The organism is Pseudomonas carassii (assembly GCF_036324045.1).
In the GTDB taxonomy this organism is placed as follows: Bacteria; Pseudomonadota; Gammaproteobacteria; order Pseudomonadales; family Pseudomonadaceae; genus Aquipseudomonas; species Aquipseudomonas peradeniyensis.
In genome coordinates this window covers 57,672-114,992 of record NZ_JAZDCT010000004.1, presented here as the reverse complement: position 1 = coordinate 114,992, position 57,321 = coordinate 57,672, and the positions used below count along the sequence as shown (strand labels likewise).

The following is a 57,321-nucleotide window of genomic DNA, read 5'->3' as shown; positions in this document are numbered from 1 at the left end:
TGCGCCTGCTCTACAGCATCTACCAGCCCACCGACGCCGTGCTGGGCTGGGTGCCGGGCATCGAGGGCCAGGTGGACGTGCGCCAGCACAAGGACGCCCGCACCGTGCCAGGCCTGGTGGTGTACCGCTTCGACGACGCGATCCTGTTCTTCAATGCCGACTACTTCAAGATGCGCCTGCTCGAAGCCGTGCAGGGCGTGGAGAAACCACAGGTGGTGCTGTTCGACGCGGAGGCCGTGACCAGCATCGACGTCAGTGGCGTGGCGGCCTTGCGCGAAGTGCGTGACACCCTCGCCGCCCAGGGCATCCACTTCGCCATCGCCCGCGCCCGTGGCACCTTCCTGCGCATGCTGGTGCGTTCCGGGATGGCGCGGGAGATGGAGGAGAAGCTGCTGTTCGGCTCGGTACGGGCGGGGATTCGGGCGTATCGGGTGTGGCGTAACAGGGCTCGGCGGGAGGGGGAGGCGGATTGAGGTAGAGGGACTGGCTTTCGATCCCATTTGGGCGGGCGGGTGCCAGACGATGGCCTTGCAGCGCCTATAAGACCGAGCGCCGCGCGGGCGGCGCTCGATCTTATAGGCGCAGAGGATCTATCGCCGAACGCTTACGGCACACAAGCCCGCGCAACAGCCTGTGTCCCCTGCCCAAGCAAGCTGATCAACCCACAGGGCAGGCTCCCCCGCCACTGCAGGTAGTCATGGCCGGCAGGAAACTCCACCTGTTCCACCCGGTACCCCTTGGCCAGCAGCACATCGCGCAGATGGCGGTTGGTATCGAGGATCCTCGGCCCCTCGAACAGCCCCGCCTGCAGGTAGAACCGCAACGGCTGGCGCGGTGCCTTGACGTACTCGCGGGTCAACCAGCCGGGTTCGTCGCCGGCCATCGGCCACCAGTAGGAACCGGACATGCTCAGCACATTGCCGAACAATTCCGGGTGCCTGAGGCCCATGTAGGCCGACGCCAGGCCGCCGTAACTGGACCCCGCGACCACGGTGCGCGCAGCCGACGCCGCCAATCCCTGGCGGCTGGCCCAGGGCATCAGCTCTTCGGCCATGAACCGGGCGAACAGCGGGTTGGGCGGCAACTCCCGCTCGCGGCTTTCGCTGCTGGGGTTGGCGATGATCAGCGCCGCAGTGGGCGGGATCAGGCCGTCGGCAATCAGGTTGTCGAGTATCGTCGGGGTCGGCACCTGGCGGGTGTAGGCATGGGCATCGAACAGCACCAGCAAGGCCTGGTCAGCCTTGCCCGGGCGCCAGCCCGCCGGGCGGTAGAGGTAGATATCGCGCTCGTTGCCCAGCACCTCGCTGGCCAGGCGCTTGCGCTCCAGGCTGCCACGGGCCACCCCGGCACGCTCGGCCACCCACGGCTGGGGCGCCGCATCCGCAAGCTCCAGCCGTGAGCGCGACAACCAGGCATCGCCGCTGGCGTCGGCGAAACTGTTCGGGTTGAGCGGGTCGCGCCGGGTGCTGGCGAGGATCACCCGGCGGTCGTCGGACACCGGCACATCCGGCGCCATCTGATAACTCAGGCGGGTGGCCGCGGGCACCTCGAAGCTGTGGAACCAGACATCGCTCGCGCCCAGCCGGGACAGCGGTTCGTGATTGCCTGTGGGGGCGCCGAACATCCGCACGTTGTCCCGCGCCCCACGCCAGAGGAAGGTGACCAGGCGCATGCCGGGTTGCCCGGGGACGGCCTCGACCAAGGGCGTTCCCTCACTGGCACGGGCCTGCCAGAACACATCGGTAGCGCCTCCAGTTGCCAGGTGCTGCTGCAGGGCGAGCAAGGTCGGGCTGGCAAGGGGCGCGGGCGTACGGCGTTGCTCGCCGACAGGCAGGACCTGCTCCAGGCTCAGGCTGAAGCGCGCCGCCGGGCGTATCGCCAGGGGTTCGGCGCGCACCGCGTAGCGACCGTCCCGCGGCGCGACGAAGAGGAACTCGCGGGGCTGGTCCAGGCCGTCGATCAGCAGGCGCAACGGCGCCCCTTCGGTGTCCAGCAGGCGCAGGCTGACATCACCCTCGCCCCGGCCACGCACCAGATCCCCGGCCTTGAGGGACAACTGCCAGACTGGCGGATGCGCAGCATCAACCTGGCCAGCGACCGGCTTTCCAACCTCAAGCTCGGCGTGCCCGGTCGCCAGGGCCGCATGCGAACAGAGTACGGCCAGCAGCCATGCACCGGGCAAGCACTTGAATCGCAGCATGCTCACCTCAGAAGTCGACGCTGGCGGAGAGTTTGAGCGTGCGCGGTTCGCTGACGGTGGCGTAGCCATCGTTGAACACTCCGGCCCAGTAGGCGCGGTTCTCGACGTTCTCCAGACTGGCGCGCAGGGTCACCTCCTTGCTCAGCACCTTGGTCGCATAGCGCGCGCCGAGGTCGTAGCGGGTCCACTGCGGGATCTTCAGCTGGTTGGCGGAATCGAGGTACTGGGAGCTGCTGTGGATACCCAGGGCGGTCAAGGTCAGGCCCTCGACCCCAGGCAGGTCCCACTCGGCGCCGAGGTTGGCCGACCAGGCCGGCACACCACGGGCGGTGTTGCCGTCCAGGGCGCCATTGTCGGTCTTGGTCAGCACGGCACGGGTATAGGTCACCCCGCCAAGCAAGCGAACGCTGGGCACGACTTCGCCGAACATCGTCCACTCCACCCCTCGGTTACGCTGCTCGCCGCTGTTGTTGTAACGGTTGCTGGCCTTGTCGTAGATCGTGCTGGGCTTTTCGATCTGGAACACGGCCAGCGTGTGGGTGAAGTCACCCAGGTCCCACTTCACCCCAGCTTCCATCTGCTTGGCAACATAGGGCGCGAACTGCTCGCCGTAGTTGGCGGCCTTCTGGTCGGTGACCATGCCGCCCTGGGTCAGACCCTCGATGTAGTTGGCGTACAGCGATACCGGCGCTTCCCAAGGCTTGAGCACGATACCCACGGCCGGGGTCAGCTTGCGCTCGTCATAAGCGGGGTTGCTCATCTTCTGCCTGACACGCTGAGCGCGCGCGCCCAAGGTGAGCAGCACCCGCTCATCCAGGAAGCCCAGGGTATCGGCCACGGCGAAACTCGAGAGGGTGTTGTCACCCGTCTTGGTACTCTTGCCGTGATCACCAGCAATGATTGGCTTGCCCGGATGATAGATGTTGGTGGTGTACGGCTTTCCGGTGACGGTCGGCGAACGGCCGATATCCTGATGCAACAAGGTGGTGCTGAGCACCAGTTGATGGCTAACAGCTCCGGTCATGAAGTTGCCACGCAGGCCCGCCTCGGTGGACAGGCTATGGGTATAGCCGGCCTGATTGAAGGTGTTGGCCGAAGCGGTGCCGTCGTCCTTCTTCACTACAGCGCGGGTGCCGTTGAGGAAACCATCGTAGCGGGTGCGCGCGCCACCGACGCTGGCGTAGGCGGTCCAGCTGTCATCGAGCTGGTATTCGCCACGCACCACCACGGCCTTGCTGATCTGACGGGCGTGAATACCTTCGAGGATGTTGGTGTCCGGCTTGGGTGCGCGGGTCACATGCTTGAGGTCGCTGAAGCCGGCCATCATCGGGCTGCCATTCTCCAGTTTCTCGTGGGTTTCGTAGGCATCCAGTTCGAGTTTGAAATCGTCGCCCCGATAGTCCAGGGCCAACGCCGCCAGGGTGCGGTCCTTGGACTGTTCGTCTACACCCGTGTCGCCGCTGCCGTAGACCCCGTTGAAACGAATGCCGAAGCGGCCATCGGCGAAGCGCCGGCCGACATCGATGTGCTCGGCGACATAACCATCGGACACGTAGCTGGTGGTCAGGCGGGTCAACGGCGCATCGCCGGCACGCTTGGGCACCAGGTTGACCACCCCACCGACGCCACCGTTGGGCGCCATGCCATTGAGCAGCGCGCCCGGTCCCTTGAGCACCTCGACGCGCTCGAGGAATTCGGTCGGCACGTGACCATCGGGCGCCAGGCCGTAGAGACCACCCAGCGCCAGCTCGGTTGAGTCCAGGGCATAGCCACGGATCATGAAGTTCTCGTAGGCATGCCCTTCACCGGTGCTGAAGCGGATCGACGGGTCGTTGCGCAACACCGCGCCGACCGTGCCGCTCTGCTGGTTCTCGATGGTCTTGGCGGTGTAGGCGGTGACGCTGAAGGGGGTGTCCATCAGGTCGCGGTTGCCCAGCATGCCGATGCGCGCACCACGGGCCACCTGGCCACCGCTGTAGCTTTCCGGCAGGTCGCTGTTGAAGCCCGAGGCATTGACCGTGGTCGCCCCCAGGGTCAGGGCACCCTGGTCGGTCGGGCCGCGCAGGATGATCACACCGTTTTCTTCCACCGCCACCAGGTCGCTGCCGGCCAGCAGCTGGCGCAGGGCCTGCAGCACCGTGTAGCGGCCCTGCAGGGCAGGCGCGCTGCGCCCGGCCAGTACACGGCTGTCGGCGGCGATCGCCACCCCCGATTCATGGGCCAGGGCATGCACCGTGGCCTCCAGCGACTGACCCGGCAGGTCGAGGTTCAGCGGCTGGCTGTCGGCCAGGGCCAGGCCGCTGCCGCCGAGGGCGCAGGCCAGGGCCAGGCGCCGCAGGGTGCCGGGGAAGCGGGGGGTGAAAAGCGACATGATCGGTCCTTGCAGGAGGTGGGTTCACAGCTGATGACGCGGCAGCAGCCATCTACCCCTCAAAACAATTTCGCAGGTTTTCAGCGCGGCACGACCAGGCGCACCGCCCCCTGCTCCAGCAGCCTGACCGGCAGGATGCCCGGCAACGCCTCGAGCAACACTTCAGGACGGTCGCTCGGGAAACTGCCCGTCAAGCGCAGGTTGGCCACCCCCGGATCGACCCGAACAGTCCGCCCGACATAGGCATTGAGCTCGCCGATCACCTCGACCAGCGGCTGGTCGGTGAACGACCACCATCCCCGCTGCCAGTGCGCCAGGTCCGGGCCGAACCGGCCACCGGCACGCAAGCTGCCCAACCGCCCCTGGCCATCCAGGCAGATGCGTTCGCCGGCCTGCAGCACCTGCTCGCCCCCCTGCAGGTCGCGCACCTGGACTCGCCCCCGGGCCACCGCCACCTGAACCCGGTCGCCGCGGTCGCTGACCGTGAAGGCGGTGCCCAGCACCTGGACCACGCCCAGGCGCGTGCTGATCAGGAACGGTCGCCACAGCTCATGGGTGACATCGAAGAACACGTTGCCGTGCAGCAACAGGACCTGGCGCTGGCCATGATCGAAACGCACGCGCAGGTTGCTTTCGGCCGCCACCAGCAACTGGCTGCCGTCCGGCAGCGCCAGGGCCTGCGGCGCCTGCGCGTGGGCCGTCTGCAGGTCGTGGTGGAACGGCGCGGTGCGCTTGTACATCCAGCCCAGCCAGCCACCCGCGGCCAGCAGCACGGCCAGCGCGCCGCCCTGGCGCAGCACCCGCCGACGACCGACGTCGCAGGCCTGCGGCTGCAACGCGCCACGCAGTTGCGGCGCGAGGCGGTGAACCAGCTGCCAGCGCTGCTCGGCCTCCAGCCAGGCGCGCTCATGCTCGGCGCTGCGCCCGCGCCAGCGCTGCGCCAGGCCGTGAGTCTTGCGCACGCGTTCCGGATCGTCCCCTTGCAGCGCCGCCAGGTAGACCAGCGCCTGCTGCACCTTGCGCGGCGCGGCCGGCTCAGTCATGACAGCTCGCCAGGCGCAGCTCGGACAGGTCGAAGACCGCCCGGGCGATATGCAGCTCGACCGACTTGGCCGACAGCGCCAGGGCCTCGCACACCTCACGATGACTGTGGCCGTGCAGGCGCACGCGGACGAACACCTCGCGACGCAGCCTGGGCATGCGTTCAATGCGGGCGATCAGGTGCTGCAGCTGTTCGCGCGCAATCATGATCTCTTCCACGCTGGGGCTGAGCCAATCTGCCCGCGCCAGCCAATCTTCCAGCGCCGCCAGTTCGGTGCTGCGCCGGCGGTACTGGTCGATGCACAGGTTGCGCGCCGCCTGGAACAGCAAGGCCCGGGCATTGATCACCGGTGTGTTGAGCGCATGGGCATAGGCCTGGGCGAAGCTGGACTGGGCGATGTCGGCGGCATCGTCAGGATTGCGCAGCCGCCCGCAGAGGTAGCGGCGCAGATCGCTGTAATGGGCGAGCAGATCGTCGACGGCCGCCTTGAGGGCCGGCCGGGCGTGCCAAACGCTGGAAAGGGAGGTCATTGCGGATGTGGCGAGGGCCGCTAATAGGAATTCCTATCATTCTCACACATGTCATTCGGCCATCGCCAGCATCTTGTCGATCAGTAACCCAGCTTGCGCAGCAACTGGCCCTCGTTCTGCGGCAACGGCCGGCCATAGAAGCGCATCAGCTCAGCGGCGCGGTTGGTGAAGATGCCATCGACGCCGGCTTTCATCGCCTTGTCGAAGTCCACCGCCTCGTCGAGGGTGTAGACGTGCACCAGCAGGCCTTTGTCATGACTGGCCTGGTTCATCCAGGGCTGAATCAGGTCGGAATAGCTCTGCTCACCCAGGTGGGTGCGGATCGCCGAAGGGCCGGTGCCGATGGCGCCGCCGGCCTTGGCGTAGTCGAGCCAGCGCTCGAACTCGGCGCGATCCTTCGGTTGCTGGCGGGCGTAGAAGGCCGACTTGTCCTGCTCGCCGGACTCGGCGAAGTCCTGCCCGGAGGCCGGCTCGATGCTGCCCTTGGCCACCCACAGCAAGAGGATCTTCGGCACCTGCGGCATGGCTTCGTGCAGCAGTTTGAGGCTGTTGCGGTCGAAGGTCTGCAACACCACCCGGCCCGGCTTGTCGAGCCAGCCGCGGGCCTCGAGGCGCTTCTTCAGGTCCTGCTCGATGCCAGGGAACTGGGCCGGTTCCTTGGTCTCGATGTACAGACCGGGGTGACGCTCGGGGTTGCCTTCAGCGATGTCGATCACCTCGTCCAGGGTCAGGATGCGCTGGCCCTTGAACGCATCCCGGGCACGCTCGGGATAGGCCTTGTTGAACCAGCTGCCAGCATCCAGCGCCTTGAGTTCGGCCAGGGTGAAGGCGCTGACCGGGCTGGCCTTGCGCTCCGGGTAACGTTCGGCGACGTCGCTGGTGCGGGCCAACACATCGTCGTGAACCACCACCAGCACGCCATCGCGAGTGCGCTGCAGGTCCATTTCCAGGTAGTCGGCGCCCAGTTCACGGGCCAGCAGGTAGGCAGGGGTGGTGGACTCAGGTGCGTCGAACGAGGCGCCGCGGTGGGCGATCACGGTCGGATGAGGAATGTCCTGGGCGCTGGCGAGGGCCTTGCCGTCAGTGGCATGGGCGGCAGTGCTCGCCAGCAGGGTGGCCAGGAGAAGAGTCTTGTACATGGGGAGTCCTTTGCAGATCGGGGCCGGCCTCTGGAAGACGCCGGCAAGGTCAACGGTGCAGTCCTTGAAGGCGCAAGCCTCGCACACTCTGCATGACATGCTAAAGTCCCCGGCGTTTTCCGCCACACCCAACGGACCGCCCATGCCCGCTCTCGACGCCCACCTGCCCTCCTGGGCCGACCTCAACCAGCGCCACCCCAGCACGGCCCTGCTGCTGGGCAACGGCGCCAGCCGCGCGCTGTGGAAACCGTTCGGCTACTTCTCGTTATTCGAACAAGCCCAACAGGTACGGCACAAGGCGCTGGGCGTGAGCGACCAGGCGCTGTTCAAGGCCCTGGGCAGCGAGCTGTTCGAGCCGGTGCTCAGCACCCTGAACACCACGGTACGGGCAAACGCCGCGCTGGCGATCAACTCCACCGCGCCGCTGAACCGCTACTACTCGATCAAGGAAGCGCTGATCCACGCGGTGCGCGCCGTGCACCTGCCCTGGCCGCTGTTCCCCGACGCGGCGCGCACGGCCATCAACCAGGCGCTGCGCCAGTACCGCACCGTCTACACCAGCAACTACGACCTGATCCTGCCCTGGTCCATGGCCCAGGATGCGCAAGGTTTCGCCAGCCTGTTCGACGAGCAGGGTTTCTTCGATGTGCGCCGCAGCCAGGTCGAAGGCATCCGTGTCCTGCACCTGCATGGCGGCATGCACCTGCTTAAGTTACCCGACGGCAGCACCCGCCAGCGTGGCGCGGAACAGGCCGAACTGCTCGAAGGCTTCGCCGTCAACATCCCCGGCGAAGTGCCGCTTTTCGTCAACGAGAGCCGCAGCGAGGACAAGCTGCGCGCCATCCGCAACAGCGACTACCTGTCCTGGAGCCTGGGGCAACTGGCCCGTGAACAGGGTGGCCTGTGCCTGTTCGGGCAGCACCTGGACGCCAGCGACCAGCACCTGCTCGAGGCCATCCGTCAGGCACGGCCCCAGCACCTGGCCATCGCCATCCGACCATTGAACGAGGCTTCGATCATCAACCAGAAGCAGCACTTTATCGACCGTTTCGCTGATCTTGCCCAGGTTCCCCTACATTTCTTCGATTCAGTCAGTCATCCCCTGGGGTTGGCCGAATTGGCGATTGCCGTACCCGCCAGCCACGCTCGTCGGCATTGATTCGGCAACTTTGCAAATGTAAATAATTCTCGATAAGATCCGCACCCTTTCCTCCACGCCAGCCCGGAAAGCGTGCATGCAGCGCCCCAAGCCCGACCCTGTCGCCCACGGTTTCTATGCCGACATCCTGCATTTCCTGCGCAAGCGCATGGACAATGCCAGCGATGCCGCAGACATGACCCAGGATGTGTTCGCCCAGTGGCTGGGCTACCGGGATCGGGCCAAGGTCGAACAGCCCCGCGCGTTCCTGTTCCAGGTGGCGCGCAACCTGCTGAGCGACCATTGGCGACGGCAGAAAGTCCGCCACGCGGTGCTGGCCGACGACACCCTGCCCGAGGCGCAGAATCCACCAGCCAACGACCCGCTGGACCACGCCCAGCAGCAACAACGGCTGAATCAATTGCGCCAGGTGCTCGCCGAACTCTCGCCGCGACGCCGCGAAGCCCTTATGCTGCACCGTTTCGAAGGCCTGACCCAGGCCCAGATCGCCGAACGCATGAACATTTCCGTCAGCATGGTCGAAAAGCACATCGCCGCCGCCCTGCTGCAATGCAAGCAACGCCTGGACAGTGACAACGGCACGGAGCAGTTCCCATGACCCCCACCGACGAGCTCGACCCGCGCCCGATCGACGCCCAGGCGGCGAGCTGGTTCAGCCGCAACCGCAACCAGCCCTCGCGCCAGGAGCGCAAGGCGTTCGCCCTGTGGATGCAGACGCCCGAGCACACCCGCGCCTACCGCCAGTTCGAACAGTTGTGGGATGACCTGGCCGCGCTCAAGCAGGCCAACCGCCCTGTGCCCTTGCCGGTGCGCCGCACGCCACGCTGGCGCCCGGCCCTGGCAACCGCGGCGGCCCTGCTCTGCGCGGTGCTGGCGGGCAACCTGGGGGCGGGCAGCACCGCCTTCAGCCAGCGCATCGCCGCCGGCCAGGCCTTGCAGACCCTGCAACTGCCCGACGGCAGCCAGCTCTTCGTCAACGCCCAGACCCGCCTGCGCCTGGACTTCAGCGCCGAGCGCCGACTGATCCATCTCGACCACGGCCAGTTGTACATCGAGGTGGCGCCGGACAAGGAACGCCCCCTCTTCGTCGACGCCGGCAGCGGCCGGGTGCGCGTGGTCGGCACCGGCTTCGACCTGCGCCGTGGCGAACGCGAATTGGTGGTGGCGGTCGCCCATGGCCAGGTAGCGTTCGATACGCCGGGCGAACGACAACCACCCGTGCTGCTCGGCGCCCGACAGGGCGCCACCTACGACCTGGCGCGCGGCAGCCTGACCCGCCACGAACTCGGTGAGCAACCGATCGCCGACTGGCGCGAGGGCCATGTGAGCTTCCGCAACCGCGAACTGGCCAGCCTGGTCGACGAGCTCGGCCTGTATCGCCAGCACCCGGTGGTGCTGGCCGATCCGGCGCTCGGTCGCTACAAGGTGTCCGGCAACCTCGACGTGCACGATCCGGACGCCCTGCTCAATGCCCTGCCCGCGCTGTTGCCGGTCAAGACCACCTTGCTCGCCGACGGACGCCTGCGCATCGAGCGACGCTAAAAAATAATTTGAGAATTTTTATCATTTGCAGGTGAGGTTTTGTCGCAACGCCGCGTCTTCCTCCCCGCCTGCCGTGTGATGGCGGGCTTTTTCCGGCCTTTTGCCGATTGGGGGAATCCATGTTGTCCGCGTTGCGTCCATTGCACTGCCTGCCTGCCCGACCCACCCTGCTGGCCCTGTGCCTGGCCATGAGCCTGGCCGCCGAAGCCGCGCCTGTGCCTTTCGACCTGCCGGCGCAACCGCTGGCCCGTTCGCTGAGCCAGCTGGCCCAGCAGGCCAAGGTCCAGTTGCTGTTCGACGAGGCCCTGCTCGGCAGCACCCAGGCACCGGCGCTCAAGGGCGACTTCGAGACAGAGGCGGCCATCAGCCATCTGCTGATGGGCAGCCGCTTCAACGTGGTACGCATGGGTAACACCTACGTGGTGCGCTTGCGCGAAGACGACCCGACAGCCGACAACAGCCTGCAACTCGGGGCGGTGAGCATCGTTGGTGACGGCCAGCAGGTCGATGCCAGCAGCGTCGGCCGCTCTACCCTCAACCAGGAACAGATCGACCGCTACCAGCCCAGCAACATCCCCAGCGTGCTGGCAACGCTGCCCGGGGTGAACATGGGCGGCTCGTCCAAGCCTGGCGGCCAGACCATCAACATCTGGGGCATGGGTGATGCCGAAGACGTGCCGATGACCGTGGACGGCGCGCCCAAGAGTGGCTTCGAGCGCTACCAGCAAGGCACCATTTTCATCGAGCCGGAGCTGATCAAGTACATCGAGGTGGAGAAAGGTCCGCACTCGGTCAAGACCGGCAACGGCGGTCTTGGCGGCAGCGTGCACATGGAGACCAAGGACGCCACCGACCTGCTGCAGGATGGCCGCAACAGCGGCGCCATGCTCAAGTACGGCTATGGCAGTAACGACCATCAGCAGGTCTACAGCTCCGCAGTGTTCGGCCGTACCGATGATGGCCGTATCGATGGCCTGGCGTACTTCACCAAGCGCGATGGCGGCGACCTGAAGATGGCCGACCGCCTGCCCGATCCGAACAACCAATGGCCGATCAATCCACGACGCCTGCCCAACAGTGCCCTGGACCTTGAAGGCACGTTGCTCAAGACCAACATCCATTTCACCGACGAGCACAGCCTGGGCTTTTCCTGGTCGCGCTCGGAAAGCGAGCGCTGGGCCACCTTCGCCGCCACCGCCTTCTCGTCTCCACCTTCGGCGGCGGACATCAAGAAGTACGGCTATGCCGACGCCCTCAAGCGCTTCCTGGCCAACCGCACCACCATCGACACCACCTGGTCGACCACCTACAAGTACCAGCCCATCGAAAACCCCTGGGTCGACCTGCAGGTCAAGTATTCCGAGTCCGACACCAAGCAGACCGATGAGCGCAATGCCAATGCGGTGATCCAACCCTCCACCGGCGGGCGGCGGATGGATACCGAGTACAAGGACCGCATGCTCGATGTCAGGAACATCAGCACCTTCCTCACTGGCCCGCTGGAACATGCACTCACCGCCGGTGTGCAGATTCGCCGCCATGACCGCGACACCCAGATGTGGATGCCCGGCAAAACCTACGAGATCCCCCGCTACAACTACGGGCACTACCAGCCGTACTTCATGCCCAGCGGTAAGGTCAATAGCCAGGGATACTACCTGCAGGACGCCATTACCCTGGGCGACCTGACCATCACCCCCTCGTTGCGCTACGACCACGTCGCCAACGAGGGCAAGCCCAACCAGGCGCCCTACTACAACAACCCGGCGGCCGGACACGATTACAGCGAAAAGACCTACAGCGGCTGGTCGCCGCGCCTTTCGCTGTACTGGAAAATGACCGAGCAGACCGCGCTGTACGCCGACTACAGCAAGACCTGGCGCGCGCCGGTGCTGGACGAGCAGTTCGAAGTCCAGGGCATCGGCAGCCGCACCGCCACCAGCCGCAACCTCGACCCCGAGCGTATTACCGGCCTGCGCGCCGGTAGCATCAGCACCTTCGCCGATGTCTTCACTCAGGGCGACAGCGCGCAGGTGCGCACCACGCTGTTCCGCAACAAGGTTACCGACGAAATTTTCAAGGCCACTGGCGTCGGCTGCCAGGAACAACTGGCCACCGGCGGCAACATCGCCGACACCTGCGGCGGCGGCCTGATGGGCAACTACCGCAACATCGGCGACGTGGTGTACAAGGGTTTCGAGATCGAGACGTTCTACGACTCCACCTACCTGTTCGGCGCGGTGTCGTACGCCTGGATGGAAGGTCGCCATGAGGGCGCCTACACCAACCCTTGGGGCCCCGACGTGTGGGCCAAGGATGTACCGGCGCCGAAATGGATCACCACCCTGGGGGTCAAGATTCCGTCCTGGGACGCCCGCGTCGGCTGGACCGCGCAGTTCGTCGGCGCCACCCACCACCTGCCCAGTGACAAGTATTTCGAAGGCCCGGCCAGTGCACTCGGCGACCGCTACTACGATAACTTCGGCAACGAGAAGTACCAGATCCACGGCCTGTTCGCCAACTGGAAACCGCAGCAGCCGTACCTCAAGGGCACCGAGGTCAACCTGACCGTGGACAACCTGTTCAACAAGGCCATCCGGCCGGAGCTGTCGGGCGAGAACGCCTATACCCAGGGGCGCAATGCCAAGATCAGCGTGACCCGGTTCTTCTGATCCTGCGCAACGGCGATGATGCAATGGACTGCATTACCTGCCACTCGCCACCCGTTCCTGGGCCCTGGCGACATTCACCTGCATCGCCACGATGGCCAGTTCATGGAGCGCCTGGGCAACGGCGTGGGTACCCCGTGCCTGCATCCAGGCCAGGATGTCGGCAAGGTGCCAGAGCGAAAGGCTGCCGTCATGCACCGGGGCCGGGAAGGTGCGATGATGCGTGAGCATGAGCTTGCGCATGTTCTGTCGGGACACCCCCACCAGCGCCGCCACATCGGTCAGACCGACCAGGTCCGGACTGGCTTCGATCAGGCGAGCCTCCGGCAAGACCTGCCGGACATTCTCCAGGGCGCTGTGCATCGCTTCCCGCGCAGTCTTACCCTCGCGGGCGAAGGCCAGCGCCAGGCGACCGGGCTGGCCGCTACCGACCACCGCATCATCACAACCGGCCTCTCCCAGAAGCTCGATCAGTGCATCGACGTCCACGCCTTCGTGCAATTGGTACTTGAGGGTGAATTCGTACTCCATCACTTTCGCTCCACTGGCTGATTGACGATCCCGCGCATCGACGTGCAGTTATCCACGACCCGCCGCAACTGGCGAGCGAAGGTGCCCGGATTTCTGGGCGTGCTCCACACGCTGGTGATGCAAAACTCGCCACAGCGGCATTCGCGGTCGTTGTTGGGGCAATAGATCCGCCCCCAGCAATGGCCGCCCCGCACCGTGACTTTCCAGCCATGCGCCTCAGCATGTGCCAGGGACTGCTCGACTTCCTTGTTTGGATGGAGAGGACGGGCCATCGATTGAGCTCCAGTATGGGCATGGCAAAAAGGTTGTCAAGTGACAACCTAACGACGCCGACGGGCGTCACCACAAGCCAGACTAGGTACCAGGAAGGCTGCAACAGGCTCAGAAAGGCTCTTTCGGAAACGGCCTAACCGAAACTGGGAAGATGCTGTAGGCCCAGGCGAGGTCGATCACCCAGCGATCAGGCCATCCGCCTGCAGCAGAGTTTCCAGGCAATGCTCGCGTACCCCATAGAACGCCTTGAGCTCGGCGATCTTCGCCAACAGCGCCGCATTGTCCTGGGGCTGTCGGCGCTTGACCGCAAGAATCATCTTGTTCTTGTTGGTGTGCTCGAGTGAGATGAACTCGAACACCTTGGTCTCGTAGCCACAGGCCTCGAGATAGAGCGCGCGCAGGCTGTCGGTGAGCATCTCGGCCTGCTGGCCCAGATGCAGCCCGTATTGCAGCATCGGCTGCAACAGGCCAGGGCTGCGCAATTGCGGCCGGACCTGCTTGTGACAGCACGGCGAACACATGATGATCGCGGCATTGCAGCGAATACCGGTATGGATCGCGTAGTCAGTGGCAATGTCGCAGGCATGCAGGGCGATCATCACGTCGATGGCTTCAGGCACCACGCTGCGCACATCACCGCATTCGAACACCAGGCCCGGATGCTCCAGGCGCGCGGCGGCGGCGTTGCACAGCTCGACCATGTCCGCACGCAACTCGACACCGGTGACCTGCGCCTCACGCCCGAGGGTGTTGCGCAGGTAGTCGTGCATGGCGAAGGTCAGGTAGCCCTTGCCCGAACCGAAGTCGGCGACTTTCAGTGCCTGCTGCGCACTCACCGGCGCGCCGCTCAAGGCATGGTCGAAGACTTCGATGAACTTGTTGATCTGCTTCCACTTGCGCGACATCGACGGGATCAGCGCGCCCTGCCCATCGGTCACCCCCAGGTCACGCAGGAACGGTCGCGACAGTTCCAGGTAGCGCTTCTTCTCACGGTCGTGCCCGCCAGCCCCCGTTTCGCGTGACGCCGGCTGGGCCAGGTGGCGGCGCAGCATCGGCTTGCCCTTCTTGCTGAACTCCAGTTGCACCTCGCCGGCGGCGGTGAACAGGTGCGCGTTGCGAAAGCTCTCCGGCAACAGCTCGGTCACCAACGCCAGCGCCGGATCCAGTGCCAGGTTGCGGGTGATGTCGCGAGTCTGGTGACGGTAGACCAGCGACAGGCAGGCCTGGCCCTTGATCTGCACCGGCTTGGCGATGATCCGCTGCAGGGTCTGGTCGGCGCCGACATGACGGGCCAGCACCAGCTTGATCAGGCTGCCATCGGCCAGGGCGTCGGCGAGCAGGCTTAGGAACTGGGCACGCGCGTCCGGCGCGATAGGGGCGGAAGAAGGGGACGACATGGGAACGGGTGCCTCGAAATGCGGGGAGCGCAATGCGCAATGCCCGGCATTCTACGTCGATGGTGATTCTCACGAAACCAGCACCCGCCTTATTGCACCGGCTTCGCCGGTGTTCGCGGGGCAAGCCCGCTCCTACACGCCTTCGGTCTGGTCAGACTCAGTCGAGAATCACCAAGCGGTTGGGTAGCTCATTGCGCGCATGGGTGGGTGGCACATGTTCGCTGAGCAGCTCGCCGCAGGCCTCGATGCATTCGACGAAACCCTGCAGGGTATGGCCCTGGCGCACCTGGTCGGTGAAACGGGCGACGATCGCCTCGCGTGCCTGCTCGGGCAGGTGCCGGGCGATGCCTTCGTCGACCAGGATCTCGACATGGCGCTCGGCTTCGCTGACGAAGATCAGCACGCCCGTGGCTCCAGCGGTTCGCTGCAGGTTGAGCTCGAGAAACTGCTGGCGGGCCAGGCCCGACGCACGCCTGCGCCGCAGCACCGACGGTACCACCCAGGCCGCCAGGCGCGGGTGGCGCAGCAGCAGGCACAGGCTGATGAAGGTCAGCATCTGCGCCAGCAGCAGGCCGTTGACGCCAATGCCACCCAGCCACAAGTGCAACGCGCCAGGGATCAGCAAGGCCAGCAGGGCGGCCCAGAGCAACGGCAGGTAGGGGAAGTCTTCGGCGCGGCGGGCCAGCACGGTCACCAGCTCCGCATCGGTACGCCGCTCGGCGCGGGCGATCGCCTCGGCGATCTGGCGCTGTTCGTATTCGGTCATGCCATCGTCTCTCGAGCGTTCTTATCGTTGTTATCCCGGCAATCGGGTGGGCGAGAGTGTATCTCAACAAGCGCTTCATATAAGGCATAATCCGCGACTGCGCCGGATCATGGATGAATGATCCACAGAACCGCCAGCGGACGCGACAACAACAGGCGTACGAAACGTCTCGGCCAGCCGCTTATCACTCGACAACGGAATTGATGATGAAACTGTCTTTGCTGGGCCTGGCCATGGGCCTTGCCAGTCAGGCGGCCCTTGCCGCCCCCACCGCCGCGCCCCTGCAAGACAAGCAGGCGTTCATCGACCATCTGGTCGGCCAGATGACCGAGGCCGAGAAGATCGGCCAGTTGCGCCTGATCAGCATCGGCCCCGAGATGCCCCGCGAGAAGATCCGCGAGGAAATCGCCGCCGGACGCATCGGTGGCACCTTCAACTCGCGTACCGCCCCCGAGAACCGCCCGATGCAGGACGCGGCCATGCGCAGCCGCCTGAAGATCCCGATGTTCTTCGCCTACGACACCATCCACGGCGAGCGCACCATCTTCCCGATCGGCCTGGGCCTGGCCTCGTCCTGGGACATGAACGCCATCGCCAAGGTCGGCCGCACCTCGGCCATCGAGGCCGCCGCCGACTCGCTGGACATGACCTTCGCGCCGATGGTCGACATCGCCCGTGACCCACGCTGGGGCCGCACCAGCGAAGGCTTCGGCGAGGACACCTACCTGACCTCGAAGATCGGCCAGGTGATGGTCAAGTCGTTCCAGGGCTCGAGCCCGGCCAACGCCGACAGCATCATGGCCATCGTCAAGCACTTCGCCCTCTACGGCGCGGTCGAGGGCGGGCGCGACTACAACACGGTCGATATGAGCCTGCCGAAGATGTACAACGACTACCTGCCACCCTACCGCGCCGCGCTCGACGCCGGTGCCGGCGGGGTGATGGTGGCGCTGAACTCGATCAACGGCGTGCCGGCCACCTCCAACACCTGGCTGATGAACGACCTGCTGCGCAAGGAGTGGGGCTTCAAGGGCGTGACCATCAGCGACCACGGCGCCATCCAGGAACTGATCCGCCATGGCGTGGCTCGCGACGGCCGGGAAGCAGCCAAGCTGGCGATCAAGGCCGGCATCGACATGAGCATGAACGACACTCTCTACGGCGAGGAGCTGCCGGGGCTGCTGAAGTCCGGCGAAGTCAGCCAGGCCGAGCTGGACCAGGCGGTGCGTGAAGTACTGGGCGCCAAGTACGACATGGGGCTGTTCAAGGACCCCTATGTACGCATTCCCAAGGCCGAAACCGACCTGAAAGACTACTACGCCGACAACCGCCTGCACCGTGACGCCGCCCGCGACGTGGCACGCCGTGGCCTGGTGCTGCTGGAAAACCGCGAGCAGACCCTGCCGCTGAAAAAGTCCGGCACCATCGCCCTGGTCGGCCCCCTGGCCGATGCGCCGATCGACATGATGGGCAGTTGGGCCGCCGACGGCAAACCGCAGCACTCAGTCACCGTGCGCGAGGGCCTGCGCCGCGCCGTCGAAGGCAAGGCCAAACTGGTCTACGCCAAGGGTTCGAACGTGACCGGCGACAAGGCCATGTTCGACTACCTGAACTTCCTCAACTTCGACGCGCCTGAAATCGTCGACGACCCACGCCCGGCCGCCGTGCTGATCGACGAGGCAGTCAAGGCAGCCAGGCAGTCCGATGTGGTGGTGGCCGTGGTCGGCGAGTCCCGTGGCATGTCCCATGAATCGTCGAGCCGTACGACCCTCGAGATCCCGGCGGTGCAACGTGACCTGATCAAGGCGCTGAAGGCCACCGGCAAGCCCCTGGTACTGGTGCTGATGAACGGCCGCCCGCTGTCGATCGCCTGGGAGCGCGAGCAGGCCGACGCCATCCTCGAGACCTGGTTCAGCGGCACCGAGGGCGGCAACGCCATCGCCGACGTGCTGTTCGGCGACTACAACCCGTCCGGACGCCTGGCCATCACCTTCCCGCGCTCGGTCGGGCAGATCCCGATGTACTACAACCACATGCGCATCGGCCGCCCGTTCACCCCGGGCAAGCCGGGCAACTACACCTCGCAGTACTTCGAGGAGCCCAACGGCCCGCTGTACCCGTTCGGCTACGGCCTGAGCTACACCAGCTTCGAGCTGTCGGGGCTGGCGCTGTCGCAGAAGGAACTCAAGCGTGGCGGCACCCTGCAGGCCAAGGTGACGGTGAAGAACACCGGCAAGCGTGACGGCGAGACCGTGGTGCAGCTGTATATCCAGGACCAGAGCGCGTCGATGAGCCGCCCGGTCAAGGAACTGAAGAACTTCCAGAAAGTCATGCTCAAGGCTGGCGAAGCACGAACCTTGACCTTCGACATCAGTGAGCAGGACCTGAAGTTCTACAATGGCCAACTGCAGCACGTCGCCGAGGCTGGCCAGTTCAATGTGCAGATCGGCCTCGACTCGCAGGCGGTGCAGCAGCAGAGCTTCGAGCTGCATTAAGCAGGTTCGGCCCCTTCGCGGGCAAGCCCGCTCCCACAGGGTTATGCATGTCCTGTGTGGGAGCGGGCTTGCCCATGATGAGGCCGGCACAGACAACCGAGATCCCGGATCCGCCCCATGCCCTCATCCTTCCGCGCCCTGCGCCTGGGTTTGATCATCCTGCTGATCCTGGTCGGCACCACCCTCAGCGCCGGCTGGGCCATGCACCAGGCCAAGCGCCAGGCCATGGAAACCGACGCCCGCCGGGCCAGCGAGCAACTGGGCCTGTACGCCAACGCCCTGCACACCCTGATCGAGCGCTACCGCGCCCTGCCCGCGGTGCTGGCGCTGGATCCGGAGCTGATCGCCGCCCTGCGCGGACCGGTCACCGAACCGGTGCAGGACGCCCTGAACCGCAAGCTCGAACGCATCAACGGCGCCGCCAACTCCTCCACCCTGGAGCTGCTCGACCGCACGGGCCTGGCCATCGCCGCCAGCAACTGGCGCCTGCCGACCACCTACGTCGGCTCCAACTACGGCTTTCGCCCCTATTTCAAGCAGACCCGCAGCCAGGGTAGCGGCCGCTTCTACGCCGTCGGCGTGACCAGCGGCGTGCCGGGCTACTTCCTGTCCAGCGCGGTGAACGACGAACACGGCCGCTTCCTCGGCGCCATGGTGGTCAAGCTGGAGTTCCCGGAGCTCGAGCGCGAGTGGCGCCAGGGCAGCGATATCCTGCTGGTCAGCGATGCCCGCGGCATCACCTTCATCGCCAACCAGGACGGCTGGCGCTACCGCGAGCTGCAACCGCTGTCCGGCGCCGACCGCGCCGAACTGGCCGAAACCCGCCAGTACGACAAGCAGCCGCTGGTGCCCCTGCAGCACCAGGCCCTGACCCGCTTCACCGACACCAGCCACCTGACCCGCGTCCAGGGCCCGGATGGCACCGCCGAGTACCTGTGGGAGCGCCTGCCCCTGGAGGCCGAAGGCTGGACCCTGCACCTGCTGCGCAAGCCGCAGGTCGCCGAGGACGGGCGCAACGCCGCCCTCGCCGCTGCGGCAATCTGGCTGAGCCTGGTGTTCGCCGTGCTGTTCGTCAGCCAGCGCCTGCGCCTGGCCCGCCTGCGCCAACGCAGCCGCGAAGAGCTCAAGCGCCTGGTCGAGGAGCGCACCCGCGAGCTGCATACCGCCCAGGAAGGCCTGGTGCAATCGGCCAAACTAGCGGCACTGGGGCAGATGTCGGCAGCCCTGGCCCACGAAATCAATCAGCCGCTGACCACTCAGCGCATGCAGCTGGAAACCCTGCGCCTGCTCCTCGACCATGGCCGCCATGACGAGGCGCGCCAGGCCCTGGAACCGCTGGAGCAGATGCTGACCCGCATGGCCGCGCTCACCGGCCACCTGAAAACCTTCGCCCGCAACAGCCCCGGCGGCCTGCGCGAGCGCCTGGACCTGGCCACGGTGGTCGACCAGGCGCTGCACCTGCTGGACACCCGCATCCGCGCCGAAGGCGTCGAAGTGGCGCTGTACCTGGCGCGCCCGGCCTGGGTACGCGGTGACGCGATCCGTCTCGAGCAGGTGCTGATCAACCTGCTGCGCAACGCCATCGACGCCATGGCCGACAAGCGTTACAAACGCCTGGAGATCCGCATTGAGGCCGACGATGCGCAGTGGCGCCTGAGCGTGCTCGATTCCGGTGGCGGCATCCTCGACTGCGACCTGGACCGGGTCTTCGATCCGTTCTTCACCACCAAGCCGGTCGGCGAAGGGCTGGGCCTGGGCCTGGCCATCTCCTATGGCATCGTCATCGACGCCGGTGGCCGCCTGCAGGTCGAGAACCTGCCGGGCGGTGCCCGCTTCAGCCTCACCCTGCCCCGCGACCTGGAGCCTGTATGTTGAATTCGGTGATCGTCGTCGACGACGAAGCGAGCATCCGCACCGCGGTGGAACAATGGCTGAGCCTGTCGGGCTTCAGCGTGCAGCTGTTCGCCCGCGCCGAGGACTGCCTGGACAGGCTCGAGCCGCACTTCCCCGGGGTGATCCTCAGCGACGTGCGCATGCCCGGCATGTCCGGCCTGCAGCTGCTCGAACGGTTGCAGGCGAGCGACCCCGACCTGCCGGTGATCCTGCTCACCGGCCATGGCGACGTGCCCATGGCCGTGGAAGCGATGCGCAATGGCGCCTATGACTTCCTGGAAAAACCCTTCACCCCGCAACACCTGATGGGCAGCCTGCGCCGCGCCCTGGAAAAGCGCCAGCTGGTCCTGGAGAACCGCCGCCTGCATGAACAGGCCGACCTCAAGGCGCAACTGGAGAACACCCTGCTGGGCATGTCCCAAGGGCTGCAGCAACTGCGCCGCCAGGTGCTGGAGCTGGCCGGCCTGCCGGTCAACGTGCTGATTCGTGGCGAAACCGGCAGCGGCAAGGAGCGCGTGGCGCGTTGCCTGCATGACTTCGGCCCGCGCGCCGACAAGCCCTTCGTCGCGCTCAACTGCGCGGCCATTCCCGAGACGCTGTTCGAGGCCGAGCTGTTCGGCCATGAGAGCGGCGCGTTCACCGGTGCCCAGGGCAAGCGTATCGGCAAACTGGAGTACGCCAATGGCGGCACCGTGTTCCTCGACGAAATCGAGAGCATGCCCCTGGCCCAGCAGGCCAAGCTGCTGCGGGTGATCCAGGAGCACAAGCTCGAGCGGCTGGGCGCCAACCAGAGCATCAGCGTCGACCTGCGCATCATTGCCGCGACCAAGCCGGACTTGCTTGAGGAAGCCCGCGCCGGGCGCTTTCGCGAAGACCTGGCCTACCGCCTGAACGTCGCCGAGCTGCGCCTGGCGCCGCTGCGCGAACGGCGTGAGGACATCCCGCTGCTGTTCGAGCATTTCGCCCGCGCCGCCGCCGAACGCCTCGGGCGCAGCGCCCCGCCGCTGAGCGGCGTGCAGCTGGCGCGCCTGCTGGCCCACGATTGGCCGGGCAATGTGCGCGAGCTGGCCAATGCCGCCGAACGGCATGCCTTGGGACTGGGCTCGCCGGCCCTGGAGATCGAGTCCGGCGGGCAATCCCTGGTCGAGCAGATGGAAGCGTTCGAAGCCCAGTGCCTGCGCGCAGCACTGCGCCAGCACAAGGGCGAGATCAAGGGTGTGATGGAGGCATTGCAACTGCCGCGGCGCACACTCAATGAAAAGATGCAGCGGCATGGGTTGGTGAGAGAGGACTTTCTTGAGCGCGAATGAGCGGATTATTGCTCAGTAACTCAGGCCAACAAGCGGAAAACCGCCTATCCGGTGCCGTTGTTTCACACCGCATCGCGGGGCAAGCCCACTCCCACGAAGGTCCCTGAAACGCAGGCGACACAGGCTTTGCGTGGGAGCGGGCTTGCCCCGTGATGCCCTCGAATGGATCACCACGCACTCATCTGGCACACCTCCTGCAAAACCCTTCTCAAGCTGCGCCTCGAGCGCGCTCCACAAAAACAACGAGAAGGTATCCCTGATGGATAACGCCAGCACTCTGCCCACCGGGGCGGCCGTTGCGCCCGCCGCGCAAAAGTCCACCGCCAGCCGCCTCAAATCGATCTTCAGTGGTTCCATCGGCAACATGGTCGAATGGTACGACTGGTACGTCTACGCCGCATTCTCGCTGTACTTCGCCAAGGCCTTCTTCCCCGCCGGCGACACCACCGCCCAACTGCTCAACACCGCCGCGATCTTCGCCGTGGGCTTCCTCATGCGCCCGATCGGTGGCTGGCTGATGGGCCTGTACGCCGACCGCAAGGGCCGCAAGGCGGCACTGATGGCCTCGGTGCTGCTGATGTGCGCAGGCTCCCTGGTCATCGCCCTGACGCCGGGCTACGAGACCATCGGCGTCGCCGCGCCGATCCTGCTGGTCGTCGCCCGCCTGATGCAGGGCCTGTCGGTAGGTGGTGAGTACGGTACCTCGGCCACTTATCTCAGCGAGATGGCCAGCAAGGAACGCCGTGGCTTCTTCTCCAGCTTCCAGTACGTCACCCTGATCTCGGGCCAGCTCATCGCCCTGGCGGTGCTGATCGTCCTGCAGAACACCCTGACCACCGAGGAGCTGTATGCCTGGGGCTGGCGCGTACCGTTCGTGATCGGCGCGCTGTGCGCGGTGGTCGCCCTGTACCTGCGCCGCGGCATGGAAGAGACCGCCTCCTTCACCAAGAAGGAGAAGTCCAAGGAAAACCTGATGCGCACCCTGCTGCGCCATCCCAAGGAGCTGATGACCGTGGTCGGCCTGACCATGGGCGGCACCCTGGCCTTCTACACCTACACCACCTACATGCAGAAGTACCTGGTCAACACCGTGGGCATGAGCATCAGCGACTCGACCACCATCTCGGCGGCCACGCTGTTCCTGTTCATGTGCCTGCAGCCGGTGATCGGCGGGTTGTCCGACAAGATCGGCCGACGCCCGATCCTGATCGCCTTCGGCGTGCTTGGCACCCTCTTCACCGTGCCGATCCTCAGCACCCTGCACACTATCCAGACCTGGTGGGGCGCGTTCTTCCTGATCATGGCCGCGCTGATCATCGTCAGCGGTTACACCTCGATCAACGCCGTGGTCAAGGCCGAACTGTTCCCGACCGAAATCCGCGCCCTGGGCGTCGGCCTGCCGTACGCGCTGACCGTGTCGATCTTCGGCGGCACCGCCGAGTACGTGGCCCTGTGGTTCAAGAGCATCGGCATGGAGACCGGCTTCTACTGGTACGTCACCGCCTGCATCGCCTGTTCGCTGCTGGTTTACGCGACCATGAAGGACACCAAGCAGCATTCGCGGATCACCACCGACTGATCCCTGCTCGCCGAACGTGAAAAGGGGCGCTCCGGATGACCGGGCGCCCCTTTTTTAATGGATTGTGAGCCGAATAACAGCGCCATTCGGCTCACATATTGAGCCGAATGGCGCTATTATTTGGCTCATGAACCCAAAAGCGCACACGGCTGCAGATACCATCTGGGTCTGGCAGCAGGCCGACTGGCCCGACTTTCGTTGGGATGCGTCGCAACTGGCAACCTTGCTCAGGGACTGCGTCCAGGCGCAGGGTTGCCTGCTGGGCAGAGCGGGGGCGGTGACCGAGGCCAATGCCAACCTCGATACGCTCGATACCCTGCTGCAGAACATTGTCACGTCCTCGGCCATCGAGGGCGAGCAGCTCAATGTGGAGTCCGTTCGCTCTTCCCTGGCCCGCCGGCTCGGCATCGCTGAGCCGGGGACGACCACGACACGCAGCGAGGGCCTGGCCGAACTGATGGTGGACGCGGCCATGGGCTATGTTCGGCCACTGGATCAACAGCGCCTGTTCCTGTGGCACTGCTGGCTGTTTCCCGAACATGACGATTCACTCGCACCGCCCCTGCCAGTCGGTGAATGGCGCGACGATGCTCCAATGCAAGTGGTATCGGGGCGTATCGACAAACCCAGGGTGCATTTCGAAGCACCGCCGCGTGCCGGCCTGGAGCAGCGGGTGCGGCAGTTCCTCGACTGGTTTGAAAACAGCCGCAGCGATCGGCAACTCGACCCCCTGCTACGTGCGGGGCTCGCCCATTTCTGGTTCGTCACCTTGCACCCCTTCGCCGATGGCAATGGCCGCCTGGCCCGCGCCATCACAGACCTGGCATTGGCCCAAGGTGAGCAGCGGGCGGTCCGTTTCTACGCCATGTCCAGCAGCATCCTGGAAGACCGGGCCGGCTACTACGCAGTCCTTGAAAGAAGCCAGCGCGGCGACCTGGACGTCACACAATGGCTGGCCTGGTTCCTTGCCACCTTGCTTCGCAGCCTCCAGCAAGCGCTGGTGCGCATCGACCGGGTGCTGGCCAAGGCACGCTTCTGGCTGATCCATCGTGGCGACGGCTTGTTGCCCGAACAGGTCAAGGTGCTCAACCGCCTGCTCGATGGCGGGCCTCGCGGTTTCGAGGCCGGTATCAGCGCCAGCCAGTACCAGGCTGTGGCCAAAGTCTCCAAGGCCACGGCCACCCGGCACCTTGCCGACCTGCTGGATAAGCACTGCCTGGTTCGCCTGCCCGGCGGTGGGCGAAGTACCCGCTACAGGATTGATACCCGAGAGACCTGAACAAGACCGGTTACGACAACTCAGCCACCCGCTGTGGCTCGCGACGCTGGTAATAGGTGGCCATCAGCACCAGTACCAGCAGCACGCCGCCAAGCACCAGCGATGAGCCCACTGTGCCGAAGTCCAGCCCGCCTTTCTCGTGTGACTTGGTCAGCACGTCGCCCAGCGTGGCACCGAACGGACGAGTGAGGACGAAGGCGATCCAGAACAGCACGACGCTCGAGATCTTCGTCCAGTAGCGGGCTGCGACCACCAGCGCGATCGCCGAGCCGATCAGCAGCGCGCCACCCGCGAAGCCCAGGCCGGAATCATCGGCCAGGTAATCGCCCAGGGCGGTGCCCAGGGTGTTGGAGAACAGGATCGCTACCCAATAGAACAGCTCGCCACCACGATTGCGGATGCGGCTGACGTCCAGCGGGTTGCCGCTCAGGCGCCACAGGGCAAAGGTCAGCAGGAGAATGCCGATCAGCAGTGCCGAGCCCATGGCGTAGCCCAGGCCCAGGGTCCGGTCCATGAAATCGGACATGGTGGTACCGGCGGTACTGGTGGAAAGGATCACCAGCCAATACAGCATCGGGTGATATCGGCGCGAGTAGAGCTGGGTGACCAGGGTCACCAGGAACACGCTGATAAGCAACAGCGAACTCATGGCGTAGCCGATGTCCAGGGTCATCGACAGCAGGTCGCCGGCCGTCTCGCCGAGGGTGGTGGCGCAGATCTTCATGACCCAGAAGGCCAAGGTGATTTGCGGGAGTTTGTTCATGGGTGTGCCGCTCCAGGGGTTCAAGTGCGGCGATGGTGGCGAGCGAAGCCTGAAAAATCGGTTTGAGCCGTATGAAAAATCCGTTGATTGCTAATCCCCAGGCTCGCGTGCCCTTAACTCCCCATTAATTTCCGCCTTTCATCTTTGTCGAACTGGAAAAATCATTGGCGGTCGTGCTGCACGCCACACGCGATGCCCACTGCAAGCCAGGGATAGCCGCACCCTTATCAATCGAATAAGCAGATTTGTATGCGCTATTTTTTGCGCTTTTTTATCGATTTTATAGGCGTAGCATTGAACCCATAGAAACAACAACCCCTAGCAACTCACCGGAGCAACGACCATGAAAAACCAACTGATCCTCACCCTCGCCCTCTCTGTTCTGACCACTGGTGCCTTTGCCGAAGACGGCTTCGATCGTACCGGCGCCCACACCTTCGCTGCCGTGCAGAGTCAGTCGGCCACCTACGCAGAAGATGGCTTTGATCGTACCGGCGGCCAGCGCTTCGCCGAAGACGGCTTCGATCGCACCGGCGGCCAACGCTTCGCAGAAGACGGCTTCGATCGCACCGGCGGCCAACGCTTCGCAGAAGACGGCTTCGATCGCACCGGCGGCCAACGCTTCGCAGAAGACGGCTTCGACCGCACCAACGGCCACCGCATCAGCTGATCGCTGATGCGCGCAACCAGCCCGGCTTCGGCCGGGCTTGATCATTTGCAGCCGAGCCAAGCCTTGGCACACTAGGCGCCTTGTCCCCCACCAGGAAGGGCCTCGCGGCCTTGCGCAGATGTACTACTACGAACCCGCCAAAGGCCACGGCCTACCCCACGACCCATTCAACGCCATCGTCGGCCCACGGCCCATCGGCTGGATCTCCAGCCACGACCGCGAAGGCCGCCTGAACCTGGCGCCCTACAGCTTCTTCAACGCCTTCAACTACATCCCTCCGATCATCGGTTTCTGCAGCGTCGGGCGCAAAGACAGCCTGAACAACATCGAGCAGACCGGTGAGTTCGTCTGGAACCTGGCCACCCGTCCGCTGGCACAGCAGATGAACCAGAGCTGCGCTGCCGTTGCGGCGGATGTCGACGAGTTCACGCTCAGCGGCCTCACCCCGACCGCCTCGAACGTGGTCAAGGTGCCGCGTGTCGGCGAAAGCCCAGTGAGTTTCGAATGCAAGGTCAGCCAGATCGTCCAGCTCAAGCGTGCGGACCAGGAGGTGGTGCCCAGCTGGCTGATCCTCGGCGAGGTGGTGGCGGTGCACATTGCCGAGCACCTGCTGAAGGACGGCATCTACGACACCGCCGCCGCCGAGCCGATCCTGCGTGGCGGCGGCCCGGCCGACTACTTTGCGCTGGGCGAGCTGTTCAAGATGGCTCGGCCACAGGTCTGATCAGAAGATCAGTTCACCTTCCTCGCTCACGCCCTGCAGGCGTTCGAGTTCGGCACACGCGGCCTCGTCGGCCGCGATCGCCGACTGGAACACCTGCCCGTCCAGCACTTTGTGAAAGCGCGGCGCGCCACCCATGCCCAGGGCCTTCACGGCGATCGCCGCGTGGTAGCCGCCGCCTTGCACCGGAACCATTGCCGAAACCGCTTCGAAGTGGGGGAATTCTCTACGTGCCATGTCGCTCTGCGCCTGTGTGATCGAGGGCGGCATTCTACACGCTAGGCGAACGTATGCAGGTCGAGGCTGCTGACCACCTGCTCCTGCACCAGCTCCCCGAACACGTCGAGGGTGGGCGAGGCGAAATAGCCACTCATCGCCTGCTGGTCGCACCAGCTGCCGCTGAGCAGCCACAGGTCGGCATCGACCTGCGAGCGCTGCACGCTGAAGCTCAGGCAGCCCGGCGCACGCCGCGACGGCTCGAGCAGGTCGCGCAGGCGCACGCCGAGTTCCGCGGATCGACCGTTGCTGGCGCGGATGAAAGCCAGGTGTGTGACCGGTTGCTGCTGGGTCATGAACGATCTCCTTGAAGCGCTACGGACGGGAAAACCAGGCTGCCAAGGTTAGGGGTTCGCCCGCGCGGGCCGTTAGGCCATTACTGCCGGCCGATTGCCTGATCCTGCAGCGCGGCAGGATCAGGCAATCGATCTGCAGCTTTCGACTAGCATCTGCCATTGCCCAAACCTATGCTGCGTCGGTAAGCAGAGGAATCCCGCCATGACTTCATCCACGCCCCTCGATCCGCTACTGGAGCAGCAACGCCAGGAGCTGGCCGGGCTGATCCGGCGTCACGCCCAAGGCCCCCATGGCTCGGTGTCGGCCATCGAAGACCTGTACCTGACGCGCTACGAAGAGGATGTGCGCGGCATGCCAGCCCTGGCGCAACCGGCCTTGTGCATCCTGGCCCAGGGCAGCAAGACATTGTTCCTGGGTGACGAACGCTATACCTACGACCCGCTGCACTACATGGTGGTCTCGGTGACGCTGCCCATCACCGGCGCCCTGCTCGAAGCCAGCCCCGAGAACCCCTGCCTGGGTTTGCGCCTGGACATCGATCCGGCGCAGATCAGCCAGTTGATAGCCGAGAGCGGGCCGATACTGGTCCCTGGCCAGGCTTCCGGCCGTGGACTGTTCGTGGAGAAAAGCGATCCGCAACTGCTCGACACACTGCTGCGCCTGGTGCGCTTGCTCGACAGCCCACGGGATATCGCCGTGCTCGCCCCACTGGTGCGCCGCGAACTGATGTACCGTGTGCTGCGCGGCCCCCAGGGCTGGCGCCTGTGCGAGATTGCCCTGTCCAGCAGCCAGACCCATCGGGTATGCCAAGCCATCGCCTGGCTCAACCGGCATTACCAGGAGCCCTTGCGCATCGAGGACCTGGCGCGCGAGGTCAACCTCAGCACCTCGACCCTGCACCACCGTTTCAAGGCAGTAACCTCGATGAGCCCGTTGCAGTACCAGAAGCAGCTGCGCCTGCAAGAGGCGCGGCGACTGATGCTCAACGACGGGCTGGAGGCCGCGGTGGCTGGCTACCGGGTAGGTTATGAAAGCCCGTCGCAGTTCAGCCGCGAGTACAGCCGCTTGTACGGCGCGCCACCGATTCGCGACGTGGCGCGCCTGCGCGCCAGCGCCAGCTGAGGAGCAACGAGCATCGGACGACTGTAGGAGCGGGCTTGCCCCGCGATCGAGGGCGCAGCCCTCGCTACTACGCTCAGCCCAGTACCACCTGCTGCCACTGACCTTGATCCACCTGGATCAAGGTTGGACCCTGGCGTTCCACCGCCCGACCCAACGCTGCCTGCAGCTGCGCCACATCGCCCACGTTCTCGGCTTCGGCCCCCAGCGCCCGCGCCACGCCAATGAAGTCCGGGGTATGGATGTCCACGCCGACCGGCTCGATCGCCCGGTTGACCATGTACTTCTTGATTTCCTCGTACCCCTGGTTGTTCCACAGCAGCACGATCAGCGGCACCTGCGCCTCGACCGCGCTGGCCAGTTCAGGGAGAGTGAACTGCAGCCCGCCATCACCGATCAGGCACACCGCAGGCGCGCGTGCGGCGAGCGACTCGGCGCTGCCCAGCCAGGCGCCCATGGCGGCTGGCAACGCGTAGCCCAGCGTGCCGTAACCGGTCGAGGCATTGAACCAGCGACGCGGCCTGGCCATGTCCAGGGTCAGGTTGCCGGTGTAGACCGGCTGGGTCGAATCGCCCACCAGGATGGCGTCCGGCAGGGTTTGCAGGATGCTGGTCAGCAGACGGGTCTGGCTCAGGGTCGGCTGGTCCCAGCTGGCCGCGTTGTCCTGGCGCAGGCGGGCGGCCCGCGCCGCCCCCCAATCGCTATCGCGCGGCGGTTGCGCCTGCAGGTTCAGGGCCACCAGCAGCGCTTCGGTAGCCTGGACGGCATCGGCCACCAGGGCCAGTTCGGGCAGGTAGTTGCGGACCGTCTGGTCCGGGTCGATATCGATCCGCAGCAGGCTGCCGGGAATCTCGAAACCGCCCTTGAAGGTCACGTCGTAGTCGGTTTCGGCCAGTTCGGTGCCGATGGCCAGCACCACGTCGGCCTCAGCCACCAGCGCACGGGTGGCCGGCAGGGTCTGGGTCGAGCCGATCTGCAGCGGATGGTTGGCGGGCAACACCCCCTTGGCGTTGATGGTCAGCGCCACCGGCGCCTGCAGGTGCTCGGCCAGCCGCGCCAGCCCGGCGCCCGCCTCCAGAGCACCGCCACCAGCGAGGATCAGCGGACGCCGTGCCTTGGCCAGGCGCACGGCCATGCGCTGCACGGTCTGTGGCGCGGCACCGGCACGGGTGGTGCGCACCACCCGGCCCGGCAACAGGTGATCGGCGGGCTCCACCAGCACATCCAGCGGGATCTCGATGTGCACCGGGCGGGGGCGGGCACCGTCGAACACGGCGAAAGCCCGGGCCAGCACCTCGGGCAGGTCATCGGCGCTCATCAGCGTGTGCGAGAACGCCGCCACCCCCGCGACCAAGCCGGCCTGGTTGGGCAGCTCGTGCAGTTTGCCGCGTCCGCCGCCCAGCTGGCTGCGCGATTGCACACTGGAAATCACCAGCATCGGGATCGAGTCGGCATAGGCCTGGCCCATGGCAGTGGTGATGTTGGTCATGCCCGGGCCGGTGATGATGAAGCACACCCCAGGCTTGCCCCGGGTACGCGAGTAGCCGTCGGCCATGAACCCGGCCCCCTGCTCGTGGCGCGGGGTGATGTGACGGATCGAGGAGGCGGCCAGGCCGCGGTAGAGTTCCACGGTATGCACACCGGGAATGCCGAAGACATGATCGACGCCATAGCCTTCGAGGAGTTTGACCAGCACTTCACCACAGGTTGCCATCATCGAGTACCTGATTCTTGTTGAGACCTGTGCTCATGGAACCAAGCGCCGACTACCGCCACAATGCAAAAAAACACATACTAGCCATGACCCCATATCATGGCTTGTCACGATGAAACGCCTGCCGCCCCTCCCCGCCCTGCACACCTTCCTGGTGACCGCCCAGCACTGCAACTTCACCCGCGCCGCGCAGCAGCTGCATATCACCCAGGGCGCGGTCAGCCGGCAGATCGCCGGGCTCGAGGAGCACCTGGGCTACGCATTGTTCCAGCGCCAGGCCCGGGGCCTGGCGCTGACCCGCGAAGGGCAGGACTGGCTGCCCCGGGTGCAGCAGATCTTTGCCCTGATCGAACAAGGCGTGCGCGAGGTCGGCGGACGCAGCACGACACTCCAGCTCAAGGCGCCGACCTGCGTGATGCGCTGGCTGCTGCCACGCTTGCTGGAATGGCAGGCACTGCGCCCGGATGTGCCGGTGGAATTGACCACCACGGTGCAGCATGGCGTGGATTTTCGCCGCGAGGGCTTCGATGCGGCCGTGGTGTATGGTGCGGCACCGAACCATGGGCTGCAGGTACGCAAGCTGTTCGATGAACAACTGACGCCAGTCTGCGCGCCATCGGTATCGAGCGGCCTCTTGCATTTGCAGGACCTGGCCCGGCAGATGCTGCTGCACCCTTCGAGGGACGAACATGACTGGCGGCTATGGTTGCAGGCGGCCGATGCCGGGTTCGAGCCCCAAGGGCCGAAGCAGCATTTCGAGACGTTGGACATGGCGATGGCCATGGCTTCCCAAGGGACGGGGATCGCCATCGGCGATTTTTCGCTGATCGGCGACGACCTGCGTGCAGGTCGGTTGTGCATGCCGTTCGAGCTGAAGGTGACGACTGGGAAGGGCTATTACTTGGTGACGCCTTCGAAGACCATGCCCGCGGGGTTGGTCGCGTTGATGGAGTGGCTGCAAGCGCGTGCCTCAAGCCTTGCGCAATCCTTGTAGGAGCGGCCTTGTGTCGCGAAAGGGCTGCGCAGCAGCCCCAGGATCTTAGCCATGGCATAAATCGCCGGGGCCGCTTTGCGGCCCTTTCGCGACATGAGGCCGCTCCTACAGGTACTGCGGTGGACTCAGTAGCCCACTGTAAACCGTGCCCGCGAATGCGCCGGTTTTTCCAGCTCGTCGAGCATGGCGATCGCATAGTCGGCAAAGGTGATCCAGCTCTTGCCGTCCGCACCGATCAGCAGATGGTCCTTGCCCAGGGTGTAATGCCCGCTGCGCTCACCTTCGACGAACTCCGCCGACGGCGACAGGAAGGTCCAGTCCAGAGTCTGCTCGCGGCGCAGCGTCTCGAGAAAGCGCACCCCGGCACTGGCCTCGGCCTTGTAGGCCTCGGGGAAGTCAGGGCTGTCGATCACCCGGTGCCCGGACGGCAGCAGCAGGCTGCCGGCCCCGCCCACCACCAGCAGGCGCTTGACTCCGGCCCGCTTGACCGGCTCGATGATCGCGCCCGGTTCGATAGTGGAAAAATGCGCCGCGCTCAGCACCGCGTCGCAGCCCGCCACGGCCGCCTGCAAGGCGGCACTGTCCTTGGCATCCAGCGCCTTGACCGTTACGCCGTCACGGCCTTGCAGGCTGCCCGGATCCCGGGCGATGGCCACCACACTGTGGCCACGGCGCAAGGCCTCTTCCAGCAACTGGCTGCCGGCGCGCCCGGTGGCGCCGATGATTGCGATCTTGCTCATGGGAAACACTCCAACAGGTTGAAAGGGATTACCACTTCATCTCGCCCTTGGCGACCTTTGCCCCCAGTTCCAGGGAACTCTCGTCGCCAAGGTTCGGGTAGCGTTGCTTCATCGCCGCGATCAGCGCGGCGGAGTCGGCGGCCTTGGCGGCTTCGGTATCGAAGTCACGAATGTAGCCGGCGGTAAAGCGCACCGCGTCCAGCGAGCGGCTGCTGTCGCCCAGGTAATGCCCAGGGATCACCGTGCGCGGGGCGAGCTGCTCGATCTTCGCCAGCGTGCTCAGCCAGTCGGCGTGGGATTGCGCGGTCTGGGTGTCGGCCATCCACACGTGGATGTGCTCGGAAACCACCACGCCACCGACCACTGCCTTGATCGAGGGAATCCAGACGAAGCTGCGGTCCGGCTGTGGACCGTCCAGGCCGACAACCTCCAGTGCCTGGCCTTCCAGCTCCAGGCGATTGCCCTTGAGGACCTGCGGCACCACCAGGCGTGCCGGCTTGTCCGCGCCCATCTGCGGGCCCCAGTAGGCCAACTTGGCGTCCATGGTCTTGCGAATGTGTTCGACAGTGGCGGCCGAGGCGACCACCCGGGCCTTGGGAAACGCCTGGGTGATGGTGTCCAGGCCAAAGTAGTAGTCCGGGTCGCCATGGCTGACATAGATGGTAGTCAACTGCTTGCCGCTGGCGCGCAGGCGTTCAACTACCTGCTCGGCCTGGCCTTTGCCGAACTGGGCGTCGACCAGGATGGCGTCGTGGGCGCCGCTGACGATCACCGAGCTGACCGGGAAGATCGCCTCATGGCCAGGGTTGTAGGCTTCGAGCTTAAGCGGTTCGCTGGCCATGGCCTGGCCGCCGAGGGTGAGACAGGCCAGCAGCAGGCCGCGCAGGGGAGTGAGAAGAGACATCGCAAGATCCTGTGAGTGGGACGATGCAGGCAAGCTTAGTTGCCCGAACCAATACAAAAAATGCGATGCTTCGACATAGTTTGTTTCTGAAATCGGACAGATCATGGACCGTCTCAACGCCATGCGCGTATTCGTCACCGTCGTCGACCTGGGCAGCCAGTCCGCTGCGGCGGATCATCTGGAGCTTTCCAGGCCCGTGGTCTCACGCTACCTGGCGGAGCTGGAAGACTGGGTCGGCGCACGCCTGATGCAACGCACCACGCGCAAGCTCAGCCTGACCGCAGCAGGCCTCGAGACCCTGCCCCGCTGCCGCCAGTTGCTGGAGCTGGCCGGCGACCTGCAGAACGCCGTGCGCCAGCCGGACGACGCCCCCTGCGGTGAACTGCGCATCAGCGTCAGCACTTCGTTCGGCCAGGCCCAGTTGGTGGATGCGCTAGCCGCCTATGTCAAACGCTACCCCGGGGTGAAGGTGGAACTGCAGATGCTCGACCGCACCGTCAACCTGGTGGACGAGCGCATCGACCTGGCCATCCGCACCAGCAACGACGTCGACCCCAACCTCATCGCCCGGCGCCTGAGCGTGTGCCGCTCGGTGGTCTGCGCCAGCCCCGCCTACCTGCGCGAGCACGGCACGCCGCGCCAGGTCGAGGAACTCAGCCAGCACAACTGCCTGACCCATGCCTACTTCGGTCACAACCTGTGGCATTTCGAGGTGGATGGGCAGAACGTCGCCGTGCCAGTGCAGGGCAATATCAGCGCCAACGAAGCCATGACCCTGCAGAAAGCCGCCCTGGCCCACGCCGGCATCGCCATGTTGCCCACCTACCAGGCGGCGGCCGCATTGCGCAGTGGCGAGCTGGTGCGGCTGTTGCCGCACGCCAGGCCACGGGAGCTGACCCTGAATGCGGTGTACACCTCGCGCAAGCACATGCCGGCGACGCTGCGCAGCATGCTGGACTTCCTGGCGCAGCGGTTTGGCGACGAGCCGGAGTGGGACAAGGGACTGAGCTGAGTCCAGGCCATGCAGATCCGCGCACAAGGCCTATGCTTGAAGGTATCACCTGTTGCACCAACAGGAGGTCCGTACCATGAGCATCAAATCCAGGCGTTGCGCCCTCGTCTTCGCCCTGGTCGCGGTGGCCGGGCTCTACGGCTCGGCCTGCTGGCGGGTCGAGCTGCTGCGCAGCCAGCCCAATGCGGCCGCCAGCTGCGTCCACGAGCACTGCGTTCCCCACAGCGCCACCCTGAGCGCCGTCAGGTAGAACGCATCACTCCTCGACGCTCATGTACTCCTTGGCCCAGCGGATGTAGTCCTCGGGCTGGGTGTAGGTGTGCGAAAGCTCGGTGGCGCCGAGGTTGTCCGACTTGTGCTGTAGGCCACGCTGCTGGCGCAGGCAGTCATAGGTGGCCTTGATCGCGGCGAAGTACGCGGCATGGCCATCGACCACGATGCGCACGCCCAGACGCGCCAGGCGCTCGTCGTCACGCAGGTTCGGGTTGGCGTAGGTGACCAGCATCAGCGGCACGCTCAGGTGCTCGGCGATCTGCTCCAACTGCTCGAAGTCCTTCACCCCCACCATGCAGATGCCGTCGGCGCCAGCCTTCTGGTAGCTCTGGGTGCGGACGATGATTTCCTCGGTGGTGAGCACGCCGGCATTGGTCCGGGCGATGATCGCCAGCGCCGAGTCGACACGCGCCTCCAGCGCCGCGCGAATCTTGCCCACGCCCTCCTCCACCGAGATCAGGTCGGTGGACTTGCGGCCGAACTGGGCCGGCAGCAAGGTGTCCTCGATGGTCAGCGCGGCCACGCCGGCGCGCTCCAGCTCGATGACCGTGCGCATCACGTTGAGCGCATTGCCGTAGCCATGGTCGGCATCGGCCAGTACCGGCAACTGGGCGACGCGACCGATACGGGTGGCCTGCTCGACGAACTCGCTGAGGGTGATCAGGGCAAAGTCCGGCGCGGCCAGGACCTGCAACGAGGCGACCGAGCCGCCGAGGATGCCGACTTCGAAGCCCAGGTCCGCGGCGATACGGGCGGACATCGGGTCGAAGACCGAAGCGGTGTGATAGCACGAACCTGAAGCAAGCAGTTCGCGGAAGGCAAAACGCAGATCGTGGTGGGAAGCCTTGGGCATGATCACTCCGCTTGAACAATGAGAAATGGTGAACGGCTGACTACCGACCCCTGTATCGGGTCTACCTGACTGTTCCAACCGTCGCCATCTGGGCGGTCATGCTCGACATGCAGGCAGAGGAATAGAAGGTGTGGACATACAGCGACGCGAAATCCTGCGGCAAATGGCTGCACCATGCTGGTGCAGGCCCCGGATTTCAGCCTCTGCGGCCCTGCCACGATATCACGCGGTCATGCAGCGCTGGATGAATGCGCCAATGCCGATCTTGCATAGGGGATGCATGGAGTACATAGGTAGCTATGTAACTCAGGGTACAATTATCTCGCTGGTGGGAACGGGGTTGCCCCGCGATGGCCACACCGCACTGCATGGCACCGGCTTGGCCGGTGTTCGCGGGACAAGCCCGCTCCTACAAGAAAAAGGAACCGAACGTGACCGCCGCCCTGCCCCCCTCCGTCCTGCGCAGCGTCCTGACCGCCCTGATGCTGGCGATCTTCCTCGGCGCCCTCGACCAGACCATCGTCGCCGTGTCCATGCCGGCGATTTCCGCGCAGTTCAATGATGTCGGGCTGCTGGCCTGGGTCATCTCCGGCTACATGGTGGCCATGACCATCGCCGTGCCGATCTACGGCAAGCTCGGCGACCTGTATGGCCGGAGGCGCATGATCCTCACCGGCACCGCCCTGTTCACCCTGGCCTCGGTGGCCTGCGGCCTGGCCCAGGACATGCCGCAGCTGGTGCTGGCGCGGGTGCTCCAGGGCATCGGTGCCGGCGGCATGGTGTCGGTGAGCCAGGCGATCATCGGCGACTTCGTGCCGCCCCGCGAGCGTGGGCGCTACCAGGGCTATTTCAGCAGCATGTATGCCTTGGCCAGTGTCGCCGGGCCGGTGCTCGGCGGTTGGCTCACCGAGTACCTGTCCTGGCGCTGGGTGTTCTGGATCAACCTGCCGCTGGGGCTGGTCGCCCTGTGGGTGATCCACCGGGCGCTGGACGGCTTGTCGGTCAAGCGCCGCGAGGCCCGGGTGGACTACCTCGGCGCAGTGTTGATGATCCTCGGCCTGGGCAGCCTGCTGCTGGGCATCACCCTGGTCGGCCAGGGGCATGCCTGGCTGTCGTCGCAGGTGCTGGCGCTGCTGGGCTGCGCGCTGCTCGGGCTGCTGGCGTTCATCGCCCACGAGCGCCGTTGCCGCGAACCGCTGCTGCCGCTGGACCTGTTCGGCAACCGGGTCGCGGTGCTGTGCTGGTGCGTGATCTTCTTCGCCAGCTTCCAGTCGATCTCGCTGACCATGCTCATGCCCCTGCGCTTCCAGGGCATCACCGGTGCCGGCGCCGACAGCGCGGCGCTGCACCTGCTGCCACTGGCCATGGGGCTGCCCATCGGCGCCTTCACCGGCGGGCGCATGACCAGCCGCACCGGCCGCTTCAAGCCGCAGATCCTGACCGGGGCGCTGCTGATGCCGCTGGCCATCGCCGCCATGGCGCTGACGCCGCCGCAATCGGGGTTGCTCTGCGCGCTGTTCATGCTGCTGACCGGCATCGCCTGCGGACTGCAGTTCCCCACCTCCCTGGTGGGCACGCAAAGCGCGGTGGACAGCAGGGACATCGGCGTGGCGACCAGTACCACCAACCTGTTCCGCTCGCTTGGCGGGGCGATGGGGGTGGCGTGCATGTCCAGCCTGCTTTTGGCGCTGTTGCACCAGAGTGGTTTCGAAACGTTGGGCAACCCGTTGCTGGGTAGCCTCAAGGCGGGCGAGGCGGATCCGCAGACCCAGGCGCGCTTGCTGGAAACCTTCCGCGACCTGTTGCTGGTCAGTGCCGGGGCTTCGCTGATCGGCCTGCTGGCGGCGCTGGCGTTGCCAGACAGGCAATTGCGCGGGCGCTAAGGATTGTGGGAGCGGGCCTACCCCGCGATAGCGTCCGCATTGGCGACATCATGGCCTGAACTCATCGCGGGACAAGTCGCATCGGCGCACCGCCGCTCCCACGTTATTAATTCTGCGTTAATCAGATGGGAGTAACACTTCCTCACAATCCTTAACAAAGTGTCATTTGCGCAAGCCCGGGCTCAAGCGCAGCATATCCAGCCCGGTGTCGACCCATTTTTCGACATCGCCCAACAGGTCGAAGCTGTCCGGCAGCAGCAGCCAGCGGCCGATCAGGCCGTCCACATAGGCAAACATGGCCACCGCCGCCCGGTCGATATCGAGCTCGGCAGGCAACTGGCCACGACGTACCGCATTGCCCAAGGCCAGGGCGATGCTCTGATGGCAGTCCAGCACCGCACCCTGGCGTTGCTGGCGAATCTCACACATGTCGTCGGTGAACTCGCACTTGTGATGCAGGATTTCATTGATACGCCGGGTACGGGCATCGAGCACCAGCTCGTTGAACACTTGCAGCAACAGCTTGCGCATGCAGCCGAGCGGGTCGAGCTCGTCCTCGCTTTCACTGGCCCGGGCCAGGTGGTCGTGGGTTTCGTGCAGGCTGTCGAGCAGCGCCTGCACCAGCTCCGCCTTATTGCTGAAATGCCAGTAGATCGCCCCGCGGGTCACCCCCGCGAGCTCGGCGATGTCGGCCAGGGTGGTACGCGCGACCCCGCGCTTGTAGAAGGCCTTTTCCGCCGCCTCGATGATCTGGGCACGGGTTTCCTGGGCTTCTTCTTTGGTTCGACGGACCATGGCAGTACAACCTCATCAGGCCCCGCCCGCACATCTGGCGGACGGGAATCAGGCCGGGGCGAGCGCTTCATGGGCCACTCCCGGGTGCATGTGGACGATCCGCGGTGACTCACCGACGGTATTTACAAACAACCATGAATGTAAGTATATTCCTTAGCAAGCTATTTATCCACCGGATAGCGTTTTTCTCTTAAGACTCTTCCACTATATTCTTGAGCTCCCTTGCTCCTGCGACCCGAGGATCCTCATGCAATTCAAGCCAGCCGTAACCGCCCTGGTTTCCGCCGTGGCCCTGGCAACCCTGCTCAGTGGCTGTAAGAAAGAGGAAGCAGCGCCTGCGCCGCAGGCTCCTCAGGTCGGCGTCGTGACCGTGCAACCGCAAGCCTTCACCCTGACCTCGGAACTGCCGGGGCGCACCAGCGCCTACCGTGTGGCCGAGGTTCGCCCGCAGGTGAACGGCATCATTCTCAAGCGCCTGTTCAAGGAAGGCACCGACGTCAAGGAAGGGCAGCAGCTCTACCAGATCGACCCGGCCGTCTACGAGGCGACCCTGGCCAACGCCCAGGCCAACCTGCAGGCTACCCGCTCGCTGGCCGAGCGCTACAAGCAACTGATCGACGAGCAGGCCGTCTCCAAGCAAGAGTACGACGACGCCAATGCCAAACGATTGCAGGCCGAGGCCTCGCTCAAGAGCGCCCAGATCGACCTGCGCTACACCAAGGTGCTGGCGCCGATCAGTGGCCGTATCGGTCGCTCCTCGGTCACCGAAGGCGCCCTGGTGAACAACGGCCAGACCAACGCCATGGCCACCATCCAGCAGCTCGATCCGATCTACGTCGACGTCACCCAGTCCACCGCCGAGCTGCTCAAGCTGCGCCGTGACCTGGAAGGCGGCCAACTGCAAAAGGCCGGCGACAACGCCGCCCAGGTGCAGCTGGTGCTGGAAGACGGCAGCCTGTTCAAGCAACAGGGTCGCCTGGAGTTCTCCGAAGTCGCGGTCGACGAGACCACAGGCTCCGTCACCCTTCGCGCGATCTTCCCCAACCCAGACCACACCCTGCTGCCCGGCATGTTCGTCCATGCGCGGCTCAAGGCCGGGGTCAACGCCAACGCCATCCTGGCCCCGCAACAGGGCGTGACCCGCGACCTCAAGGGCGCGCCGACCGCATTGGTGGTCAACCAGGAGAGCAAGGTCGAACTGCGCCAGCTCAAGGCCAGCCGCACCCTGGGCAGCGACTGGCTGATCGAGGAAGGCCTGAACCCGGGCGACCGTCTGATCACCGAAGGGCTGCAGTTCGTGCGCCCGGGTGTCGAGGTCAAGGTCAGCGAAGCCACCAACGTCAAGAAGCCGGCCGGCCCTGCTCAGGCCAACACGGCCAAAGCCGACGCCAAAGCGGAGTAAACCATGTCGAAGTTCTTTATCGATCGCCCGATCTTCGCCTGGGTGATCGCCCTGGTGATCATGCTGGTCGGCGCCCTGTCGATCCTGAAGCTGCCGATCAACCAGTACCCGAGCATCGCCCCGCCGGCCATCGCCATCTCCGTGACCTACCCGGGCGCCTCGGCGCAGACCGTGCAGGACACCGTGGTGCAGGTGATCGAGCAGCAGCTCAACGGTATCGACAACCTGCGTTATGTGTCGTCGGAAAGTAACTCCGACGGCAGCATGACCATCACCGCCACCTTCGAGCAGGGCACCAACTCCGACACCGCGCAGGTCCAGGTACAGAACAAGCTGAACCTGGCCACCCCGCTGCTGCCGCAGGAAGTGCAACAGCAAGGTATCCGCGTCACCAAGGCAGTGAAGAACTTCCTGCTGGTGATCGGCCTGGTGTCCGAAGACGGCAGCATGAGCAAGGACGACCTGGCCAACTACATCGTCTCCAACATGCAGGACCCGATCTCGCGGACAGCGGGCGTCGGTGACTTCCAGGTGTTCGGTGCGCAGTACGCCATGCGCATCTGGCTGGATCCGGCCAAGCTGAACAAGTTCCAGCTGACTCCGGTCGACGTGCGTACCGCCGTGGCCGCGCAGAACGTCCAGGTCTCGTCCGGCCAGCTCGGCGGCCTGCCGGCACTGCCGGGTACCCAGCTCAACGCCACCATCATCGGCAAGACCCGCCTGCAGACCGCCGAGCAGTTCGAGAAGATCCTGCTCAAGGTCAACAACGACGGTTCCCAGGTACGCCTGGGCGATGTCGCCACGGTCGGCCTGGGCGGCGAGAACTACGCCATCAGCGCCCAGTACAATGGCAAGCCGGCCTCGGGCCTGGCAGTCAAGCTGGCCACCGGCGCCAACGCCCTGGATACCGCCAAGGCGCTGCGCACGACCATCAGCGACCTGGAGCCGTTCTTCCCGCCTGGCGTGAAGGCCGTGTTCCCGTATGACACCACGCCGGTGGTCACCGAATCGATCAGCGGGGTGATCCACACCCTGATCGAGGCCGTGGTCCTGGTGTTCCTGGTGATGTACCTGTTCCTGCAAAACTTCCGCGCCACCATCATCACCACCATGACCGTGCCGGTGGTGTTGCTGGGTACCTTCGGCATCCTTGCCGCCGCCGGGTTCAGCATCAACACCCTGACCATGTTCGCCATGGTCCTGGCCATTGGCCTGCTGGTGGACGATGCCATCGTCGTGGTGGAGAACGTCGAGCGGGTGATGTCCGAGGAAGGGTTGCCGCCCAAGGAGGCAACCAAGCGCTCCATGGAGCAGATCCAGGGCGCCCTGGTGGGTATCGCCCTGGTACTGTCGGCGGTACTGCTGCCGATGGCCTTCTTCGGCGGTTCCACCGGTGTGATCTATCGCCAGTTCTCCATCACCATCGTCTCGGCCATGGGCCTGTCGGTGCTGGTAGCGCTGATCTTCACCCCGGCTTTGTGCGCCACCATGCTCAAGCCGCTGAAGAAGGGCGAGCACCATGTGGCCAAGCGCGGTTTCTTCGGCTGGTTCAACCGCAACTTCGACCGCAGCGTCGTCGGCTACGAGCGTAGCGTCGGCACCATCCTGCGCAACAAGATCCCGTTCCTGCTGGCCTACGCCCTGATCGTGGTCGGCATGATCTGGCTGTTCGCCCGTATCCCCACCGCGTTCCTGCCCGAGGAAGACCAGGGCGTGCTGTTCGCCCAGGTGCAGACCCCGGCCGGCTCCAGTGCCGAGCGCACCCAGGTGGTGGTCGACCAGATGCGTGAGTACCTGCTCGACAAGGAAGCCGACACCGTGGCATCGGTGTTCACCGTCAACGGCTTCAACTTCGCCGGTCGTGGCCAGAGCTCGGGCATGGCGTTCATCATGCTCAAGCCGTGGGACGAGCGCTCGAAGGAGAACAGCGTGTTCGCCCTCGCCCAGCGCGCGCAGATGCACTTCTTCAGCTTCCGCGACGCGATGGTGTTCGCCTTCGCCCCGCCGGCGGTGCTCGAACTGGGTAACGCCACCGGCTTCGACGTGTTCCTCCAGGACCGCGCCGGCGTCGGCCATGCGAAACTGATGGAAGCGCGCAACCAGTTCCTGGCCAAGGCCGCGCAGAGCAAGATCCTCAGCGCCGTGCGTCCGAACGGCCTGAACGACGAGCCGCAGTACCAGCTGACCATCGACGACGAACGCGCCAGTGCCCTGGGCGTGACCATTGCCGACATCAACAACACCCTGTCGATCGCCCTGGGCGGTAGCTACGTCAACGACTTCATCGACCGCGGCCGGGTCAAGAAGGTCTACATCCAGGGCGAGCCGAACTCGCGGATGAGTCCGGAAGACCTGCAGAAATGGTACGTGCGCAACGGCAAGGGCGAGATGGTGCCGTTCTCCTCCTTCGCCAAGGGCGAATGGAGCTATGGCTCGCCGAAGCTGTCGCGCTACAACGGCGTGGAAGCGGTCGAGATCCTCGGTACCCCGGCGCCTGGCTACAGTACCGGTGAGGCCATGGCCGAAGTCGAGCGCATCGCTGGCGAACTGCCAACCGGCATCGGCTACTCCTGGACCGGCATGTCCTACGAGGAGAAACTCTCCGGCTCGCAGATGCCGGCGCTGTTCGCCCTCTCGGTACTGTTCGTGTTCCTGTGCCTGGCGGCGCTGTACGAAAGCTGGTCGATCCCGATCGCGGTCGTGCTCGTGGTACCGCTGGGCATCATCGGTGCCCTGCTCGCCACCAGCCTGCGCGGGTTGTCCAACGACGTGTACTTCCTGGTCGGCCTGCTGACCACGATCGGCCTGGCGGCGAAGAACGCCATCCTGATCGTCGAGTTCGCCAAAGAGCTACACGAGCAAGGCCGCAGCCTGTACGACGCGGCGATCGAGGCATGCCGCATGCGTCTGCGCCCGATCATCATGACCTCGCTGGCGTTCATCCTCGGCGTGGTACCGTTGACCATCGCCAGCGGCGCCGGCGCCGGCAGCCAGCACGCCATTGGTACCGGCGTGATCGGCGGCATGATCAGTGCGACCGTGCTGGCCATCTTCTGGGTACCGCTATTCTTCGTCGCAGTGTCGTCGCTGTTCGGCAGCAAAGAGCCGAAAGAACACGCCACCCCTGAAACTCCACGTTATGAGGCTGGGCAATGACCAAGTCTTTGTTGTCCCTGGCGGTAACCGCCTTCATCCTCGGCGGCTGCTCGCTGATCCCCGACTACCAGACGCCCGAGGCGCCGGTAGCCGCGCAGTGGCCGCAAGGCCCTGCGTACTCGCCGGCCGAGTCGGCCGACGTCGCCGCGGCCGAGCAGGGCTGGCGCCAGTTCTTCCACGACCCGGCGCTGCAACAGCTGATCCAGACGTCGCTGGAAAACAACCGCGACCTGCGTGTCGCGGCGTTGAACATCGACGCCTACCGCGCCCAGTACCGCATCCAGCGCGCCGACCTGTTCCCGGCCGTGTCGGCCAATGGCAGCGGAAGCCGCCAGCGGCTGCCGGCAAACATGTCGCAGACCGGCGAGGCAAGCATCTCCAGCCAGTACTCGGCCACCCTGGGTGTCAGCTCCTATGAGCTGGACCTGTTCGGTCGCGTACGCAGCCTGACCGAGCAGGCTCTGGAAACCTACCTGTCCAGCGAGCAGGCGCGTCGCTCCACGCAGATCAGCCTGGTGGCCAGCGTGGCCAACGCCTACTACACCTGGCAGGCCGACCAGGCGCTGCTGAAGCTGACCGAAGAAACGCTCAAGACGTACGAAGAGAGCTACAACCTGACCCGTCGCAGCAATGAGGTGGGCGTGGCTTCGGCACTGGACCTGAGCCAGGCCCGCACCGCCGTCGAAGGCGCGCGGGTCAAGCTGTCGCAGTACCAGCGCCTGGTCGCCCAGGACCTGAACAGCCTCACCGTGCTGGTGGGTACCGGCGTGCCGGCCACCCTGCCCAAGCCGCTGGAGCTCAATGCCGACCAGCTGGCCGAAGTGCCGGCGGGCCTGCCGTCCGACATCCTGCAGCGCCGTCCGGACATCCAGGAAGCCGAGCACCTGCTCAAGGCCGCCAACGCCAACATCGGCGCTGCCCGCGCCGCGTTCTTCCCGAGCATCAGCCTGACCGCCAACGCCGGTACCCTGAGCCCGGACATGGGCGGGCTGTTCAAGGGTGGCTCGGGCACCTGGCTGTTCCAGCCGCAGATCAACCTGCCGATCTTCAATGCCGGTAGCCTCAAGGCCAGCCTGGACTACTCGAAGATCCAGAAGGACATCAACGTCGCCAAGTACGAAAAGACCATCCAGACCGCCTTCCAGGAAGTCGCCGATGGCCTGGCCGCACGCAAGACGTTCGAAGAGCAGCTGCAGGCGCAACGCGACCTGGTAGCGGCGAACCAGGACTACTACCGCCTGGCCGAGCGCCGCTACCGCATCGGGATCGACAGCAACCTGACCTTCCTCGACGCCCAGCGCAACCTGTTCAGCGCCCAGCAGTCGCTGATCGGTGATCGCCTGTCGCAGCTGGTCAGCGAGGTCAACCTGTACAAGGCCCTCGGTGGCGGCTGGTACGAGCAGACCCAGCAGCAGGCCTCGATCCAGACGCCGAAAGGCTGATTGGAGCGGTAATGCATCAAGCCCACCCTTGCGGTGGGCTTTTTGTTGCCCGCGATGCCGGTCGCTCAACATTACGTTCGATAATCGCCCCATTCCGCGCTCCACGAATTGCCTCGCCCCCACCCTCCCCCGCACCATCGCCCACGCAACGTTGCACAAGCTCTCTCTAAAGACGCCCGACCCTGCGGCCCGCACCCGCAGCACCCCGGCTCGCCCAATAAAAACAAGAGATCCACGACAGATGAGCACTTTGCAACCCGCACGCCAGCTGCTGCCGGGCCTGTTGGCCCTGTCCTGCGCCTTGCCCGCCGTCGCCGCCGAAAGCGGTTTTCTGGAGGACGCCAAGGCCAGCCTCAACCTGCGCAACTTCTACATCAACCGCAACTTCGTCGACCCGACCAACCCCCAGGGCAAGGCCGAGGAATGGACCCAGAGCTTCATCCTCGACGCCCGTTCCGGCTTCACCCAGGGCACCGTCGGCTTCGGTGTGGACGTGCTGGGGCTGTACTCGGTCAAGCTCGATGGCGGCAAGGGCACGGCCGGCACCCACCTGCTGCCGGTGCATGACGATGGCCGCCCGGCCGATGATTTCGGCCGCCTGGGCGTGGCATTCAAGGCGTGCCTGTCGCAGACCGAACTCAAGCTCGGCGAGTGGATGCCGGTGCTGCCGATCCTGCGTTCGGACGATGGCCGCTCGCTGCCGCAGACGTTCCGCGGCGGCCAGCTCACCTCGAAGGAGATCGACGGCCTGACCCTCTATGCCGGCCAGTTCCGCGGCAACAGCCCGCGCAACGACGCGAGCATGGAAGACATGTTCATGCAGGGGCGCGCCGGCATCACCTCCGACCGCTTCAACTTCGCCGGCGGCGAATACAGCTTCAACGACAAGCGCACGATGGTCGGTCTGTGGGACGCCCGCCTCAAGGACATCTACCGCCAGCAGTACTTGAACCTGGTGCACAGCCAGCCCCTGGGCGACTGGACTCTGGGCGCCAACCTGGGCTACTTCCTCGGCAAGGAAGACGGCAGCGCCCGCGCCGGCGACCTCGACAACCGCACTGTCTCGGCCATGCTTTCGGCACGCTACCAGGGCCACACCTTCTTCGTCGGCCTGCAGAAGGTCAGCGGAGACGATGCCTGGATGCGGGTCAACGGCACCAGCGGTGGCACCCTGGCCAACGACAGCTACAACGCCAGCTTCGATAATGCCAAGGAGCGCTCCTGGCAGGTGCGCCATGACTTCAACTTCGTCACCGTGGGCATCCCCGGGCTGACCCTGATGAACCGCTACATCAAGGGTGACAACGTGCATGCGGGCGGGGTGGACGATGGCAAGGAGTGGGCCCGGGAGACCGAGCTGGCCTATGTGGTGCAGGCCGGGACCTTCAAGGACCTGTCGGTGAAATGGCGCAACTCGACCATGCGCAGGGATTTCAGCAGCAATGCGTTCGACGAGAACCGCTTGATCGTCAGTTACCCGCTCAATCTTCTTTGATGCCATCGCGGGGCAAGCCCGCTCCCACGCCGCCCGCAGAAACCAGCAATGGCGTGGGAGCAACGTGGGAGCGGGCTTGCCCCGCGATTAGGCCTGCCACCTGGCAAATAACTAAAAGACATATTCAAATTAATTAACATTCTTTGACGCTATATGTAACAAGTCGCTAAAACCAAGCTCCGCCCCCGCACCAGAGCCCGAGCATGGACCTCCGCCAACTGCGCTATTTCATCGCCCTCACCGAATACCGCAGTTTCGTCCGCGCCGCCGAAGCCATGGGCATCACTCAACCCGCCTTCAGCCGCGCCATCCAGAACCTCGAACAGACCTTCGGCTGTGCCCTGGTCGATCGCGCCAACAAGTCACTGCCCCCAACTCCCGAGGGGCAAGTGGTACTGCAACACGCCCGCCGCCTGGTGCAAGGCGCGGCGCAGTTGAACAACGAAGTGCTGCAGATGACCAAGCTCGATGCCGGCGAACTGCATTTCGGCAGCGGCCCGGCCCTGGCCGTGCGCCTGGTGCCCCAGGCCCTGCAACACTTCATCGAGCGCCGTCCGGGCATCCGCACCGCGCTGCTGGTGGACAACGCCGAACGCCTGGGCCAGGCCCTGCGGCGCGAGCAGATCGAGTTCTTCGTCGATGACGTGCGCCCCTTCGAGGCCGACCCGAACTTCCACACCGAAGCGCTGACCCCGCGCCCCGGCCTGTTCTTCTGCCGCCCCGGGCACCCGCTGCTGGCCAAGGACAGCCTGTCGACCAACGACTTGTTCGCCTACCCCCTGGCCAGCGCGCTGCTGGCGCCGGGCGTGCGCAAGCGCCTGGCTAACCTCAGCGGACGCAGCGACTTCATCCCGCACCTGCAGACCGAGCATCTGGCGGTGCTGCGCAGCGTAGTGCTGGCCAGTGATGCCATCGGCACGGCCAGCGAGGAAGCGGTGGCCGAGGACCTGGCCGCCGGCGACCTGGTGCGCCTGCACTGGCGCAACCTGCCCCCGGGCCTGGAAGTGCTCAGCGTACGCTGCGGGGTGATCAGCCGCAGCGGCTATCGCCTGTCACCGGCGGCGCGGGCGATGATCGACACCCTGGTCAGCCTGGATGCTGCCCCATCGCCCGCAGACGCCGGGCATCGACAATCTCCACCTCGCCATAGCCCAGGCGCACCACGCCGGACTGCTCGAAGCTCTTGAGGATCTGGTTGATGGTCTGGCGCGACAGCGACAACATCAGCGCCAGCTGTTCCTGGGACACCTGCAGCCGCCACTGGGCGACATCGCGCTCGCCGTAGCCTTCGGCCATCTGCAGCAGACGCTGGGCCACCCGCGGCGCGGCGGCCAGCAAGCTCTGCTGCTCCAGGGCAACGAACACCCAGCGCAACTTGTGGCTCATCAGCAAGGCCAGCTCACGCCAATGCACAGGCTCGCGCGCCAGCCACTCGAGCAGCTGCGCCTGGGGGATCCACAGCAGGCGCGTCGGCCCTTCGGCATAGGCGTCGTGGGTACGCGGCTGACCGTCGAACAGGCTGATCTCACCAAACCAGTGGGGCGACTCGACCAGCGTCAGCAGCGCCTCCTTGCCCTCGCTGCTGACCGCGCCGACCCGCATCGCCCCCTCCAGCACCGCATACAGGCCACAGGGCGCATCGCCACGCTGGAACAGGCATTGCCCCGGCGCCAGCTCGCGCGCACGGCCCAGGGCCAGCAGGCTATCCTGAACGGTAGCGGGCAATTGCCGGAACCACTGGCCATGCAGCAGCTGGGTACGCGGATCGTGCATGGCGCCTCGCAAAACGAACTCTGTCGGCCAGGCGACAGACGACGGTGACTGAACAGGGGCAAGCTGCGCTCACCCCTGATGGAGGAACAACAATGAAAAACCTCGTCGAGCACCTGAGTCAATATGCGGCCTACCACCGCGATCCGCGCAACATCGCCACTCACTTCATCGGCATTCCGCTGATCGTGCTGGCCGTGACCATCCTGCTGTCGCGCCCCGGCTGGGACCTGGCCGGCATCTGGCTGTCGCCGGCGCTGTTGCTGGCGGGCTGGTCGGTGTGGTTCTACCTGCGCCTGGACCTGCGCTTCGGGCTGGTGATGGGCCTGCTGCTGGGGCTGTGCCTGTGGGCCGGCCAGGCACTGGCCGTGCAGAGCACCGGGTTGTGGCTGAGCGCCGGGCTGGGCGCGTTCGTGGTGGGCTGGATCATCCAGTTCGTCGGCCACTGGTACGAAGGGCGCAAGCCGGCGTTCGTCGATGACCTGAGCGGGCTGATCATCGGGCCGCTGTTCGTGGTGGCGGAGCTGGCGTTCATGGCCGGGCTGTGCCCTGAGCTGAAAAAAGCCGTGGAGGCCAATGCCGGGCCGGTGGCCATCCGCCAGAAGAAAGCGGCGATCTAACCCCACCTCGAGGCCTGTAGGAGCGGCCTTGTGCCGCGAAAGGGCCGCAAAGCAGCCCCGGCAGTTTCAGCGTCCCCCGCGATGGGGCTGCTGCGCAGCCCATTCGCGGCACAAGGCCGCTCCTAAAGGGAAGCACGCAAGCCTACAGCCGCGACTCCACCCCCAACTCATCCCACACCGACTCGGCCAGGTGGAACGTGGCGTTGGCCGCCGGGATCCCGCAGTAGATCGCGCTCTGCATGATCACCTCCTTGATCTCCTCCCGCGTCACGCCATTATTGGCGGCGGCGCGCAGGTGCAGCTTGAGCTCTTCATTGCGGTTCATGCCGATCAACATGGCGATGGTGATCAGGCTGCGGGTATGCCGCGGCAACCCCGGACGCGTCCAGATATCGCCCCAGGCATGCCGGGTAATCATCTCCTGGAACTCGCCGTTGAAGTCGTTGAGTTTCTCCAGGCTGCGGTCGACATGGGCGTCGCCCAGTACCGCGCGGCGCACCTGCATGCCCGCCTCGTAGCGTTGCTTCTCGTCCACGGTGTACTCCTCAGCGACTCGACAGGAAGTCGAGCACACGGCGGCTGAACGGCGCGCCGATCTCGACATTGGACAGGTGCGCCGCCGCAAACTCGACGTACTCGGCGCCGAGGATGCCGGTCTGCATGAAGCGACCGTGCTCGGGGGTGGTCACCGCATCGGCGGTGCCGGCGACAATCAGGGTCGGCACCTGGACGTGATTGAGCTGGTCACGGAAATCGGCATCGCGCACCGCGGCGCAATTGGCCGCGTAGCCCTCCGGCGAAGTCTGCGCCAGCATCTGGCAGATACGCAGGGTGCGTTCCGGCTCGGCGGCGGCGAACGCAGGGGTGAACCAGCGAGCGATGGACGCATCGCGCAGATCGGCCATGGCCTGCCGGCCGCCCGCGAGCACGGTGTCGATGCGGGTATTCCACACCTCATCGTTGGCGATCTTCGCCGCGGTATTGCACAGGGTCAGGCTGAGCAGGCGGTTGCCCGCGTTGATGCCCAGCCACTGACCAATCAGGCCGCCCATGGACAGGCCGATGAAATGGGCCTTCTCGATATCCAGGGCATCGAGCAGGGCCAACACGTCGCCACCCAGTTGCTCGATACTGTAGGGGCCCTCGGTGACCAGCGAACCGCCATGCCCCCGGGTGTCGTAGCGCAGCACACGAAAATGCTCGGCCCATGCCGGGATCTGCGCATCCCACATGTGCAGGTCGGTGCCCAGCGAGTTGGACAGGACCAGTACCGGCGCATCGGCCGGACCGTCGAGTTGGTAATGCAATGCGCCATCGGCCAGTTGCAGGTGCGCCACAGCGGTCTCCTTTCAGGCAGTGAATCGTTGATGTTCGGCCACGGCGCGTGCCACCCAGACACGGGCCTGGCCGAGGTAATGGGCAGGGTCGAGCAGACGGTCGAGCTCGTCAGCGGACAGTTCGGCGCTGACCTGCGGTTCGTCGCCGAGCACGACACGCAGGTGGCGCCCTTCGGCCACGGCGCGCTGACAGCATTGCTCCAGCAGGTGATGGGCACGCTCGCGCCCCAGACGCTGGGCAAGCACGATACTGACCGCCTCGGCCAGCACCAGGCCCTGGGTCAGATCCAGGTTGCGGCGCATGCGGGCAGTGTCCACCTCCATGCCCTCGGCGATCAGCTGTGCCTGGCGCAGGGCGCCGGAGACCAGGCAGCAGATTTCCGGCAGGGTTTCCCATTCGGCGTGCCACAGGCCGAGGCTGCGCTCGTGCTCCTGAGGCATCGCGGCGAACAGTGTCGAGACCAGTCCCGGCACGCGGGTGGCGGCACCGATCAGCACCGCAGCGCCCACCGGGTTGCGCTTGTGCGGCATGGTCGAGGACCCGCCCTTGCCCGGCGCGCCGGGCTCGAACAGCTCGCCCGCCTCGGTCTGCATCAACAGGCTGACATCCCGGCCGAACTTGCCCAGGCTGCCGGCGACCAGGCCCAGTACCGAGGCGAATTCCACCAGGCGGTCCCGCTGGGTGTGCCACGGCTGTTCGGGCAAGGACAGTTTCAAATGCGCGGCCAGGGCCTCGGCCACCGGCAAGGCCTTGCTGCCCAGCGCCGCCAGGCTGCCGGAGGCGCCGCCGAACTGCAGCACCAGCAGGCGCGGGCGCAGTTCCTTGAGGCGCTGGCGATGACGGGTCAGGGCGCCGAGCACACCGGCCAGTTTCATCCCCAGCGTCACCGGCGTGGCATGCTGCAGCCAGGTACGCCCCACCAGCGGCGTGTCGGCATGCTGCAACGCCTGGCGGGCCAAGGTGTCGGCCAGCTTGCCGAGGTCACGGTCGATCAGCCCCAGGGCGTCACGCAGTTGCAGCACCAGGCCACTGTCCATCGCATCCTGGCTGGTGGCGCCGAGGTGCACGTAGCGCTCGGCCTCGGGCACGCCGCTGGCGACCACCTTGCCCAGGGCCTTGACCAGCGGAATCGCCGAGTTGCCAGCGGTGGCGATGGCATCGGCCAAGGCACGCACGTCATAGCGCTCGGCCTTGCAGGCCGCCTCGATGGCGCTCACCGCCGTGTGCGGCACCAGCCCGGCACCCGCCTCGGCGCGGGCCAGGGCGGCCTCGAAATCGAGCATGCCCTGCAACCGGCCACGGTCGGAGAAGATCTCGCGCATGGCCGGCGCGGTGAAGTAGGCATCGAACAGTTGGTTGCTCATGCAACGTCCTTAATGATCGTGGTGCAGGTACGCCGCCTGCTTGGGCAGGCGCAGGCTGAACAGGAAGGCCACCGCCATCATCGCGGTCACGTACCAGTAGAAGGTGTTCTCCATGCCTAAGGTTTTCAAGCCCAGCGCCACGTATTCGGCCGAGCCGCCGAACACCGCGTTGGCCACCGCGTAGGCCAGCCCCACCCCCAGCGCACGGACCTGCGGGGGGAACATCTCGGCCTTCACCAGGCCGCTGATGGAGGTGTAGAAGCTGACGATGCACAGCGCCAGGGTCACCAGCACGAAGGCCATGAACGGGCTGCTCACGGTCTTCAGCGCCATCAGCAACGGCACGGTGAAGAGCGTCCCGAGGGCGCCGAACAGCAGCATCGAATTGCGTCGGCCGATACGGTCGGAGAGCATGCCGAACACCGGCTGCAGGATCATGAACAGGAACAGCGCGCCGGTCATGACGAAACTGGCGCTCTTGGCGTTCATGCCGGCAGTGTTGACCAGGTATTTCTGCATGTAGGTGGTGAAGGTGTAGAAGATCAGCGAGCCACCGGCGGTGTAGCCCAGCACGGTGATGAAGGCGGCGGCATGGTGGCGGAACAGCCCGCGAATGGTACCGGCCTCCTTGTCCTGGCGGGTCTCGGCGCTGCTGGTCTCCTTCAGCGAGCGGCGCAACATCAGCGAGATCAGCGCGGCGATGGCGCCGACCACGAACGGGATGCGCCAGCCGTATGCCCGCAGCTCCTCTTCGCTGAGCAGCTGTTGCAGGATCACCACCACCAGCACCGCCAGCAACTGGCCGCCGATCAGGGTGACGTACTGGAACGAGGCGAAGAAGCCGCGCTGGCCGCGCAAGGCCACTTCGCTCATGTAAGTGGCGGTGGTGCCGTACTCGCCGCCCACCGACAGGCCCTGGATCAGCCGCGCCAGGAGCAGCAGCGCCGGCGCCCAGGCGCCGATGCTGGCGTAGGTGGGCAGGCAGGCGATGATCAGCGAGCCGCCGCACATCATCAGCACCGAGATCATCAGCGAATTCTTGCGCCCGTGGCGGTCGGCCAGGCGGCCGAAGATCCAGCCACCGATGGGGCGCATCAGGAAGCCCGCGGCGAACACGCCGGCGGTGTTGAGCAACTGCACGGTGGGGTCGTCGGAGGGGAAGAAGGCCGGGGCGAAGTAGATCGCGCAGAAGGCGTAGACATAGAAGTCGAACCATTCGACCAGGTTGCCCGACGACGCGCCGACGATGGCGAAGATCCGCTTGCTGCGCTCTTCGCCGGTGTAATAGCTGGAAGTCATGGTGTTTTTACTCCTGGGAGGTCACTGCAAAGTCTAGACATACCCAGTAACAATCTCGTTCCCTGTCAGACACGGTTCCCTGTAGGAGCGGCCTTGTGTCGCGAAAGGGTCGCGTAGCGGCCCCGGCAATTTCTGCGTCGGCACAGAGATCCTGGGGCCGCTGCGCGGCCCTTTCGCGACACAAGGCCGCTCCTACAGGGGGCGCGTCCAACTTCAGACCCGCTCGATGGCCAGCGCCAACCCTTGGCCAACGCCCACGCACATGGTCGCCAGTCCCTTGCGCCCGCCACTCTTCTCCAGCTGATGCAACGCCGTCAGCACCAACCGCGCCCCGCTCATCCCCAGCGGATGCCCCAGGGCAATCGCACCGCCGTTGGGGTTGACCTGCGGCGCATCATCCGCCACGCCCAGCTCGCGCAGCACCGCCAGTCCCTGGCTGGCAAACGCCTCGTTGAGCTCGATGACATCGAATTCCGCCACCGCCACACCGAGACGCTCGGTCAGCTTGCGCACCGCCGGCACCGGGCCGATGCCCATTACCCGCGGCGCCACGCCGGCACTGGCCATGCCCAGCACCCGGGCCCGTGGGGTCAAGCCATGTTTCTTCACGGCATCGGCCGAGGCCAGGATCAGTGCGGCGGCGCCATCGTTGACGCCCGAGGCATTGCCTGCGGTAACCGTCTTGTCAGGGCCATTGACCGGCTTGAGCCTGTTCAGCGCCTCCAGCGTGGTGTCCGGGCGCAGGTGCTCATCCTGCTCGACCACGGTCTCGCCTTTTTTATGGGCGATACGCACCGGTACGATCTCTTCGGCGAAGAAACCGGCAGCCTGCGCGGCGGCGGCCTTCTGCTGACTGCGCAGGGCGAAGGTGTCCTGGTCGGCGCGCGACACCCGGTAATCATCAGCAACGTTGTCGGCGGTCTCGGGCATCGAGTCCACGCCATGTTGCGCCTTCATCAACGAATTGACGAAGCGCCAGCCGATGGTGGTGTCCTCGAGCTTCATATTTCGCGAGTAGCCGCTCTCGGCCTTGCCCATCACGAACGGCGCGCGGGACATCGACTCGACGCCACCGGCGATGGCCAGTTCCATCTCGCCACTGGCGATGGCGCGAAACGCGCTGCCGATGGCGTCCATGCCCGAGGCGCACAGACGGTTGAGGGTCACGCCGGGAATGCTCTGCGGCAGGCCGGCCAGCAGCAGCGCCATGCGCGCCACGTTGCGGTTGTCCTCGCCGGCCTGGTTGGCGCAGCCAAGGAACACTTCGTCGAGCAGCTCCCACTGCACCTGCGGATTGCGCTCGACCAGCGCCTTGAGCGGCACCGCCGCCAGGTCGTCGGCGCGCACACTGGCCAAGGCGCCGCCAAAGCGGCCAATGGGGGTACGGATAGCGTCGCAGATAAAGACGTCACGCATCAGGCTTCTCCTGCCGTCTGGCCATGGGCGGCGGCGGTGCGCGCTTCGAGGTCGCGCAGGGCGGACAGTTCGACATCGCTGGGTGCCGCGGTCTGCTGCACGTCGTCGGCGAAGCGGATCGCCCAGCCAGTGGCGGCAACGATCTGCTCGCGGGTCACACCCGGGTGGATCGACGTGACCACGAATTCTTGGGTGTCCGCTTCCGGCTCCATGATGCACAGGTCGGTGATGATGCCGACCGGCCCGTCGCCAGGCAGGCCCAGGCGCTTGCGCGAGTCACCGCCTTCGCCGTGGCCGACCGAGGTGATGAAATCGAGTTTGTCGACGAAGGCGCGCGGCGACTGCTTGAGGATGATCAGCACCTGCTTGGCGGAACCGGCAATCTCCGGCGCGCCGCCGGCCCCCGGCAGGCGAGTCTTCGGCGCGTGGTAGTCACCGACCACCGTGGTGTTGATATTGCCGAAGCGGTCGACCTGGGCCGCACCGAGGAAGCCGACGTCGATGCGCCCGCCCTGCAGCCAGTAGCGGAAGATCTCGCCGGTCGGCACCACGGTGTCGGCGGTCTCGGCCAGCTCGCCGTCACCGATGGACAACGGCAGCACGCTCGGCTTGGCGCCGATCGGACCGGACTCGTAGATCAGCACGACATCGGGCGAGGAGGTCAGCCGTGCCAGGTTGGCGGCCTTCGACGGCAGGCCGATGCCGACGAAGCACACGGCACCGTTGCGCAGGCGGCGGGCCGCCGCGACGGTCATCATTTCGGAAGTGGAGTAGCTCATTGCGCGGCCTCCGCGGTGCTGGCCAGCTTGGCCTGGAATTCGGTGAAGTCCCGGGTGCCACGGATGAAGGTGTCGATCCAGGCAGTGAACGACTCGCGGTTGCGGGCGATCGGGTCCCAGGCCTGGTAGAAGCGGTTGTCACGCTCGTAGTAGCCGTGGGCGTAGGACGGGTGGGCGCCACCGGGCACCAGGCACACCGCGCTGAGCGCCCAGGTCGGCAACACGCAGGCATTCATCGGCGCATTCAGGTCATCGACGATCTCCTCGACGGTGACGATGCAGCGCTTGGCCGCCAGGGCCGCTTCCTTCTGCACGCCGAGGATGCCCCACAGCAGCACGTTGCCCTTACGGTCGGCCTTCTGCGCGTGGATCACGGTGACGTCCGGGCGCACCGACGGCACGGCGGCGAGCACCTCGCCGGTGAACGGGCAGGTGACGCTCTTGATCAGCGGGTTGACCTTCGGCAGGTCGGAGCCGGCATAGGCACGCAGCACCGCGAACGGCAGGCCGGAGGCGCCGGCGACATAGGCGTTGGCCAGGTCGGCGTGGCTGTGCTCCTCGATCTCGATGGCGTGCGGCCACTGCTTCTCCACCGCGTCGCGCAGACGGTGCAGTGAACCGACGCCAGGGTTGCCGCCCCAGGAGAAGATCAGCTTGCGCGCGCAGCCGGCACCGATCAGCTGGTCGTAGATCAGGTCCGGGGTCATGCGCACCAGGGTCAGGTCGCGCTTGCCCTGGCGGATGATCTCGTGACCGGCCGCCGTCGGGATCAGGTGGGTGAAACCTTCAAGGGCGACGCTGTCGCCATCCTGGATGAACTGCTTCACGGCCTCGTGAAGCGAGAGGATTGCTGCCATTGGAGACTCCTGGTCAGGTCGAGTCGAGTCAGTGAGCAGCGGGCCTTTGCGTCGCTGCGATGGGCCCAGATTACGGTGGCTGTCGGGGTGGTAACAATCCGATAATCGCACTTTTGTGCGATTATCGAACAATTTGTTACTCTACTATCTAACGCATCCCTATCGCCTCAGGTCGCGTCGGCGTGGCTTACCAGCCCCTTCACCACCACGCCGATGGTGGCCAGCGCCGCCGGCACCAGCAGCGCGGTCAGCACCTGCTCGAAGGTCCACCCCAGCCCCAGCAGCGTCGCCCCGCTCCAGGCACCGAGGATCGCGCCGAAGCGGCCGATCCCAAGCATCCACGACACCCCGGTGGCGCGCCCCTGGGTCGGGTAGAACCGCGCCGCCAGCGACGGCATGGCCGATTGCGCGCCGTTCACGCACATGCCTGCAACCAGCACCAGCGTGGCCAGCACGGTGATGTTGCCCAGGCTCTGCCCCACGGCATAGGCGAACACCCCCGCCAGCAGGTAGAAGACGCCGATCACCTTGTGCGGGTTGAACCGGTCCATCGCCCAACCCACGGCCACCGCGCTGAGCACGCCGCCGAACTGGAACAACGCGCCGATGAAGGCGGCCTGCTCCATGCTCGCGCCGCTGTCACGCATCAGGGTCGGCAGCCAGCTGGTCAGCAGGTAGACGATCACCAGGCCCATGAAGTAGGTCAGCCACAGCAGTACAGTGCCCAGGCCATAGGTGCCCGAGAAGATCACCGCGAACACGTTGCGTGCCGCCACCGCCTTCTGCTCCGGCACACTGAAGCTCGCGGCCTGGGCCACCAGGGCCGGGGCGATCGGCGCCAGGGTCCGGCGCACCCTCTCGGTGCCGCGGTTGCGCACCACCAGGAACCGCGCCGACTCCGGCAGCCAGACCAGCAGCACCAGCGCCAGCAGCAATGGCAGCACCCCGCCGATCACCAACAGACTGTGCCAACCGTAGGCCGGGATCAGCTTGGCCGAGATGAAACCGCCCCCGGCCATGCCCAGGTTGAAGCCACAGAACATGCTGGTCACCAGCAGCGACTTGAGCCGCTCCGGGGTGTACTCGGAGAGCAAGGTGGTGGCATTGGGCATGCCCGCCCCCAGGCCCAGGCCGGTCAGAAAGCGCAGCACCAGCAACTGGTCGACATTGGTGGCGTAGGCCGAGGCCAGGCTGAACCCGCCGAACACCAGCACCGCCCCCACCAGCACGCCCTTGCGCCCGAAGCGGTCGGCCAGCGGCCCGGAGCCAAGGGCGCCGAACACCATGCCAATCAACGCGGCGCTCATCACCGGACCGAGGCTGGCACGGTCGATGCCCCATTCCTGGGACAGCGCCGGGGCGATGAAGCCCATGGCGGCAGTGTCCAGGCCATCGAGGAAGACGATCAGGAAGCACAGGATCACCACCCGCCATTGATAGCGCGACAGCGGTTGGTCGTTGATGAGGGACTGGACATCGAGGCAGTTGCCGACAGCGGATTGTGGTTTGTTCATTGTTGTTATCCGGGAGTTGGGCACAGGCAGGCTACCGCGCATCGCTGATGCGCAGGAACAGGAAACGGTGGATACGGCGAACTGGATCAGCCGGCGTGCAGCAGCACTGCGCGCGGGTGCGGCCGCGACAGCGAAAGGACGGTCTTCATGGGGATGCCCTCGGGCCTGTTGTTATTGTCCGGTCGGCGAAGCCGACTCGTGCGACAGACATTAATCAGCAGCCGTGGACGGCGCAATTCGTCGGGAACGACACTGTGCGTTTATCGAACAAGAAACGGCAGCCCATGTTCGACTATTCAGCGCACCCGGTGCAGGAACCGGTTTGCCGGCGATGGGGCGCAGCGCGCCCCCGGTGTTGTTCAACCAAACAACTGATGACACAGGTCCCGGCTGGCCGCCAGCAGGATCGGCAGGAAGCGCTGCTCCAGCTCCCCACGGCTGACCCGACCGACATGGGTACTCACGTTCAACGCCGCCAGCACCTGCCCCGAGGCGTCATAGATCGGCACGGCAATCGAACGCAACCCCTGTTCCAGCTCCTGGTCGACCACGCACCAGCCCTGCTCGCGCACCTGTTGGATACAGGCGAACAGCGATGCCGGGTCGTGCAGGGTACGGCTGGTCCGCGCCTTGAGGTCCGCCCGTTCCAGGTACTCGTGCAGGCTGGCGTCGTCCAGCGCCGCCAACAAGATGCGCCCCATCGACGTGCAATAGGCCGGTAACCGCCCGCCGACCGACAGGTCGACCGAGATTAACCGTTCGACCGTGGCCGAGCGCGCTATATAAAGGATGTCGTCGCCCTCCAGCGTGGCCATGTTGGCCGCTTCATGGAGCTGGTCGCTGATCCGGTCGAGGTAGGGCTGGGCCGACACCGCCAGCGGTGTGGACGACAGGTAGGCATGGCCAAGGGTCAGCACCTTGGGCAACAGCGAATAGGTGCGCCCGTCGGTGGTCGCGTAACCCAGTTTCATCAAGGTATGCAGGCAACGGCGCACCGCCGCCCGGGGTATTTCCGTGCGGTGGCTGATCTGGGCGATGGTCAGGTGGCGCTTGCGCTCCTGGAACGCCTGGATCACCGCCAGGCCACGGGCCAGGGAGGTCATGAAGTCCGGGTCGCCGGTAAAGGCCTGGATGCGCTTGGCCGCGGACGCCACGATCGGTGGTGCCAGGGTGGGGCTGGTATTGCGCGCGGGCTCGTTCGCTGGCGGGCCGCTGGTTTCTTCGCTCATGGACATGCCTCAAAAAAATCGCTACCTCGTTCGATTATCGAACGAACGGCCGATAATCGCAATTGACCGCTGACACTTTTGCTTATACCTTTCCCCTGCCACATGTGGCTTCTTTGGAGAGACTGGTCAGGTACCCACCGTAGAAGTCCCAGGCAACGGCCTCGCCTCCCAGCGAGGCCGTTTTCATTTCTGACAGCGAACGGCAAACTTGACTACCCTGGCAAGTTGAACTTTCAGCGCGCCGATCAGACAAACCCTCTGTCTGGTCACAATAACTTCTGGTCTATTGTCAATGACCGGTAAAGAACGATAGCCTTCGAATTGGCGATTGCTATAATCGTTCGTGTTGGTTGCCAGTGCTGTATAACGGATCCAATCGACATACTTTCGTTGCCTTCCTGACGCCTGCCCCCTGCCCCGAGCAGTGGCTTGTCGTGTGGTGCGCCGCAGG

At 65.5% G+C, this 57,321-nt stretch carries 50 protein-coding genes (1 of these 50 cut by a window edge); 23 read left to right on the top strand and 27 right to left on the bottom strand.

Translation table 11 applies throughout. The features are described from left to right. Positions 1–473 carry the 3' end of a SulP family inorganic anion transporter gene (locus tag V0R62_RS04440; RefSeq protein WP_330102910.1) on the top strand. It extends 1,228 nt beyond the left edge of the window, so 473 of the gene's 1,701 nt are visible here — the last part of the coding sequence; its start codon lies beyond the left edge, outside the window; it ends in the stop codon at positions 471–473. A gap of 131 nt (positions 474–604) precedes the next feature. Here V0R62_RS04440 and V0R62_RS04435 read toward each other — a convergent pair whose 3' ends face one another. From V0R62_RS04435 to V0R62_RS04415, 5 genes are all read right to left on the bottom strand, one after another. Then, positions 605–2,200, bottom strand: coding sequence for an alpha/beta hydrolase (locus V0R62_RS04435; protein WP_330102909.1), 1,596 nt, complete (start codon positions 2,198–2,200; stop codon positions 605–607). Positions 2,201–2,207: 7 nt separating this feature from the next. Next, a complete protein-coding gene (locus V0R62_RS04430) occupies positions 2,208–4,571 on the bottom strand; it encodes a TonB-dependent receptor (protein WP_330102908.1) in 2,364 nt (787 codons plus the stop codon). Between the two features lie 80 nt (positions 4,572–4,651). Next, positions 4,652–5,614 carry a FecR family protein gene (locus tag V0R62_RS04425; protein ID WP_330102907.1) on the bottom strand — a complete coding sequence of 321 codons (963 nt, stop codon included), beginning with the start codon at positions 5,612–5,614 and terminating at the stop codon, positions 4,652–4,654. Beyond that, positions 5,607–6,143, bottom strand: coding sequence for an RNA polymerase sigma factor (locus V0R62_RS04420; protein ID WP_330102906.1), 537 nt, complete (start codon positions 6,141–6,143; stop codon positions 5,607–5,609). The genes V0R62_RS04425 and V0R62_RS04420 overlap by 8 nt, the downstream gene beginning before the upstream one ends. 80 nt (positions 6,144–6,223) lie before the next feature. Then, positions 6,224–7,282, bottom strand: a complete 1,059-nt coding sequence (locus V0R62_RS04415; RefSeq protein WP_330102905.1) for a glycerophosphodiester phosphodiesterase family protein — start codon at positions 7,280–7,282, stop codon at positions 6,224–6,226. A 142-nt stretch (positions 7,283–7,424) separates the two neighbouring features. Here V0R62_RS04415 and V0R62_RS04410 point away from each other — a divergent pair, with 142 nt between their 5' ends. The 4 genes from V0R62_RS04410 (at position 7,425) to V0R62_RS04395 (ending at position 12,655) form a co-directional block, all read left to right on the top strand. Continuing rightward, positions 7,425–8,441: a DUF4917 family protein gene (locus V0R62_RS04410; RefSeq protein WP_330102904.1), complete on the top strand. Its 1,017-nt coding sequence runs from the start codon at positions 7,425–7,427 to the stop codon at positions 8,439–8,441. A gap of 76 nt (positions 8,442–8,517) precedes the next feature. Further along, entirely contained in the window at positions 8,518–9,039 is a 522-nt protein-coding gene (locus V0R62_RS04405) for an RNA polymerase sigma factor (RefSeq protein WP_198743094.1), read from the top strand. Continuing rightward, the gene (locus V0R62_RS04400; protein WP_330102903.1) at positions 9,036–9,983 is read left to right on the top strand and encodes a FecR family protein; all 948 of its coding nucleotides are present in this window, start codon (positions 9,036–9,038) and stop codon (positions 9,981–9,983) included. The genes V0R62_RS04405 and V0R62_RS04400 overlap by 4 nt, the downstream gene beginning before the upstream one ends. 119 nt (positions 9,984–10,102) lie before the next feature. Next, positions 10,103–12,655 (top strand): TonB-dependent receptor, encoded by a 2,553-nt coding sequence (locus V0R62_RS04395; RefSeq protein ID WP_330102902.1) that lies wholly within the window; start codon positions 10,103–10,105, stop codon positions 12,653–12,655. A 33-nt stretch (positions 12,656–12,688) separates the two neighbouring features. Here V0R62_RS04395 and V0R62_RS04390 read toward each other — a convergent pair whose 3' ends face one another. From V0R62_RS04390 to V0R62_RS04375, 4 genes are all read right to left on the bottom strand, one after another. After that, on the bottom strand, positions 12,689–13,183 hold the full coding sequence (locus V0R62_RS04390; protein ID WP_330102901.1) for a helix-turn-helix transcriptional regulator: 495 nt from the start codon (positions 13,181–13,183) through the stop codon (positions 12,689–12,691). Then, the gene (locus tag V0R62_RS04385; protein ID WP_330102900.1) at positions 13,183–13,455 is read right to left on the bottom strand and encodes a hypothetical protein; all 273 of its coding nucleotides are present in this window, start codon (positions 13,453–13,455) and stop codon (positions 13,183–13,185) included. Before V0R62_RS04385 ends, V0R62_RS04390 begins: the two co-directional genes overlap by 1 nt. Before the next feature lie 177 nt (positions 13,456–13,632). After that, the gene (locus V0R62_RS04380; protein WP_330102899.1) at positions 13,633–14,853 is read right to left on the bottom strand and encodes a class I SAM-dependent methyltransferase; all 1,221 of its coding nucleotides are present in this window, start codon (positions 14,851–14,853) and stop codon (positions 13,633–13,635) included. A 157-nt stretch (positions 14,854–15,010) separates the two neighbouring features. Beyond that, entirely contained in the window at positions 15,011–15,619 is a 609-nt protein-coding gene (locus V0R62_RS04375; protein WP_330102898.1) for a TPM domain-containing protein, read from the bottom strand. Positions 15,620–15,822: 203 nt separating this feature from the next. Between V0R62_RS04375 and bglX the strand changes: the two genes are divergently transcribed. The 5 genes from bglX (at position 15,823) to V0R62_RS04350 (ending at position 24,175) form a co-directional block, all read left to right on the top strand. Further along, positions 15,823–18,114: a beta-glucosidase BglX gene (bglX, locus tag V0R62_RS04370; RefSeq protein WP_330102897.1), complete on the top strand. Its 2,292-nt coding sequence runs from the start codon at positions 15,823–15,825 to the stop codon at positions 18,112–18,114. A 117-nt stretch (positions 18,115–18,231) separates the two neighbouring features. Further along, positions 18,232–19,989: an ATP-binding protein gene (locus V0R62_RS04365; protein ID WP_050703936.1), complete on the top strand. Its 1,758-nt coding sequence runs from the start codon at positions 18,232–18,234 to the stop codon at positions 19,987–19,989. Next, positions 19,983–21,317 (top strand): sigma-54-dependent transcriptional regulator, encoded by a 1,335-nt coding sequence (locus tag V0R62_RS04360; protein WP_330102896.1) that lies wholly within the window; start codon positions 19,983–19,985, stop codon positions 21,315–21,317. Before V0R62_RS04365 ends, V0R62_RS04360 begins: the two co-directional genes overlap by 7 nt. Before the next feature lie 259 nt (positions 21,318–21,576). After that, a complete protein-coding gene (locus V0R62_RS04355; RefSeq protein WP_050703934.1) occupies positions 21,577–22,896 on the top strand; it encodes an MFS transporter in 1,320 nt (439 codons plus the stop codon). Positions 22,897–23,023: 127 nt separating this feature from the next. Beyond that, positions 23,024–24,175 carry a Fic family protein gene (locus tag V0R62_RS04350; protein WP_330102895.1) on the top strand — a complete coding sequence of 384 codons (1,152 nt, stop codon included), beginning with the start codon at positions 23,024–23,026 and terminating at the stop codon, positions 24,173–24,175. A 10-nt stretch (positions 24,176–24,185) separates the two neighbouring features. On the opposite strand, the gene V0R62_RS04345 is transcribed toward V0R62_RS04350, so the two are convergent. Next, positions 24,186–24,938 carry a COG4705 family protein gene (locus V0R62_RS04345; protein ID WP_330102894.1) on the bottom strand — a complete coding sequence of 251 codons (753 nt, stop codon included), beginning with the start codon at positions 24,936–24,938 and terminating at the stop codon, positions 24,186–24,188. Between the two features lie 343 nt (positions 24,939–25,281). Here V0R62_RS04345 and V0R62_RS04340 point away from each other — a divergent pair, with 343 nt between their 5' ends. Continuing rightward, positions 25,282–25,608, top strand: coding sequence for a hypothetical protein (locus V0R62_RS04340; RefSeq protein ID WP_330102893.1), 327 nt, complete (start codon positions 25,282–25,284; stop codon positions 25,606–25,608). A gap of 118 nt (positions 25,609–25,726) precedes the next feature. Next, on the top strand, positions 25,727–26,332 hold the full coding sequence (locus tag V0R62_RS04335) for a flavin reductase family protein (RefSeq protein ID WP_203647840.1): 606 nt from the start codon (positions 25,727–25,729) through the stop codon (positions 26,330–26,332). Here the strand turns inward: V0R62_RS04335 and V0R62_RS04330 are convergent, their stop codons facing one another. Continuing rightward, positions 26,333–26,599, bottom strand: coding sequence for a hypothetical protein (locus V0R62_RS04330; RefSeq protein WP_330102892.1), 267 nt, complete (start codon positions 26,597–26,599; stop codon positions 26,333–26,335). It abuts the gene before it with no gap. Positions 26,600–26,607: 8 nt separating this feature from the next. Further along, positions 26,608–26,901, bottom strand: coding sequence for a putative quinol monooxygenase (locus V0R62_RS04325; RefSeq protein ID WP_050703928.1), 294 nt, complete (start codon positions 26,899–26,901; stop codon positions 26,608–26,610). Between the two features lie 202 nt (positions 26,902–27,103). Between V0R62_RS04325 and V0R62_RS04320 the strand changes: the two genes are divergently transcribed. Continuing rightward, a complete protein-coding gene (locus V0R62_RS04320) occupies positions 27,104–28,024 on the top strand; it encodes an AraC family transcriptional regulator (protein ID WP_050703927.1) in 921 nt (306 codons plus the stop codon). Positions 28,025–28,097: 73 nt separating this feature from the next. On the opposite strand, the gene V0R62_RS04315 is transcribed toward V0R62_RS04320, so the two are convergent. Then, entirely contained in the window at positions 28,098–29,735 is a 1,638-nt protein-coding gene (locus V0R62_RS04315) for a 5-guanidino-2-oxopentanoate decarboxylase (RefSeq protein WP_330102891.1), read from the bottom strand. Positions 29,736–29,847: 112 nt separating this feature from the next. On the opposite strand from V0R62_RS04315, the gene V0R62_RS04310 reads away from it, so the two are divergent. Next, a complete protein-coding gene (locus V0R62_RS04310) occupies positions 29,848–30,729 on the top strand; it encodes a LysR substrate-binding domain-containing protein (RefSeq protein WP_330102890.1) in 882 nt (293 codons plus the stop codon). Positions 30,730–30,854: 125 nt separating this feature from the next. Here the strand turns inward: V0R62_RS04310 and V0R62_RS04305 are convergent, their stop codons facing one another. Then, on the bottom strand, positions 30,855–31,469 hold the full coding sequence (locus V0R62_RS04305) for an NAD(P)-dependent oxidoreductase (RefSeq protein WP_330102889.1): 615 nt from the start codon (positions 31,467–31,469) through the stop codon (positions 30,855–30,857). Positions 31,470–31,497: 28 nt separating this feature from the next. Further along, positions 31,498–32,373, bottom strand: a complete 876-nt coding sequence (locus V0R62_RS04300; protein ID WP_330102888.1) for an MBL fold metallo-hydrolase — start codon at positions 32,371–32,373, stop codon at positions 31,498–31,500. A gap of 103 nt (positions 32,374–32,476) precedes the next feature. Between V0R62_RS04300 and V0R62_RS04295 the strand changes: the two genes are divergently transcribed. Both V0R62_RS04295 and V0R62_RS04290 read left to right on the top strand, forming a co-directional pair. Next, positions 32,477–33,385 (top strand): LysR family transcriptional regulator, encoded by a 909-nt coding sequence (locus tag V0R62_RS04295; RefSeq protein ID WP_330102887.1) that lies wholly within the window; start codon positions 32,477–32,479, stop codon positions 33,383–33,385. Between the two features lie 76 nt (positions 33,386–33,461). Further along, positions 33,462–33,635 (top strand): hypothetical protein, encoded by a 174-nt coding sequence (locus tag V0R62_RS04290; protein ID WP_177330819.1) that lies wholly within the window; start codon positions 33,462–33,464, stop codon positions 33,633–33,635. Positions 33,636–33,641: 6 nt separating this feature from the next. On the opposite strand, the gene V0R62_RS04285 is transcribed toward V0R62_RS04290, so the two are convergent. Then, positions 33,642–34,511, bottom strand: coding sequence for an isocitrate lyase/PEP mutase family protein (locus V0R62_RS04285; RefSeq protein WP_198743079.1), 870 nt, complete (start codon positions 34,509–34,511; stop codon positions 33,642–33,644). A 431-nt stretch (positions 34,512–34,942) separates the two neighbouring features. Here V0R62_RS04285 and V0R62_RS04280 point away from each other — a divergent pair, with 431 nt between their 5' ends. Further along, the gene (locus V0R62_RS04280; RefSeq protein WP_330102886.1) at positions 34,943–36,394 is read left to right on the top strand and encodes an MDR family MFS transporter; all 1,452 of its coding nucleotides are present in this window, start codon (positions 34,943–34,945) and stop codon (positions 36,392–36,394) included. A 162-nt stretch (positions 36,395–36,556) separates the two neighbouring features. Here V0R62_RS04280 and ttgR read toward each other — a convergent pair whose 3' ends face one another. Then, on the bottom strand, positions 36,557–37,189 hold the full coding sequence (gene ttgR, locus V0R62_RS04275) for an efflux transport transcriptional regulator TtgR (protein WP_330102885.1): 633 nt from the start codon (positions 37,187–37,189) through the stop codon (positions 36,557–36,559). A gap of 247 nt (positions 37,190–37,436) precedes the next feature. Between ttgR and ttgA the strand changes: the two genes are divergently transcribed. The 5 genes from ttgA to V0R62_RS04250 all read left to right on the top strand — a co-directional run bounded on the left by ttgA (position 37,437) and on the right by V0R62_RS04250 (position 45,871). Then, entirely contained in the window at positions 37,437–38,591 is a 1,155-nt protein-coding gene (ttgA, locus tag V0R62_RS04270) for a toluene efflux RND transporter periplasmic adaptor subunit TtgA (RefSeq protein WP_330102884.1), read from the top strand. Positions 38,592–38,594: 3 nt separating this feature from the next. Continuing rightward, a complete protein-coding gene (gene ttgB, locus V0R62_RS04265) occupies positions 38,595–41,747 on the top strand; it encodes a multidrug efflux RND transporter permease subunit TtgB (RefSeq protein ID WP_050703921.1) in 3,153 nt (1,050 codons plus the stop codon). Next, on the top strand, positions 41,744–43,189 hold the full coding sequence (locus V0R62_RS04260) for an AdeC/AdeK/OprM family multidrug efflux complex outer membrane factor (RefSeq protein ID WP_330102883.1): 1,446 nt from the start codon (positions 41,744–41,746) through the stop codon (positions 43,187–43,189). The genes ttgB and V0R62_RS04260 overlap by 4 nt, the downstream gene beginning before the upstream one ends. A 241-nt stretch (positions 43,190–43,430) precedes the next feature. Continuing rightward, the gene (locus V0R62_RS04255) at positions 43,431–44,684 is read left to right on the top strand and encodes an OprD family porin (protein ID WP_330102882.1); all 1,254 of its coding nucleotides are present in this window, start codon (positions 43,431–43,433) and stop codon (positions 44,682–44,684) included. Between the two features lie 203 nt (positions 44,685–44,887). Further along, positions 44,888–45,871: a LysR family transcriptional regulator gene (locus V0R62_RS04250; protein WP_330102881.1), complete on the top strand. Its 984-nt coding sequence runs from the start codon at positions 44,888–44,890 to the stop codon at positions 45,869–45,871. On the opposite strand, the gene V0R62_RS04245 is transcribed toward V0R62_RS04250, so the two are convergent. Then, positions 45,771–46,457, bottom strand: a complete 687-nt coding sequence (locus V0R62_RS04245) for a Crp/Fnr family transcriptional regulator (protein ID WP_330102880.1) — start codon at positions 46,455–46,457, stop codon at positions 45,771–45,773. The two genes, V0R62_RS04250 and V0R62_RS04245, sit on opposite strands and share 101 nt — an antisense overlap. A 92-nt stretch (positions 46,458–46,549) precedes the next feature. On the opposite strand from V0R62_RS04245, the gene V0R62_RS04240 reads away from it, so the two are divergent. Beyond that, positions 46,550–47,074 (top strand): Mpo1 family 2-hydroxy fatty acid dioxygenase, encoded by a 525-nt coding sequence (locus tag V0R62_RS04240; protein ID WP_186731991.1) that lies wholly within the window; start codon positions 46,550–46,552, stop codon positions 47,072–47,074. Between the two features lie 142 nt (positions 47,075–47,216). On the opposite strand, the gene pcaC is transcribed toward V0R62_RS04240, so the two are convergent. The 9 genes from pcaC to pcaR form a co-directional block, all read right to left on the bottom strand. Beyond that, positions 47,217–47,609 (bottom strand): 4-carboxymuconolactone decarboxylase, encoded by a 393-nt coding sequence (gene pcaC, locus V0R62_RS04235; RefSeq protein WP_050703915.1) that lies wholly within the window; start codon positions 47,607–47,609, stop codon positions 47,217–47,219. Between the two features lie 10 nt (positions 47,610–47,619). Further along, positions 47,620–48,411, bottom strand: a complete 792-nt coding sequence (gene pcaD / locus V0R62_RS04230) for a 3-oxoadipate enol-lactonase (RefSeq protein WP_330102879.1) — start codon at positions 48,409–48,411, stop codon at positions 47,620–47,622. Between the two features lie 12 nt (positions 48,412–48,423). After that, positions 48,424–49,776, bottom strand: coding sequence for a 3-carboxy-cis,cis-muconate cycloisomerase (locus tag V0R62_RS04225; protein WP_330102878.1), 1,353 nt, complete (start codon positions 49,774–49,776; stop codon positions 48,424–48,426). 9 nt (positions 49,777–49,785) lie between these two features. Next, entirely contained in the window at positions 49,786–51,075 is a 1,290-nt protein-coding gene (locus tag V0R62_RS04220) for an MFS family transporter (protein WP_330102877.1), read from the bottom strand. 213 nt (positions 51,076–51,288) lie between these two features. Continuing rightward, on the bottom strand, positions 51,289–52,494 hold the full coding sequence (pcaF, locus tag V0R62_RS04215; RefSeq protein ID WP_330102978.1) for a 3-oxoadipyl-CoA thiolase: 1,206 nt from the start codon (positions 52,492–52,494) through the stop codon (positions 51,289–51,291). Then, a complete protein-coding gene (locus tag V0R62_RS04210) occupies positions 52,491–53,270 on the bottom strand; it encodes a CoA-transferase subunit beta (RefSeq protein WP_198744423.1) in 780 nt (259 codons plus the stop codon). The genes pcaF and V0R62_RS04210 overlap by 4 nt, the downstream gene beginning before the upstream one ends. Further along, a complete protein-coding gene (locus tag V0R62_RS04205; protein WP_028690217.1) occupies positions 53,267–54,127 on the bottom strand; it encodes a CoA transferase subunit A in 861 nt (286 codons plus the stop codon). Before V0R62_RS04205 ends, V0R62_RS04210 begins: the two co-directional genes overlap by 4 nt. 167 nt (positions 54,128–54,294) lie before the next feature. Next, the gene (locus V0R62_RS04200) at positions 54,295–55,641 is read right to left on the bottom strand and encodes an MFS transporter (RefSeq protein ID WP_330102876.1); all 1,347 of its coding nucleotides are present in this window, start codon (positions 55,639–55,641) and stop codon (positions 54,295–54,297) included. A gap of 359 nt (positions 55,642–56,000) precedes the next feature. After that, positions 56,001–56,870, bottom strand: coding sequence for a pca regulon transcriptional regulator PcaR (pcaR, locus tag V0R62_RS04195; RefSeq protein WP_050703907.1), 870 nt, complete (start codon positions 56,868–56,870; stop codon positions 56,001–56,003). Positions 56,871–57,321: the final 451 nt, after the last annotated feature.

Coding starts and splice junctions, on each gene's coding strand:
- V0R62_RS04435 (WP_330102909.1), bottom strand. CDS start 2,200: ATGCTGCGATTCAAGTGCTTGCCCGGTGCATGGCTGCTGGCCGTACTC.
- V0R62_RS04430 (WP_330102908.1), bottom strand. CDS start 4,571: ATGTCGCTTTTCACCCCCCGCTTCCCCGGCACCCTGCGGCGCCTGGCC.
- V0R62_RS04425 (WP_330102907.1), bottom strand. CDS start 5,614: ATGACTGAGCCGGCCGCGCCGCGCAAGGTGCAGCAGGCGCTGGTCTAC.
- V0R62_RS04420 (WP_330102906.1), bottom strand. CDS start 6,143: ATGACCTCCCTTTCCAGCGTTTGGCACGCCCGGCCGGCCCTCAAGGCG.
- V0R62_RS04415 (WP_330102905.1), bottom strand. CDS start 7,282: ATGTACAAGACTCTTCTCCTGGCCACCCTGCTGGCGAGCACTGCCGCC.
- V0R62_RS04410 (WP_330102904.1), top strand. CDS start 7,425: ATGCCCGCTCTCGACGCCCACCTGCCCTCCTGGGCCGACCTCAACCAG.
- V0R62_RS04405 (WP_198743094.1), top strand. CDS start 8,518: ATGCAGCGCCCCAAGCCCGACCCTGTCGCCCACGGTTTCTATGCCGAC.
- V0R62_RS04400 (WP_330102903.1), top strand. CDS start 9,036: ATGACCCCCACCGACGAGCTCGACCCGCGCCCGATCGACGCCCAGGCG.
- V0R62_RS04395 (WP_330102902.1), top strand. CDS start 10,103: ATGTTGTCCGCGTTGCGTCCATTGCACTGCCTGCCTGCCCGACCCACC.
- V0R62_RS04390 (WP_330102901.1), bottom strand. CDS start 13,183: ATGGAGTACGAATTCACCCTCAAGTACCAATTGCACGAAGGCGTGGAC.
- V0R62_RS04385 (WP_330102900.1), bottom strand. CDS start 13,455: ATGGCCCGTCCTCTCCATCCAAACAAGGAAGTCGAGCAGTCCCTGGCA.
- V0R62_RS04380 (WP_330102899.1), bottom strand. CDS start 14,853: ATGTCGTCCCCTTCTTCCGCCCCTATCGCGCCGGACGCGCGTGCCCAG.
- V0R62_RS04375 (WP_330102898.1), bottom strand. CDS start 15,619: ATGACCGAATACGAACAGCGCCAGATCGCCGAGGCGATCGCCCGCGCC.
- bglX (WP_330102897.1), top strand. CDS start 15,823: ATGATGAAACTGTCTTTGCTGGGCCTGGCCATGGGCCTTGCCAGTCAG.
- V0R62_RS04365 (WP_050703936.1), top strand. CDS start 18,232: ATGCCCTCATCCTTCCGCGCCCTGCGCCTGGGTTTGATCATCCTGCTG.
- V0R62_RS04360 (WP_330102896.1), top strand. CDS start 19,983: ATGTTGAATTCGGTGATCGTCGTCGACGACGAAGCGAGCATCCGCACC.
- V0R62_RS04355 (WP_050703934.1), top strand. CDS start 21,577: ATGGATAACGCCAGCACTCTGCCCACCGGGGCGGCCGTTGCGCCCGCC.
- V0R62_RS04350 (WP_330102895.1), top strand. CDS start 23,024: ATGAACCCAAAAGCGCACACGGCTGCAGATACCATCTGGGTCTGGCAG.
- V0R62_RS04345 (WP_330102894.1), bottom strand. CDS start 24,938: ATGAACAAACTCCCGCAAATCACCTTGGCCTTCTGGGTCATGAAGATC.
- V0R62_RS04340 (WP_330102893.1), top strand. CDS start 25,282: ATGAAAAACCAACTGATCCTCACCCTCGCCCTCTCTGTTCTGACCACT.
- V0R62_RS04335 (WP_203647840.1), top strand. CDS start 25,727: ATGTACTACTACGAACCCGCCAAAGGCCACGGCCTACCCCACGACCCA.
- V0R62_RS04330 (WP_330102892.1), bottom strand. CDS start 26,599: ATGCCGCCCTCGATCACACAGGCGCAGAGCGACATGGCACGTAGAGAA.
- V0R62_RS04325 (WP_050703928.1), bottom strand. CDS start 26,901: ATGACCCAGCAGCAACCGGTCACACACCTGGCTTTCATCCGCGCCAGC.
- V0R62_RS04320 (WP_050703927.1), top strand. CDS start 27,104: ATGACTTCATCCACGCCCCTCGATCCGCTACTGGAGCAGCAACGCCAG.
- V0R62_RS04315 (WP_330102891.1), bottom strand. CDS start 29,735: ATGGCAACCTGTGGTGAAGTGCTGGTCAAACTCCTCGAAGGCTATGGC.
- V0R62_RS04310 (WP_330102890.1), top strand. CDS start 29,848: ATGAAACGCCTGCCGCCCCTCCCCGCCCTGCACACCTTCCTGGTGACC.
- V0R62_RS04305 (WP_330102889.1), bottom strand. CDS start 31,469: ATGAGCAAGATCGCAATCATCGGCGCCACCGGGCGCGCCGGCAGCCAG.
- V0R62_RS04300 (WP_330102888.1), bottom strand. CDS start 32,373: ATGTCTCTTCTCACTCCCCTGCGCGGCCTGCTGCTGGCCTGTCTCACC.
- V0R62_RS04295 (WP_330102887.1), top strand. CDS start 32,477: ATGGACCGTCTCAACGCCATGCGCGTATTCGTCACCGTCGTCGACCTG.
- V0R62_RS04290 (WP_177330819.1), top strand. CDS start 33,462: ATGAGCATCAAATCCAGGCGTTGCGCCCTCGTCTTCGCCCTGGTCGCG.
- V0R62_RS04285 (WP_198743079.1), bottom strand. CDS start 34,511: ATGCCCAAGGCTTCCCACCACGATCTGCGTTTTGCCTTCCGCGAACTG.
- ttgR (WP_330102885.1), bottom strand. CDS start 37,189: ATGGTCCGTCGAACCAAAGAAGAAGCCCAGGAAACCCGTGCCCAGATC.
- ttgA (WP_330102884.1), top strand. CDS start 37,437: ATGCAATTCAAGCCAGCCGTAACCGCCCTGGTTTCCGCCGTGGCCCTG.
- ttgB (WP_050703921.1), top strand. CDS start 38,595: ATGTCGAAGTTCTTTATCGATCGCCCGATCTTCGCCTGGGTGATCGCC.
- V0R62_RS04260 (WP_330102883.1), top strand. CDS start 41,744: ATGACCAAGTCTTTGTTGTCCCTGGCGGTAACCGCCTTCATCCTCGGC.
- V0R62_RS04255 (WP_330102882.1), top strand. CDS start 43,431: ATGAGCACTTTGCAACCCGCACGCCAGCTGCTGCCGGGCCTGTTGGCC.
- V0R62_RS04250 (WP_330102881.1), top strand. CDS start 44,888: ATGGACCTCCGCCAACTGCGCTATTTCATCGCCCTCACCGAATACCGC.
- V0R62_RS04245 (WP_330102880.1), bottom strand. CDS start 46,457: ATGCACGATCCGCGTACCCAGCTGCTGCATGGCCAGTGGTTCCGGCAA.
- V0R62_RS04240 (WP_186731991.1), top strand. CDS start 46,550: ATGAAAAACCTCGTCGAGCACCTGAGTCAATATGCGGCCTACCACCGC.
- V0R62_RS04225 (WP_330102878.1), bottom strand. CDS start 49,776: ATGAGCAACCAACTGTTCGATGCCTACTTCACCGCGCCGGCCATGCGC.
- V0R62_RS04220 (WP_330102877.1), bottom strand. CDS start 51,075: ATGACTTCCAGCTATTACACCGGCGAAGAGCGCAGCAAGCGGATCTTC.
- V0R62_RS04210 (WP_198744423.1), bottom strand. CDS start 53,270: ATGAGCTACTCCACTTCCGAAATGATGACCGTCGCGGCGGCCCGCCGC.
- V0R62_RS04205 (WP_028690217.1), bottom strand. CDS start 54,127: ATGGCAGCAATCCTCTCGCTTCACGAGGCCGTGAAGCAGTTCATCCAG.
- V0R62_RS04200 (WP_330102876.1), bottom strand. CDS start 55,641: ATGAACAAACCACAATCCGCTGTCGGCAACTGCCTCGATGTCCAGTCC.
- pcaR (WP_050703907.1), bottom strand. CDS start 56,870: ATGAGCGAAGAAACCAGCGGCCCGCCAGCGAACGAGCCCGCGCGCAAT.